Source organism: Actinoallomurus rhizosphaericola (genome assembly GCF_024055675.1).
Classification (GTDB): Bacteria; Actinomycetota; Actinomycetes; order Streptosporangiales; family Streptosporangiaceae; genus Actinoallomurus; species Actinoallomurus soli.
Map to the genome: position 1 here is coordinate 1 of NZ_JAMXMW010000032.1, position 57,384 is coordinate 57,384.

The 57,384-nt window shown below is 71.5% G+C and carries 50 protein-coding genes and 2 tRNA genes (1 of these 52 only partly in view); 17 read left to right on the plus strand and 35 right to left on the minus strand.

Annotated elements, in window-relative coordinates; translation table 11 throughout:
• Positions 1-640: 640 nt before the first annotated feature.
• A complete protein-coding gene (locus tag NE234_RS41735; protein ID WP_252786701.1) occupies positions 641-1,696 on the minus strand; it encodes a LacI family DNA-binding transcriptional regulator in 1,056 nt (351 codons plus the stop codon).
• A gap of 209 nt (positions 1,697-1,905) precedes the next feature.
• Here NE234_RS41735 and NE234_RS41740 point away from each other — a divergent pair, with 209 nt between their 5' ends.
• The 3 genes from NE234_RS41740 to NE234_RS41750 all read left to right on the plus strand — a co-directional run bounded on the left by NE234_RS41740 (position 1,906) and on the right by NE234_RS41750 (position 7,568).
• Positions 1,906-3,468, plus strand: a complete 1,563-nt coding sequence (locus NE234_RS41740) for a pectinesterase family protein (RefSeq protein WP_252786702.1) — start codon at positions 1,906-1,908, stop codon at positions 3,466-3,468.
• 139 nt (positions 3,469-3,607) lie between these two features.
• Entirely contained in the window at positions 3,608-6,124 is a 2,517-nt protein-coding gene (locus NE234_RS41745; protein ID WP_252786703.1) for a TIM-barrel domain-containing protein, read from the plus strand.
• Between the two features lie 19 nt (positions 6,125-6,143).
• Positions 6,144-7,568 carry a glycoside hydrolase family 28 protein gene (locus NE234_RS41750; RefSeq protein WP_252786704.1) on the plus strand — a complete coding sequence of 475 codons (1,425 nt, stop codon included), beginning with the start codon at positions 6,144-6,146 and terminating at the stop codon, positions 7,566-7,568.
• Positions 7,569-7,581: 13 nt separating this feature from the next.
• Here the strand turns inward: NE234_RS41750 and NE234_RS41755 are convergent, their stop codons facing one another.
• The 4 genes from NE234_RS41755 to NE234_RS41770 all read right to left on the minus strand — a co-directional run bounded on the left by NE234_RS41755 (position 7,582) and on the right by NE234_RS41770 (position 10,163).
• Positions 7,582-7,941 carry a DUF488 domain-containing protein gene (locus NE234_RS41755; protein ID WP_252786705.1) on the minus strand — a complete coding sequence of 120 codons (360 nt, stop codon included), beginning with the start codon at positions 7,939-7,941 and terminating at the stop codon, positions 7,582-7,584.
• Between the two features lie 52 nt (positions 7,942-7,993).
• On the minus strand, positions 7,994-9,040 hold the full coding sequence (locus tag NE234_RS41760; RefSeq protein ID WP_252786770.1) for a tetratricopeptide repeat protein: 1,047 nt from the start codon (positions 9,038-9,040) through the stop codon (positions 7,994-7,996).
• A 52-nt stretch (positions 9,041-9,092) separates the two neighbouring features.
• Entirely contained in the window at positions 9,093-9,950 is an 858-nt protein-coding gene (locus NE234_RS41765) for a class I SAM-dependent methyltransferase (protein ID WP_252786706.1), read from the minus strand.
• A gap of 136 nt (positions 9,951-10,086) precedes the next feature.
• Positions 10,087-10,163: transfer RNA gene (locus NE234_RS41770), tRNA-Met, on the minus strand.
• Between the two features lie 371 nt (positions 10,164-10,534).
• Here NE234_RS41770 and NE234_RS41775 point away from each other — a divergent pair.
• A complete protein-coding gene (locus NE234_RS41775) occupies positions 10,535-11,044 on the plus strand; it encodes a hypothetical protein (RefSeq protein WP_252786707.1) in 510 nt (169 codons plus the stop codon).
• 5 nt (positions 11,045-11,049) lie between these two features.
• Here NE234_RS41775 and NE234_RS41780 read toward each other — a convergent pair whose 3' ends face one another.
• The 3 genes from NE234_RS41780 to NE234_RS41790 form a co-directional block, all read right to left on the minus strand.
• A complete protein-coding gene (locus NE234_RS41780) occupies positions 11,050-11,691 on the minus strand; it encodes a hypothetical protein (protein WP_252786708.1) in 642 nt (213 codons plus the stop codon).
• Positions 11,692-11,777: 86 nt separating this feature from the next.
• A tRNA-Met gene (locus NE234_RS41785) sits at positions 11,778-11,854 on the minus strand.
• A 50-nt stretch (positions 11,855-11,904) separates the two neighbouring features.
• A complete protein-coding gene (locus tag NE234_RS41790) occupies positions 11,905-14,823 on the minus strand; it encodes a UPF0182 family membrane protein (protein ID WP_252786709.1) in 2,919 nt (972 codons plus the stop codon).
• A gap of 119 nt (positions 14,824-14,942) precedes the next feature.
• Here NE234_RS41790 and NE234_RS41795 point away from each other — a divergent pair, with 119 nt between their 5' ends.
• Positions 14,943-15,443, plus strand: coding sequence for a PPA1309 family protein (locus tag NE234_RS41795; RefSeq protein ID WP_252786710.1), 501 nt, complete (start codon positions 14,943-14,945; stop codon positions 15,441-15,443).
• A 66-nt stretch (positions 15,444-15,509) separates the two neighbouring features.
• Here the strand turns inward: NE234_RS41795 and NE234_RS41800 are convergent, their stop codons facing one another.
• The 4 genes from NE234_RS41800 to NE234_RS41815 all read right to left on the minus strand — a co-directional run bounded on the left by NE234_RS41800 (position 15,510) and on the right by NE234_RS41815 (position 18,501).
• A complete protein-coding gene (locus tag NE234_RS41800; protein ID WP_252786711.1) occupies positions 15,510-16,562 on the minus strand; it encodes a YlbL family protein in 1,053 nt (350 codons plus the stop codon).
• 10 nt (positions 16,563-16,572) lie between these two features.
• Positions 16,573-16,764, minus strand: a complete 192-nt coding sequence (locus tag NE234_RS41805; RefSeq protein WP_252786712.1) for a hypothetical protein — start codon at positions 16,762-16,764, stop codon at positions 16,573-16,575.
• Between the two features lie 58 nt (positions 16,765-16,822).
• Positions 16,823-17,245 carry a molybdenum cofactor biosynthesis protein MoaE gene (locus NE234_RS41810; RefSeq protein WP_252786713.1) on the minus strand — a complete coding sequence of 141 codons (423 nt, stop codon included), beginning with the start codon at positions 17,243-17,245 and terminating at the stop codon, positions 16,823-16,825.
• A gap of 170 nt (positions 17,246-17,415) precedes the next feature.
• A complete protein-coding gene (locus NE234_RS41815) occupies positions 17,416-18,501 on the minus strand; it encodes an NAD-dependent epimerase/dehydratase family protein (RefSeq protein ID WP_252786714.1) in 1,086 nt (361 codons plus the stop codon).
• An 89-nt stretch (positions 18,502-18,590) separates the two neighbouring features.
• Here NE234_RS41815 and NE234_RS41820 point away from each other — a divergent pair, with 89 nt between their 5' ends.
• The 5 genes from NE234_RS41820 (at position 18,591) to NE234_RS41840 (ending at position 23,533) form a co-directional block, all read left to right on the plus strand.
• Complete coding sequence (locus NE234_RS41820) at positions 18,591-19,916, plus strand: zinc-dependent metalloprotease (RefSeq protein WP_252786715.1); 1,326 nt, start codon at positions 18,591-18,593, stop codon at positions 19,914-19,916.
• Between the two features lie 52 nt (positions 19,917-19,968).
• Positions 19,969-20,511: an NUDIX hydrolase gene (locus NE234_RS41825; protein ID WP_252786716.1), complete on the plus strand. Its 543-nt coding sequence runs from the start codon at positions 19,969-19,971 to the stop codon at positions 20,509-20,511.
• Positions 20,512-20,664: 153 nt separating this feature from the next.
• Positions 20,665-20,910: a hypothetical protein gene (locus NE234_RS41830; protein WP_252786717.1), complete on the plus strand. Its 246-nt coding sequence runs from the start codon at positions 20,665-20,667 to the stop codon at positions 20,908-20,910.
• Positions 20,911-21,211: 301 nt separating this feature from the next.
• Complete coding sequence (locus NE234_RS41835) at positions 21,212-22,720, plus strand: P-loop ATPase, Sll1717 family (RefSeq protein WP_252786718.1); 1,509 nt, start codon at positions 21,212-21,214, stop codon at positions 22,718-22,720.
• A 12-nt stretch (positions 22,721-22,732) separates the two neighbouring features.
• Positions 22,733-23,533 (plus strand): endonuclease/exonuclease/phosphatase family protein, encoded by an 801-nt coding sequence (locus NE234_RS41840; protein ID WP_252786719.1) that lies wholly within the window; start codon positions 22,733-22,735, stop codon positions 23,531-23,533.
• A 71-nt stretch (positions 23,534-23,604) separates the two neighbouring features.
• Here the strand turns inward: NE234_RS41840 and NE234_RS41845 are convergent, their stop codons facing one another.
• Positions 23,605-24,774 carry an FAD-dependent monooxygenase gene (locus NE234_RS41845; RefSeq protein ID WP_252786720.1) on the minus strand — a complete coding sequence of 390 codons (1,170 nt, stop codon included), beginning with the start codon at positions 24,772-24,774 and terminating at the stop codon, positions 23,605-23,607.
• A gap of 255 nt (positions 24,775-25,029) precedes the next feature.
• On the opposite strand from NE234_RS41845, the gene NE234_RS41850 reads away from it, so the two are divergent.
• Positions 25,030-27,753, plus strand: coding sequence for a SpoIIE family protein phosphatase/ATP-binding protein (locus NE234_RS41850; protein WP_252786721.1), 2,724 nt, complete (start codon positions 25,030-25,032; stop codon positions 27,751-27,753).
• A gap of 27 nt (positions 27,754-27,780) precedes the next feature.
• On the opposite strand, the gene NE234_RS41855 is transcribed toward NE234_RS41850, so the two are convergent.
• The 12 genes from NE234_RS41855 to NE234_RS41910 all read right to left on the minus strand — a co-directional run bounded on the left by NE234_RS41855 (position 27,781) and on the right by NE234_RS41910 (position 39,404).
• On the minus strand, positions 27,781-28,833 hold the full coding sequence (locus tag NE234_RS41855; protein WP_252786722.1) for an NAD(P)H-dependent amine dehydrogenase family protein: 1,053 nt from the start codon (positions 28,831-28,833) through the stop codon (positions 27,781-27,783).
• Positions 28,834-28,850: 17 nt separating this feature from the next.
• Positions 28,851-29,630, minus strand: a complete 780-nt coding sequence (locus NE234_RS41860; RefSeq protein WP_252786723.1) for an SDR family oxidoreductase — start codon at positions 29,628-29,630, stop codon at positions 28,851-28,853.
• A gap of 65 nt (positions 29,631-29,695) precedes the next feature.
• On the minus strand, positions 29,696-31,030 hold the full coding sequence (locus NE234_RS41865) for a mannitol dehydrogenase family protein (RefSeq protein ID WP_252786724.1): 1,335 nt from the start codon (positions 31,028-31,030) through the stop codon (positions 29,696-29,698).
• Positions 31,031-31,053: 23 nt separating this feature from the next.
• A complete protein-coding gene (locus NE234_RS41870; protein WP_252786725.1) occupies positions 31,054-32,202 on the minus strand; it encodes a UxaA family hydrolase in 1,149 nt (382 codons plus the stop codon).
• A 4-nt stretch (positions 32,203-32,206) separates the two neighbouring features.
• Positions 32,207-32,947, minus strand: coding sequence for a 5-deoxy-glucuronate isomerase (locus NE234_RS41875; protein ID WP_252786726.1), 741 nt, complete (start codon positions 32,945-32,947; stop codon positions 32,207-32,209).
• On the minus strand, positions 32,944-33,816 hold the full coding sequence (locus NE234_RS41880) for an ABC transporter permease (RefSeq protein WP_252786727.1): 873 nt from the start codon (positions 33,814-33,816) through the stop codon (positions 32,944-32,946). Before NE234_RS41880 ends, NE234_RS41875 begins: the two co-directional genes overlap by 4 nt.
• A complete protein-coding gene (locus NE234_RS41885) occupies positions 33,813-34,742 on the minus strand; it encodes an ABC transporter permease (protein WP_252786728.1) in 930 nt (309 codons plus the stop codon). Before NE234_RS41885 ends, NE234_RS41880 begins: the two co-directional genes overlap by 4 nt.
• A complete protein-coding gene (locus NE234_RS41890) occupies positions 34,743-35,831 on the minus strand; it encodes an ABC transporter ATP-binding protein (RefSeq protein WP_252786729.1) in 1,089 nt (362 codons plus the stop codon).
• Positions 35,828-37,027 (minus strand): extracellular solute-binding protein, encoded by a 1,200-nt coding sequence (locus NE234_RS41895; protein WP_252786730.1) that lies wholly within the window; start codon positions 37,025-37,027, stop codon positions 35,828-35,830. Before NE234_RS41895 ends, NE234_RS41890 begins: the two co-directional genes overlap by 4 nt.
• An 18-nt stretch (positions 37,028-37,045) precedes the next feature.
• Positions 37,046-38,035: a LacI family DNA-binding transcriptional regulator gene (locus NE234_RS41900; protein ID WP_252786731.1), complete on the minus strand. Its 990-nt coding sequence runs from the start codon at positions 38,033-38,035 to the stop codon at positions 37,046-37,048.
• Between the two features lie 143 nt (positions 38,036-38,178).
• Positions 38,179-38,769, minus strand: coding sequence for a glycosyltransferase family protein (locus NE234_RS41905; RefSeq protein ID WP_252786732.1), 591 nt, complete (start codon positions 38,767-38,769; stop codon positions 38,179-38,181).
• Positions 38,766-39,404, minus strand: a complete 639-nt coding sequence (locus NE234_RS41910) for a M48 metallopeptidase family protein (protein ID WP_252786733.1) — start codon at positions 39,402-39,404, stop codon at positions 38,766-38,768. Before NE234_RS41910 ends, NE234_RS41905 begins: the two co-directional genes overlap by 4 nt.
• 728 nt (positions 39,405-40,132) lie before the next feature.
• On the opposite strand from NE234_RS41910, the gene NE234_RS41915 reads away from it, so the two are divergent.
• Both NE234_RS41915 and NE234_RS41920 read left to right on the plus strand, forming a co-directional pair.
• Entirely contained in the window at positions 40,133-41,512 is a 1,380-nt protein-coding gene (locus NE234_RS41915; protein WP_252786734.1) for an ABC1 kinase family protein, read from the plus strand.
• Between the two features lie 453 nt (positions 41,513-41,965).
• Positions 41,966-42,691, plus strand: coding sequence for an enoyl-CoA hydratase/isomerase family protein (locus NE234_RS41920; protein WP_252786735.1), 726 nt, complete (start codon positions 41,966-41,968; stop codon positions 42,689-42,691).
• A 185-nt stretch (positions 42,692-42,876) separates the two neighbouring features.
• Here NE234_RS41920 and NE234_RS41925 read toward each other — a convergent pair whose 3' ends face one another.
• The 3 genes from NE234_RS41925 to NE234_RS41935 form a co-directional block, all read right to left on the minus strand.
• Positions 42,877-43,035 carry a hypothetical protein gene (locus NE234_RS41925; protein ID WP_252786736.1) on the minus strand — a complete coding sequence of 53 codons (159 nt, stop codon included), beginning with the start codon at positions 43,033-43,035 and terminating at the stop codon, positions 42,877-42,879.
• Between the two features lie 44 nt (positions 43,036-43,079).
• On the minus strand, positions 43,080-43,352 hold the full coding sequence (locus NE234_RS41930) for a WhiB family transcriptional regulator (RefSeq protein WP_252786737.1): 273 nt from the start codon (positions 43,350-43,352) through the stop codon (positions 43,080-43,082).
• A gap of 490 nt (positions 43,353-43,842) precedes the next feature.
• On the minus strand, positions 43,843-44,661 hold the full coding sequence (locus NE234_RS41935) for a TrmH family RNA methyltransferase (RefSeq protein WP_252786738.1): 819 nt from the start codon (positions 44,659-44,661) through the stop codon (positions 43,843-43,845).
• Between the two features lie 168 nt (positions 44,662-44,829).
• On the opposite strand from NE234_RS41935, the gene NE234_RS41940 reads away from it, so the two are divergent.
• The gene (locus tag NE234_RS41940) at positions 44,830-45,585 is read left to right on the plus strand and encodes an arabinan endo-1,5-alpha-L-arabinosidase (protein WP_252786739.1); all 756 of its coding nucleotides are present in this window, start codon (positions 44,830-44,832) and stop codon (positions 45,583-45,585) included.
• 140 nt (positions 45,586-45,725) lie between these two features.
• Here the strand turns inward: NE234_RS41940 and tesB are convergent, their stop codons facing one another.
• Entirely contained in the window at positions 45,726-46,586 is an 861-nt protein-coding gene (gene tesB, locus NE234_RS41945; RefSeq protein WP_252786740.1) for an acyl-CoA thioesterase II, read from the minus strand.
• A 20-nt stretch (positions 46,587-46,606) separates the two neighbouring features.
• Positions 46,607-48,676, minus strand: coding sequence for an ATP-dependent DNA helicase UvrD2 (locus NE234_RS41950; protein ID WP_252786741.1), 2,070 nt, complete (start codon positions 48,674-48,676; stop codon positions 46,607-46,609).
• Positions 48,677-48,820: 144 nt separating this feature from the next.
• Between NE234_RS41950 and NE234_RS41955 the strand changes: the two genes are divergently transcribed.
• Positions 48,821-49,078, plus strand: coding sequence for a mycoredoxin (locus tag NE234_RS41955; protein WP_252786742.1), 258 nt, complete (start codon positions 48,821-48,823; stop codon positions 49,076-49,078).
• A gap of 79 nt (positions 49,079-49,157) precedes the next feature.
• On the opposite strand, the gene NE234_RS41960 is transcribed toward NE234_RS41955, so the two are convergent.
• The 5 genes from NE234_RS41960 to NE234_RS41980 all read right to left on the minus strand — a co-directional run bounded on the left by NE234_RS41960 (position 49,158) and on the right by NE234_RS41980 (position 55,645).
• Complete coding sequence (locus NE234_RS41960) at positions 49,158-50,186, minus strand: quinone oxidoreductase family protein (protein WP_252786743.1); 1,029 nt, start codon at positions 50,184-50,186, stop codon at positions 49,158-49,160.
• A 76-nt stretch (positions 50,187-50,262) separates the two neighbouring features.
• A complete protein-coding gene (locus NE234_RS41965) occupies positions 50,263-51,534 on the minus strand; it encodes a ricin-type beta-trefoil lectin domain protein (protein WP_252786744.1) in 1,272 nt (423 codons plus the stop codon).
• Between the two features lie 31 nt (positions 51,535-51,565).
• Positions 51,566-53,446, minus strand: a complete 1,881-nt coding sequence (locus NE234_RS41970; RefSeq protein ID WP_252786745.1) for an RICIN domain-containing protein — start codon at positions 53,444-53,446, stop codon at positions 51,566-51,568.
• Positions 53,447-53,696: 250 nt separating this feature from the next.
• Positions 53,697-54,950 carry a sensor histidine kinase gene (locus NE234_RS41975; RefSeq protein ID WP_252786746.1) on the minus strand — a complete coding sequence of 418 codons (1,254 nt, stop codon included), beginning with the start codon at positions 54,948-54,950 and terminating at the stop codon, positions 53,697-53,699.
• Between the two features lie 14 nt (positions 54,951-54,964).
• A complete protein-coding gene (locus tag NE234_RS41980; RefSeq protein WP_252786747.1) occupies positions 54,965-55,645 on the minus strand; it encodes a response regulator in 681 nt (226 codons plus the stop codon).
• A gap of 171 nt (positions 55,646-55,816) precedes the next feature.
• Between NE234_RS41980 and NE234_RS41985 the strand changes: the two genes are divergently transcribed.
• Positions 55,817-56,875: an RICIN domain-containing protein gene (locus NE234_RS41985; RefSeq protein ID WP_252786748.1), complete on the plus strand. Its 1,059-nt coding sequence runs from the start codon at positions 55,817-55,819 to the stop codon at positions 56,873-56,875.
• A 188-nt stretch (positions 56,876-57,063) separates the two neighbouring features.
• Positions 57,064-57,384: the beginning of a DeoR/GlpR family DNA-binding transcription regulator gene (locus NE234_RS41990; RefSeq protein WP_252786771.1), read on the plus strand. 441 nt of this gene lie beyond the right edge of the window; only the first 321 of its 762 coding nucleotides appear in the window; it begins with the start codon at positions 57,064-57,066; its stop codon lies beyond the right edge, outside the window.

The window sequence follows — 57,384 nt, forward strand, 5'->3', positions numbered from 1 at the left end:
AAACTCTCCGTTAAGGCCAAACGACGATCGTCGGCGAAGACGACCGCCAAACCCTACGAAAAAAATCCCGGCAAGAATCATATTTGCCAAAGGAATCCAAACCAACCACAATCAACCCTGAAAGAGCCGACCATGATCAGCGAGGACCATAAAGGCACTGGCTTTTAGCACACTGTTGAGTTCTCAAGAAACGGACACACACCGTCCGGAACCCGACTCCCGCCGGACCCCGTCTGGGGCAACCCTTCTACTTTAGCGCCCCCGCTCCGCTTGTCAACCCCGATCCGAAGATCTTTTTAGAATCGACACACGAAACCGGAACACCCCCTCCAGACAGCAACCACCCCGACCAGCAGAACCGGCCGCAGCAGCACCACCCAGAAGTTCCCCACCGGGCCGACCGCCGGATCCAACCGGCGTCCTGCATCCCGTCTCGGGGCGACCGCACCATGCTACTCCGTCCGAACGCGAGTCCGGACCGAGCAACTCAGTGCGGGTTCCCCCGGGCCGGCCGCCTTCCGGCGTCCCGCTCCCCTGGGGGCGAAGAGAACATTACGGCCGCCCGAAGACCCCGTCAAATCAAGCGATCCGGCAGGCGAACCGCCACGTGCCGCCGCTCCGCCGGCCCTCGGGTCGGCGGTCACCGGTCGCCGGCGGTCTCGCGCTGCGGGGTCCGCGCTCCGGTCGGTGCGGCGGTCGAGCCGCGGACGACCAGTTCCGGCGTCACCTCGACGACCGAGCCGATCCTGCCGTCGGCGCCGGTGTCGACGAACAGATCCCAGGCCCGCCGGCCGAGATCCTGCTTGTCGACCGTCACCGTGGTGAGCCGCGGGGAGACCAGGCGGCTGAGCGCGATGTCGTCGAAGCCGGTGAGCGAGATCTCGTCGGGTACCGCGACGCCGAGTTCGTCGAACCGGGCGAGCGCGCCCAGGGCGACGTAGTCGCTGAACGCCATCACGGCCGTCGCCCCGCTCGCGAGGGCCGCGTCGGCGGCTCGATGTCCGTCGACACTGCTCGATCCGCACGGGATCTGGACGATCTCCAGGTCGGGCCCGGCGGCCGTCCGGACGGCTCGTTGCCGGGCGCGCTCGGACCAGGCGCGTGCGGGTCCGCGCAGGTACGCGACGCGACGGTGACCGAGTTCGCGCAGGTGGCGGCAGATCGAGGCGACTCCCGCCCCGAAGTCCACCGCCACCGCCGGGATCCGGCTGCCCCGGCTGCGCCGGTTGACGCAGACCAGCCGTGGTACGGCGGACGCCAGCTCGGTGAGCTCCCACTGGCTCATCCGCGGCGAGCACAGGACGATGCCGTCGGCCCACCGGGACAGCTCGAGGGCGGCGTCGCGTTCGGCGCCGGCCTTCTCCCCGGTGTCGGCGACGAGCGTGCGGAAGTCGGCGTGCTGGGCCGCGTTCGTGACCCCTTTGAGCACCTCGGCGAAGTACGGGTTGCTCAGGTCGGGTACGACGACGCCGACCGCGGAGGTGGTGCCGCGAAGCAGTCCCTGCGCCGCCGGGTTCGGCCGGTAGCCGAGCCGCGCGACCGCCGCGCGGACCCGCTGTTCCGGCTCTGCCGAAACGGGCTTGGAGCCCGTGAGGACACGGGACACCGTGGCGGGAGAAACGCCGGCCTCCCGTGCCACGTCGATGATCGTTGCGCGCGGCGGCCGCGCCCCCGTGCCGGTCTGCGCCCTGCCCATGGCGGCATTGCACCATACGTTCCGCCCACCCTGCGCGGGGGATCCGCCGGGAAAGACGGTGGAAGCGGGGTTGACGTCCCCGGACCGGCATGCGACCTTCGGAAAAGGTTTTCCCTAGCTCCTCTGGACGCGGTGCCGGCGCCCGGCCGGCGTGGCGTGACCCGCCAGCCGCAGCCGGAGGAGCTCACCGGCGCAGCAGGGAGGCGGGCATGCGCGGAACGCCGGCTCGATGGGTGTCCCTCCTGGTGGCGGCCGCGATCACCTCGGCGACCGTCGCCACCACACCGACCGTCCCCACCACGCCGACCACCGCCGCCACGCCGACCGGCGGCACTGCGGCGATCGCCACCACCGGCGCCGCGACCGTCGGCGGCGGCGTGAGCGGCATCGACGACGCCGGGTGGCGGGCCGTGCCCGCGAGGTTCTCCCCCGCCGGTGCCCGCCGGGGCGTCTGCGTCGACGCGCCATTGCGGCTCGTCGCCGACCGCCCGCTGGAACCGGGCACGTCCGGTCGCATCGAGGTGCACCGCGCCGACGGCACCCTGACCGACGCGATCGACCTGGCCGACCCGCGCTCGTACCACCGCACGATCGGCGACGCGGTCTCCGACACCGGGATCCCGCACTCCTTCGCGTACGACCCGGTGCTCACCGAGGGGAACACCGCGACGATCACGCTGCACCATCGGCTCGACTACGGGCGGACGTACTACGTCACGGTCGACGCGGCGGCGTTTCCCGGCTTCCCCGGCATCCAGGATCCGACGACGTGGAGGTTCCGGACCCGGGCCGCCCCGCCTCGTACGGGGACCCGGCGGCTGACGGTCGCGGCGGACGGACGGGGCGACTTCTGCACGGTGCAGGGCGCGATCGACTTCGTTCCGGAGGGCAACACGCGGCCGGTGTCGATCGACGTCCGCCCCGGTACGTACCGCGAGATCGTCTACGTCCGCGCCGACCGCCCGCACCTCACGATCCGTGGGGCGGGCCGGGACCGTACCGTGATCGAGTACGCCAACAACAACCGGCTCAACGGGGACACCGCACTCGCCGGGTCCACCGATCCGGGTGACGTCTGCCCGCGCCAGGCGCTGCCCGGCCACGACACGTACAACTGCTGGCGGGCGCTGTTCGGCGTGGAGGCGGCCGACTTCCGGCTGCGGGACCTCACACTGCGCAACACCACGCCGTACGGCGGGTCGCAGGCGGAGGCGTTCCGCGGCAACGCCGACCGGATCACGCTGCGGCGCGTGACCCTGGACTCCTTCCAGGACACCCTCCGCCTGCAGGGCCGCGGGTACGTCACGGACAGCCTGATCTCCGGCGACGTGGACTTCGTGTGGGGCACCGGCGCGGTGTTCATCCGGCGCACCGAGCTGCGCTCCCTGCACGGCGGTTTCGTCACCCAGGCGCGGAACGACGGGACCCACGCCGGTTACGTGTTCGTCGACGATCGCCTGACCCGCGGGCCGGAGGCGCCGGACGCGTCGGTGTACCTCGGGCGGATCGACCCGACGGTGTACCCGGACAGCCAGGTGGTCTTCGTCCGGACGGCGATGGACGCGCACGTCCGGCCCGACGGCTGGCAGCTGAACAACGCCGACTGCGCGAAGGCGCCGAGCGTGCGGTTCTGGGAGTACGGGAGCACCGACCCGGCCGGAGCGCCGCTCGACACGGGCGCCCGCCTGCCGTGCTCCCGCTCGCTGACCGCCGCCGAGGCGTCCTGGTGGAGCGACCCGGCCCACGTCCTGGGCGGCTGGCGGCCCCGATGACGTCCCGCCGCCGAGCCCCGGACCCGCGAGGACGCCGGCGCGTCCGCCCGCCCCAATCCCGTACGGGGCCGGAGACGGCGGTCCGCCGCAGCACCGGAACCCTCCGCCGCAGCACCGAAACCCTGGGAGGAACGCGCACGTGATCCGCCGCCGAACGCCCGCCCGGCTCCGCCGCCGCGCGCCGGTCCTGTTGTCCGGTCTCCTTCTCCTGCTCGCCCTGCTGCCGGTCGCCTCGCCGGGCGCCCGCGCCGCCGAGCCCAGCGCGCCCGCCGAGCCCGGCACGACCGCCGCGGCCTGGCGGGTCGACGCCGCGCCGTTCGGGCTGACCTTCCTGGACCACGGCCGCCCGGTCACCGCGGAGGCGGGCGGGGCGGTCGCCGGGCCGGGCGGCCGGCTGTCCTACCAGGTCGGCGGGTCCGTCACGAGCCAGGACGGCGCGACCTACCACCGCCTGACCGACCTGGTCTCCCGGCGGCCCATACGAGGCGGCACGGCCTACACGGTCGCGACGGACGAACCCGCCCGTACCGCGACGGTCACGGTCACGCGTACCGCGCAGGGCGTGCGGGTGCGGTGGTCGTTCAGCCCTTCGAGCGACGTCACCGCGGTGTTCGAGGCGCTGACGGCGGGCGGGAACGAGCACTACCTCGGCGGCAGCTCCGCCGCGTACGTCGATCTGCGCGGGCACATCCGCGGCTGGAGCCCGGGCAAGGAGGGCAACGAGGCCGGCGACTACTGCCAGAACCAGGAGCAGTCCGCGAGCACGTTCTACCTCAGCTCCGGCGGGTACGGGCTGTGGGCCGACACCGACCACGTCGGCCGGTTCGCGTTCCCCGGCGCGACGCAGCAGAGCGACGGGCCGACCTGCGCGAGCACTCCGAAGCCGCCGAGCGGCGCGGCGCAGCCGTACCCCTGCCCGGTCGCGGCGGCCGCGCAGCCGGACCGGGTGCAGATCTGCGTGAAGGACGCCGGGCTGTCCTACGACGTGTACACCGGCTCGCCGGCGGCGGTGACCAGTGCGTACCACCGTACGGTCGGCCTGCCGAGCATGCCGCCGGCGAGCGAGTTCGCGCTGATGAAGTGGCGTGACGTCAACGCCGACCAGGCGCAGGTGCTGGACGACGTGGCGCAGCTGAAGCGGCTGGACATCCCGGTCGGCACGATCTGGATCGACAACCCGTGGGAGCGCCAGCCCGCCGGCAACACCCACCGGATCAACGGGAGCGCCTGCACGAACAGCGGTGAGTTCGACCCGACGTTCTTCCCGGACCCGCAGAGGATGATCGACGAGATCCACGCGCAGGGCGTCCGGTTCGGGCTGTGGGTGACCTCTCACGTGGTGAGCGCGCCGTCGTCCGCGCAGGGCGGCGGCTCGTGTGCCGGCATCAACGACGTCTGGGCGAAGAACGGCTGGCTCGTCCCCGGCACCAACTACATCGACTTCACGAACCCGGCCGCGCGCGAGCACTACGTCGAGCAGCTCACCAAGATTTTCGAGATGGGCGTCGACATGGCCAAGGAGGACCGCAGCGAGGAGTACCGGTTCGAGACGACGTCGTTCGCGGGCGGCTCGGGCGCGGGCCTGTACCTGCGTTACCCGGACCTTTACCAGTCCGCGGTCACCGAGGCGATGCGGCGGGCGCACGGGAACGACTTCGAGACCCTCGTACGGGCGGGGGTGCCCGGCACGGCGCAGCACACGCACGGCATGTGGGGCAGCGACGTGTTCGAGACCTTCGCTGGGCTGCGCACGTCGGTCCGGTACGGCACGAGCGAGTCGCTGACGGGGCACTTCGCCTGGGGCTCCGACACCGGCGGCATCGACCCGAAGTCGCCGGCGAACGCGACGAACAGCCCGACGCCGTCGCTGTTCACCCGCTGGGCGCAGTTCAGCGCGGTCAGCCCGGTGTTCGAGGTCGGCGGCGCCGGGCTGAACGCCACGCCCTGGAAGTACGACCCCGACACGATCCGGCGGTTCCGCGACGCCGTGACCCTGCACTACGAGCTGTTCCCCTACCTGTACGGGCTGGCGCGGGACGCCTCGCGCACCGGTGTGCCGATCCTGCGGGCCCTCGGCTTCCAGTACCCCGGCGACCCGGACGCGTGGGCCCAGGACCAGGAGTTCATGGTCGGCCCGGACCTGCTCGCCGCGCCGGTCACCGCCGACCGTGCCGACGCCGACGGCGCGGCGGGCCGGCCGACGCCTGTGGACGTGTACCTGCCGGCCGGGCGCTGGGTGGACCTGTACGACGGCGAGGTCGTCGACGGCGGCCGCACGATCACCCGCGAGACGAGCCTCGACGAGTTCCCGCTGTACCTGCGGGCGGGCGCGTCGATCGGGTTCAACACCCGCGTGCTCGGCGGCTGGCGGACCGGTGAGCTGTCCCGGCCGGGCCTGAGCGGCACGCTGTACGCGCCGGAGCCGGGCCGCGCCGTCCGGCTGCGCGTGTCCGGCACCGGGGAACGGCAGACCGTCGTGCTGCTGCCGCGGGCGCCCCGGTCGGTCACCGTGGACGGCCGCGTCCTGCCGCGCGCGGCGGACACCGGCGCGCTGCGGGCCGCGCGGGAGGGCTGGACGTTCGCCTCCGGCCCGTTCGGCGGAGTCGTGCTGAAACTCACCCCCCACGGCCGCGCCGCGGACGTGGCGATCCGATGACCGACCTCCTGGAGGAGCAATGAGCGGATCATGGCCTCGGCGGCGTTTCCTCGGAGCGAGCGGCGCCGTCGTCGGCGGCGGGCTGCTGGCGTCCGCCCTCGGCGGGCCCGCCCTCGCCGGCACCGACCCGTGGCGGGCCGCCGACCGGATCCGCCGCCGGGTGCGCGCGCCGCGCTTCCCCCACCACCGCTTCCGGATCACCGACTTCGGCGCGAAGGGCGACGGCACGACCGACTGCACGCGTGCGTTCGAGGCGGCGATCAGCGCCTGCGCGCGCCGCGGCGGCGGGCAGGTCGTCGTCCCGCCCGGCCGCTATTCGACCGGGCCGATCAGACTCCGCAGCCACGTCGACCTGCACGTCGGCGAGGGGGCGACGGTCCTGTTCAGCCCCGACCCGGCGCGGTACCTGCCCGCCGTCTACACCCGCTGGCAGGGCGTCGAGTGCTACAACTACTCGCCCCTCATCTACGCGTACGGCGCCCGGAACATCGCGATCACCGGCTCCGGCACCCTCGACGGGCAGGCGAGCAACACCGCGTGGTGGCCGTGGAAGGGCAAGCCAGAGTACGGCTGGAAGCCCGGCGATCCACAGGAGGGCCCGGACTGGACGCTCCTGCAGCAGTGGGCCGACCAGGGCGTGCCCGTACGGGACCGGGTCCTCGGTGCCGGGCACCACCTGCGCCCGAACATGATCCAGCCGTACCGCTGCGAGAACGTCCTGATCGAGGGCGTCACGATCGTGAACTCGCCGATGTGGGAGATCCACCCGGTCCTGTCGCGGAACGTCCTCGTCCGCGACGTCACGGTGATCAGCCACGGGCCGAACAACGACGGCTGCGACCCCGAGTCCTCCACCGACGTCGTGATCACCGGCTGTACCTTCGACACGGGTGACGACTGCATCGCGATCAAGGCGGGCCGCAACGCCGACGGCCGCCGCGTGAACGTGCCGAGCCGGAACATCCTCGTCGAGGACTGTGAGTTCCGCGACGGCCACGGCGGCGTGACGATCGGCAGCGAGATGACCGGCGGCGTGGCCGGCGTCTTCGCCCGGAACCTGCGGATGACCAGCCCGAATCTCAACAGCTGCCTGCGGCTGAAGAGCAACTCGATGCGGGGCGGTTACATCCACGACGTGTACCTGAAGGACGCCGAGGTCGGGCAGCTGTCCGTCGCCGCGATCCAGGTCGACTTCTACTACGACGAGGGGCCCGGCCACCCGTACAACCCCGACGTGAGCGGCATCCACGTCGAGGACCTGCACGTCGGCACCACGCAGTACGTGCTGGACATGCGCGGCTACCCGGATGCTCCGATCAAGGACGTCACGCTCGCGCACTGCCGGTTCGACACGGCGACGGCGGCGGACATCGTGGAGAACGTGGAAGGTCTCGTCCTCACCGACGTGACCGTGAACGGCTCCCCGGCCGGCGTGCCTGCCTGATCCCCCGCCGCGGCTATTGGCCGAGTCTGTCCCGGAGGTGGTCGCGGAGGACGACGGCCTGGTTGTGCTCGGTGTCGCGCGCGGAGTACAGCAGCGTCACGCGCCCCTTCCGGGCGGCATCGAGCAACGGGCCTTCGGCCTCGGGCCGTTCGTCGAGCTCGCGGCGGTACCGCTCGGCGAACTCGGCGAACCGCTCGGGCCGGTGCCCGAACCACTGCCGGAGGTCCGAGGAGGGCGCGACGTCACGCAGCCAGCCGTCGATCTCCAGGTCGGCCTTCCGCACTCCACGCGGCCACATGCGGTCGACCAGGAAGACCGCGCCCTCCCCGTCCTCCGCCTCGTCATAGACGCGGCGGATCTCGATAGGCCCCATGCCTGGGCCCTACCCGTCCGGGCGCACGGTGTCACAGGGACGACGACGGGTGTCAGCGCCCCAGGCGGCGCAGGACGTCGGAGGCCAGCTCCTTGACCTGCCGGTCGCCCTGCTTCATCGCCGTGCGCAGGTGACGCTCCGCGGCGGCCGGGTCGGTGCCGGCGAGGACCACGCCGACGTAGCAGTGCCCGAGCGCCGCGACGTTCCGGTCCGGCGAGCCGGCGGCCGTCTCGAAGCAGGCGAACGCCTCGGGCACGCGGTTCGCGTCCATGTAGATGATCCCGAGGTTGATCCCGGCCTTCGGGGCGAACTCCGGGTCTCCGGTGGCGTAGGCCGTCTCGAAGGCGTTCTGGGCGCCCGGGACGTCCCCGACGCCATGGAGGATCTCACCGAGGTGGAACGCGCCCCGGGGCGCCGCCGACGGGACGCCGGACTCCATCGCCTTCCGGTAGAGCGGGATCGCGCCCTCGACGTCACCGGAGCGGTCGCGGATGAGCGCGAGCTGGAGGGCCGCCTGGGGCACGACGTGAGGGACCCCGCACTCGAGCGCCACGGCCAGCACCTCGACCGCCTGCTCGTCGTGGCCGGCCGCGCTCCGCATCTCCGCCAGGGACAGCGCCGCCAATCCCGCGCTCCTGCGCCGCGGCATGCCGATCACCCGCTCGTACTCGGCGGCCGCCTGCGCGTGCTTTCCGCGCGACTCCAGGATCACGCCGCGCAGGTAGGCGGCCTCCGCCAGCACGTCGAGGTCGGTGTTCCTGACCGCGTCGTCGATGGCCGCCAGGGCCTTGCGGTGCTTGCCCCGCTTGAGCTCGATCCAGCCCAGTGCCAGCCGCCCGGCGGCCAGGACCTTGGCGTCGCCGTCGGCGAGCGCGCTCAGGGCCACGCGCCGGGCCGTGTCGAGGAAGCCGAGCGCGGCCAGCCCGCCGCTGAGGTCCAGCGCGAAGTCGAAGTCGAGCCCGAGCGCGTTCTGCTCGATCAGCGCCTCGACGCGAGCCGGCGAACGCATGAGTTCGGCCAGCTGCGCCTCCTGCTCGGCGTCCAGGACCGCCGCCACGAGAGCCTCATCCGGGTCCTCACCGGCCTGCTCCGAAAACATCCGCACCGCCCTTTCCGTTGATCAGTCCACCGGCCGTGTCGTTCGTGACGCGTCACCGGTGCCGGTGCTCCTGCTCCGAGGCCGCGAACCGGACGGCCATGATGGGCAGGCCGGTGACGCCGAGCTCGCGGATCGGGCGAAGGTGGTTCAGCAGCGGGAACAGCGCGCCGTGCCACGGGCCGCGGCCCCGGGGAGGGCGCAGGTCGCGCAGCTCGGCGATGTTCGGGATGGCCCGGATGCGGTCCTTCTCCGCGGCGTCCACCGCCCAGGGCATCGGCGGCGCCTGATAGCCCTGGGCGGTCGTCATGCGGCCCTCCACCGTGCGGCGGCTGAACCACGGCGGCACCCCGTCGAAGATCATCGTGGTGCCAGGGAACCGCTCCGCGCACGTGGCGAGGAGCCGGTGGACCTGGTCGGGCTCGAAGTACATCAGGAGGCCCTGGGCCGACAGGAGCAGGCCGTTCGCGGGATCGGCGTGCCGGGTCCACTCCTCGTCCAGCGCCGAGCCGGCGAGAGTCCCCCGCCGGGGAGGGTCGTCGGGCAGCAGGCGCGCACGCAGCTCGACGGTCTCCGGGAGGTCGACCGTGAGCCAGCGGACCCGGCCGTTGTCGACCCGCCAGAACTGGGTCTCCAGACCCTCGCCGAGCGCGACCACCTGGCCGTCGGGATGCTCGCCGAGAAACCGCCGGACCTCGTCGTCGAAGCAGCGGGCGCGCAGCGCCTGCCACTGGCCCAGCCCCGCCGCGCCGAACCGGTCCGCGAAGGGGTAGTCGAGGGCGTCGACCAGCTCGATGGCCTTGGGATCGCGCAGGACCGCGTCCGGCCGCCTGGCCTCGGTCGCGCGCTGGTAGAGGTTCCAGAGCAGTGTCTCCGGGACTCCGTCGAGCGTGACCTTCACACGATCCGGCATCCGTGCCTCCTTCCGTGCGGCGGGCGAGATCAGACCGGAACCTGCCGGATAGACGGTGGCGCGCGGCCGATGGTTCCCGGCGCGAATATCCGCACGAAAAAAAGAGGCCCGGAGAGTCGGACTCTCCGGGCCTCACTGGTAGCGGGGGCAGGATTTGAACCTGCGACCTCTGGGTTATGAGCCCAGCGAGCTACCGAGCTGCTCCACCCCGCGTCGGTGTGGTCATACGTTATTCGGCCTCGACGCCCGGCGCAAATCGATTCCGCGCCCGCGCCGCTTCCGGAGCCCCGAGAACCCCGCCCCACCTGCACGGATACCGAGCACGATCGGTTCGCGGCGAGCGCGCCCGAGCGAACGTGGGACTTCGACGATCCGTCGATCACGGGGAGCCCGGACGTGCGCGAGCGTCCAGCGGACCAACGGTCCATAGCAGAAGCACTGCGATAACGCGCCGACTCCACCAGAACGGATAAGTGACCTGATTCGGTCGCCCGGAAAACGCGCGCAATCCCTCAAAAGACACATAAAGGCCGTTGAATTCACCCCTAACGCGAGCCCCTCGCACACCGAACCAAGGGGGATTCATGAAGCTTCCTGTGCGTGTTCTCGCCGTCGGGGGCCTCGCGGCGGTGCTCGTCTCGACGGTGGGACTCTCCGCGGCCGACGCCTCGACCACGGACTCGACGGTCACCATCACCGCCACCCGGACGGCGGGACCCGGGGTGCGGGCCGCCGCCGACGTGATCACCTGCAAGATCACCGCGCACAACCCGCACTACTCCCACCACGCGCACGCGAAGAACCGCGACATCGTGAACGTCACCGCGGACCTCAAGTGCAGCAAGAAGGTGGCGGGGATCTCCATCCAGGTCGCGCTCTACAAGAACAACACGCTGTACAAGAAGAGCGCCGTGAAGCGGAACGCCGGCAAGAACTACATCAGCCAGAACGCCGCCCGCCGGTGCGTCAAGAAGCAGCACTACACCGGGGTGGCCGTCGGGACGGTGAACTTCCCGCCCGGTTACACGCCGTCCTCCCAGAGCGGCCGCAGCCAGAGCAAGACCGTCTACATCGCGGCCTGCAAGAAGAAGTGACGCGCTCAGCCGAGCGGGTCGGACAGCTCCGCCGGTAGCGCCTCGAGACGCGATCCGCCCGTCAGGTCCTCGACCAGGCGGGCGGATCCGCCCACGTAGGTGGAGTCCAGGTCGACGTCGGTCGCCACGCACCACGCCCGGTCCTCCGGCCAGATCAGGCTCGGCGACTGCGGAAAGAAGTAGCCCGGTCCCCGGTCGCCGAACTCCGTCGCTGCGTCGAGCGGCCCTTCGTACAGCAGGTGGTCGCGGCCCGGCAGGTGGAACACCGGGCCGTCGGCGTCGAGCCAGCCCCAGCCGTCCCACAGGCCGAAGTAGCAGTGCTCCGGCGTGCCGGTGTGCGCCGCCAGGACCTCGCAGAGGACCGGCAGCAGCTCCTCGGGGAACGACCCGGCCCGTGGCTCCTCGTCCTCCGGCCCGGCGATGTCCTTGAAACGCGTGCGGGAGTCGACGGCGCGCCCGGAGCGTTCGGCGAGCTCGCGCCAGCGCAACGGTCGCCCGTCCGCCGACTCCGCGGGGTGCAACAGCCTCGCGTACGCCGCGAACCCGGCGGGCAGCAGCGCGTGCACGCCGGAGTCGAAGTCCCCGACCCCCGCTTGGATCCACGCGGCGGGCGAGACGTCGGCGAGGGGTCTAAGACGGAAGAGCATGGCTCCAGCCTCCGGCGCGGGCGCGGGCGGCGCAAGCGGTTGGAACGACAAGAGGCCCAGAGGATGATCCTCTGGGCCTCTCGACCTGGTAGCGGGGGCAGGATTTGAACCTGCGACCTCTGGGTTATGAGCCCAGCGAGCTACCGAGCTGCTCCACCCCGCGTCGATGGCTCAACTCTATGGGGCACGGGGAGCGCTGGCAAATCGGCGTCCTCACCGCGTCGGCTTCGGCGTCGGGGTCGGGGCCGTCGGCGGGCTCGTCGCCGGTGTCGCCGTCGCCCTCGGCGTCGCGGACGTCGTCGGCGCCGGCCGGGCGCCACTCTGCTTCTGCAGCCTGGCCAGCTCGTCCAGCGCGGTCTTCAGCCGTTTCTGCGCCTCGCCGTACCCGGCCCAGTCGTTGTTCTTCAGGGCCGTCTGGGCGTCGCCGTAGGCGCGGTTCGCCGCGTCGATCGCCGCGCGGATGTCCTCGTTGGCCTGCAGGGGCGGGCCGGTGGTCGCCGCCGCGCCGCCGCCGAGCACCTGGCCGAGCGCGTCCTGGAGGGTGGCTCCGAAGCCGATGTCGTTGCCGTACGAGACCAGGACCCGTTTCAGCAGCGGGTAGGCCCCGCCCCCGGAGTTGGCCTGCAGGTAGACGGGCTCGACGTACAGGAATCCGCCGCCGAAGGGCAGCGTCAGCAGGTTGCCGCTGACGGTTCTGGATCCGGGGCCGCGGAGCAGGGTCAGCTGCTGTGACACGGTCGGGTTGTTCTCGAAGGTGTTCTGCACCTGCTCCGGTCCGGGCGTCACCTGGCTGCGGGGCACCTGGAGGATGCGGATCCGCCCGTACGTCGGGCTCGTCGGCACGCTGTCCACGGCCATGAAGGCGGTCAGGTTCGTGACCTTGCCCTTCGGCGTGAACGTCGAGGTCAGCGAGAAGCCCGGGTCGGTCGCGCCGGGCATCTTGACGCTCAGGTAGTACGGCGGCTCGACGGTGCCCTCACCGGTCGGGTCGTCGGGGATCTGCCAGAAGTCGCCGCCGCCGTAGAAGGCCTGCGGGTTCTGGACGTGGTAGCGGGCGAGGATGCCGCGCTGCACCTTGAACAGGTCCTCCGGGTACCGCAGGTGCGCCAGGAGGTCGTTCGGGATCGCCGACCGCGGGCGTACGGTGCCGGGGAACGCCTTCATCCAGGTCTTCAGCACCGGGTCCTTCTCGTCCCAGGCGTAGAGGGTGACGGTGCCGTCGTAGGCGTCGACGGTGGCCTTCACCGAGTTGCGCATGTAGTTGACGCGGTCCCCGGCCTGGGCCGCGACCGACACCCGGCTCTCGGTGTTGGTGTCCCGCGTGGCGTCGGCCAGGCTGGTGCCCTCCGAGTAGGGGTAGTTCGTCGCGGTGGTGTAGCCGTCGACGATCCACACGATCCGGCCGCCGACGACCGCGGGGTAGGGGTTGCCGTCGACCTTCAGCCAGGGCGCGGCCTTCTGCACGCGCTCGCGCGGCGTCCGGTCGTACAGGATCCGCGACCTGGAGTTGATCGCGCCGGACAGCAGGAGGTTCTTCTCCTTGAACCGCAGGGCGTACAGCGTCCGGTCGAACAGCGAGCCGATCGGGACGCCGCCCTTGCCGTCGTAGGCGGTGTTGGTCTGCCCGCTGGGGCTCTTGTCGTCGGGGTAGTCCACCTCGCGCTGCTCGGTGCCGCCGACGATGGAGTAGCCCGGCGAGCGTTCGCCGAAGTAGACGCGCGGCTGGGTGATGTTCAGCGAGCCGGTCGGCGGGATGTCCTTCTCGGTGAAGACCGGTGCGCCCTGGGCGTCGACCTGGTTGCCCGGGGCGGCGACGAAGCCGTACCCGTGCGTGTAGACGAGGTGGTTGTTGATCCAGTTGTTCTGGCCGGACGGCGGCCCCGCGATCTCCCGTACGGCGACGACGGTGTCGCGCAGGCTCCCGTCGTCACCGGGGTACCGGTCGATGTCCAGCGGGTTGGGGAATTTGTACCACCCCTTGATCTGCTGGAGCTGCTGGTACGTCGGCGAGACGACGGCGGGGTCGAGCAGCCGCACGTTGGGCAGGGTCGAGGTCTCCTGCTTGGCCTGCTCCGGCGACAGCTTGGTGTTCGGGACGTAGTCGGTGACCTGGGTGTCCGCGACGCCGTACGCCTGGCGGGTGGCCACGATGTTGCGGCCGATGTACTTGGCCTCCTTGTCCACCTCGTTGGGCTTGACCTGGAAGGTCTGGATCAGCAGCGGGTAGACGCCGCCGATGAGGATGGCCGACAGGACCAGCAGGCCGAACGCCATGCCGGGCAGCATCGCGCCGCGCCGTACGAGCGTGGCGAAGAACATCAGCGCGCAGATCAGCGCGATCACCGCGAGGATCGTCTTGGCGGGCAGCACGGCGTTGACGTCGGTGTACGAGGGGCCGGTGACGACCCCGCGATGGGAGTCGGCCAGGCCCCACCGGTCGAACCAGTACGCGACCGCCTTCAGCAGCACGAAGACGCCGAACAGCACGGACAGGTGCGCGCGCGCCGCCGACCCGACCCGCTCCCCCGGTCCCTGCAGCCGCAGCCCGCCGTACAGGTAGTGCACGATCAGCGCGGCGACGAAGGCCAGGATGACCGCCGCGAACAGGAAGCCGAGCACCAGCCGCAGCAGCGGGTACGTGAAGACGAAGAACGAGATGTCCTTGTGGAACTGCGGATCCTTGACGTGGAACGGCTGCCGGTTCACGAACGCCAGCCAGGTGCGCCACCGCCCGGCCGCCGAGGACCCGGCCAGCAGGCCCGCCAGCGTCAGCACTCCGGCGAGCAGCAGCCGGCGGTGCGGGTCCACCGCGGCGCGGTAGCGGTCCAGGCCCTGCTGCTCGACCGAGGCCGGGCGGTACGGCGGGCGCAGGCGGTAGGCGATGACGACGTTGGCGCCGAGGATGAGGATCATCAGCAGACCGGCGCACAGGAACAGCGTCACGCGCGTGGTGATCTGCGTGGTGTAGACCGCGGAGAACCCGACGGATCGGTACCAGAGCACGTCGGTCCAGATCGCGGTGAACGCGAAGAAGAGCGCCACCAGGATCGCCAGGATCACGATGACGCGTGCCAGCAGCCGTGATCGGCCCACGCGGATCCGGCTGAAAGAGCCGGGGCTTCGGAAGGACACGGCCACTCCCCTTCGCCGGGTTTCTCTGATGGGCAACTTACCGACCTTCGCCCGGGTTCCCGCGACGGGGCGGACACCTGTGGCGGAATGGTGTCCGGCGGCGATGAAAAGATGGGCCAATGACCCGATTGGAGGAGGTCGTTCGCGACCTCGAGCGTCACGCGGCCGCCGCGGGCTGGGACGCCCCGCCCCGGCTGTACGCCCTGGTGGAGGCCCCGGAGCTGAACCGCACCGAGCCCGAGCTCGCCCGGCAGCTCGGCGTCCCGGACGAGCCGGACGGCATCGCCGCCCTCGAACAGCCCGATCTGCCCCTCGACCGGCCGATCGAGGACGTCCTGCACGGCATCGAGTGGCCCGGTCAGGTCGCCGGCTGCGCGCTGATCCTCGAGCGGATCCTGCTACCGGAGGACGCCGAGGACGAGGCGCCGGACGAGGACCCGGCGACCTGGGCGGCCCGGCATCCCGGCCGGGAGGACGTACGCCTCGTCGTGGGCGTGCTGCGCGACGGGTCCCGCTACTCGGCCATGCGGCTGCGCGGCCACGACAGCGACGACGAGGTGCTCACCGGCCCCGAGCTCGTCCCCCACCTGACCGACGCGCTGGCCTCGACGCTCGACTAGTGCCTGTCTCGACGCTCGACTAGTGCCTGTCTCGACGCTCGACTAGTGCCTGTCTCGACGTCCCCGTCAGGCGGCGGGGCAGGCGGGGACGTTGCCCTGGCCGGTCCGGATGGCGGCCAGGGCCTGCAGGGCACCGTGCATGGTGTCGACCCGGACCAGCCGCAGGCCCTTGGGCTTGGAGGCGACGGCGTCGGCGCAGTTCTGCGTCGGGGTGAGGAAGACGGTGGCTCCGGCCTGCCGCGCGGCGACCATCTTCTGCTGGATGCCGCCGATCGGCCCGACCTGGCCGTCCGGCGTGATCGTCCCGGTGCCGGCGATGAACCGGCCGCCCGTGATGTCCTCGGGGGTCAGCTTGTCGTAGATGCCGAGGGAGAACATCAGCCCGGCGCTGGGGCCGCCGACGTCACCGACGCTGATCTTGACGGTGACGGGGAACTGGTACTTCTCCTTGAGGATCACGCCGACGATCGCCTTGCCCGCCTTGTCCGGCGAGACGACCGTCTTCACCGGCACCTGGGTGTCCTTGCCGTCCCGCTTGACGGTGAAGGTCACCGTGTCGCCGGGCTTGTGCGCGCCGACGCCCGCGGTGACGCCGGTGATGTCCTTGATCTGCTTGCCGTCGATCGCGGTGATCTGGTCGCCGGGCCGCAGCCTGCCGTCCGACGGCAGCCCCTTCTGGACGGAGTCGACCAGGACCGCGGTGGTGACGGGCTTGTGCAGCTCGTTCATCGCGGCGGCGGTGGCGGACTCCTGGGAGTCCGTCATCTCCTGGACGTTCTCCTGCTCGACCTTCTTGGTGGAGACGTTCTTCGGGAAGATCGTCTCTTCAGGCACGATGGCGACGTCCGGATCGAGCCAGCCGCGCAGCGCGGTGAACAGGTCGATCCGGTTCCCCGGGCCGCCCTGGTAGGCCACCGTGACGAAGTTGAGGTGCCCGTCGGTCGGGTACGTCGGCGCGCCGGTGATCTGGATCAGCGGGCTCTTGCCCAGCCTGCCGAGCGTGTCCGTCGTCGGACCGGGACGGAGCGCGACGTACGGCACGGGCATGAGCGCCGCGGCCAGGCCCAGCAGAAAGATCAGGCAGCTCGCGACGACCAGAGTGGCAGCACGGCGGGACATGCCCGGAAGCCTACGCGGTCGAACGCGGCCGCCGCCCCCGGGTCTTGCGACGTGGCCCCTCCAGGGCATCACGGAAACGCTTGAAGTGCTCGATCTCCTCGAACGACCCCCGAACACGTGGCCTGCGTCCCCGCAGGGTCATCAGGGCCCCCGTCAGCAGAGCCACGGCCACCGGGATGGCCCACCACGCCAGAATGGACATGCGCGTCACCTCGGTACGAAGCGTTACACCCAGGGTAACCTGCGCGCTCCGCCGCAGGTCAGTTCGCGCCCACCCATTCTTCGTCGCCGTCCGTGAAGCTCTGGTGCTTCCAGATGGGGACCTGCGCCTTGAGGTCGTCGATCAGCATCCGGCAGGCGGCGAACGCCTCCGCGCGGTGCGGGCATGCGGCGGCCACGACGACGGCGAGATCGCCGATCTCCAGGTCGCCGACCCGGTGCGCCGCCGCGATCGCGCGCACGGGGAACTCCGCGGCGACCTTCTCCATGACCGTGCGCAGCGCCTCGACGGCGGTCGGATGCGCGGAGTAGGACAGCCGCGCCACCGCGCGCTGGTGGTCCTCGTCGCGCACGGTGCCGACGAACAGCGCCGTGCCGCCCGCGCCGGGGTCGGCGACGGCGGCGAGCACCTCGTCCACCGAGAGCGGGGTCTCACGGATTTCGGCCAGCCGGATCACGTCCACGGACGAACGGTACCCGCTGGGCCGACCATCGTTCCTGGTCGGTACGGGCCGCATCTGGGAGGCGTACACGGGCCTAGTGGTCGCATCCGCGAGGGCTCCCCGCCTCCGGACCTCGCACGTACCGAGGCCGGAATCCGTTCGGCCCGCGCCCGAAGTCGGCCGGGACCCGCCTAACTGCGGCGCTTGCGCCGAGCCCGTCGCACGATCGCCGCGGTGCCGATGACGGCGACGGTCGCGCCCGCGGCGGTGGCCATCGTCGCCTCCTTGCGGGCCAGCCTGCGGCCGACCACGGCGTGCCGTCCGGAGACCTCCTCGAGCAGCGCGGCCAGCGCCTCGGCGTTGTCGTGCGCCGGCTTCCAGCCCGCCCGGCGCAGCGTCGCGCCGTCCGCCACCCAGGGATAGACCACGTAGTGCAGGTCGGTGGCCGGGGCCGGCGTCACGCCGATGCGGTGGAGCCGCTGCGCGGTGCCGAAGGTGATCGCGGCGGGCAGCTCGAAGCGGCGCCGTCCCGTGATCTGCTCGACCTCGTCCTGCTCCAGCCAGCCCTCGCTGCCGACGGCGACGCGGCCGGAGATCTCCCCGGTGATCGCGAGTTCGAGGGCGCTGACCAGGTCGTCGATGTGACAGAACTGCCAGCGGGGCTCGCAGCCCTTGACCGTGAGCAGCCGGGGCGCCTCGAAGTGACGCGTCACCACGGTGTCGATCCCGGGACCGACCAGCGCGGCGGGCCGCAGCACGGTCACCGTCATGCCGGGATGCGCCACCGGCGCCATCGCCGCCAGCTCCTCGATCTCCAGGAAGTCGCCCACGATGCCGTCGTCGGGCTCGGCCGCGAGCGGCGAGTCCTCCGGGAGGGGCACCGGGTTCTCCGCCTGCGCGCCGTACACCATCGCGCTCGTCATGACGATCACCCGCCGGACCCGGACCGCCGCCGCGGCGGTGATCACGGTCTGCGCGCCGCGGACGTTGTACGCGCGCCGCTCCCGGTGGTCGGTGTCCGGTGACAGGTCCATGTCGAGGTGGACGATCACGTCCACGTCGGAGATGCGGTTGGTCAGCTGCGGGTCGCGGACGTCGACCACGCGCCAGGTGATCCCCGACACGTCCCCGCGGTGGTCATCGAGGCCGATGACCTTCTTGATGTCCCCCGAGTCCGCCAGGCGGGCGACCAGGGCACGTCCGATGCCGTCGGCCGCCCCCGTGACGGCGACGACGGGCCCCGTGCTACGCCGTGGGCGAACCTCTCGTGTACTCAAGTCGAGTGAGTCCTCCTAACGCACGCCCCCGGCCGTCGACCGGCTAACGTGAAGGTTGTGACCTATTCATCCTGCCTGAGGTCGAGCCTGTGAGCGACATCCCCTTCGGGTTCAACCGCCCGGACGAGCCCGGCGACGAGAACAAGCCCGGAAACCAGGGCCCCTTCGGCCCGGGCGGCATGCAGGATTTCGCCGCCATGCTGCACCAGTTCGCCGACATGCTGGCCGGCCAGTCCGCGAGCACCGGCCCGCTGAACTGGGACCTGGCCAAGGACGTCGCCCGGCACACCGTGGTCGAGCGCGGCGACCCCTCGGTGGTCGACGCCGAGCGCCGCGCGGTCGTCGAGGCGCTGCGGCTGGCCGACCTGTGGCTGGACGAGGCGACGACGCTTCCCTCGGGGATCCGCACCCCGCAGGCGTGGAGCCGGTCGGAGTGGATCGAGAACACCCTGCCGGTCTGGTCCAAGGTGTGCGACCCGATCGCCGCGCGGATGGTCGACTCCATGGGCGAGGCCATGCCCGAGGAGATGAAGGCCGTCGCCGGCCCGCTCGTCGGCATGATGCGGCAGATGTCGGGCGCCATGGTCGGTGGGCAGGCCGGGCAGGCGCTGGGCACGCTGGCGCTCGAGGTCGTCGGCTCCGCCGACGTCGGGCTGCCGCTGGCCCCCGAGGGCGTCGGCGCGCTGCTGCCCGCCGGAGTCGCCGCGTTCGGCGAGGGGCTGGAGGTCGGCGCCGACGAGGTGCGCGTCTACCTGGCGCTGCGCGAGGCCGCCCACCAGCGGCTGTTCGGGCACGTCCCGTGGCTGCGCGCCCACCTGCTCGGCGCGGTCGAGGACTACGCGCGCGGGATCACCGTGGACCTGTCCAAGATCGAAGAGGCCATCGCCGGAGCGGATCTGACCAACCCGGAGGCCCTGCAGCAGGCTCTCGGCGGCGAGCTGGCGCTCACCCCGGAGGAGACGCCGCAGCAGAAGGCCGCGCTGGCCCGGCTGGAGACCGCGCTGGCCCTGGTCGAGGGCTGGGTCGGCACCGTCGTCGCGGCCGCCGCCGACGGCCGGCTGCCGTCCGCGGGCAAGCTCGGCGAGGCGGTGCGCCGCCGGCGCGCCACCGGTGGCCCCGCCGAGCGCACCTTCGCCACGCTGGTCGGCCTCGAACTGCGGCCCCGGCGGCTGCGGGAGGCCGCCGACCTGTGGGCCGCCCTGGGCGAGGCGCGCGGCAACGAGGGACGCGACGCGGTCTGGGCGCACCCGGACCTCATGCCCACCGCCGAGGACCTGGACGCCCCCCAGGCATTCGTCGAGGGCAAGGGCGCCGACCTGGACATCTCCCAGTTCACCGAGCCGCAGGACGAGTCCGGCCGTGACGAGGCCGGCGACGGCGAGTCCGGCGACGGCGGCTCCGGGCCCCGCGACTGACCCCCGTTCACAGATCAGACGGCGCCGGCGCGGCCGCGCCCGTGAGGTGACCATGACGCTGCACGCCGACGCCGTACGGACGCTGTCGGACTGGACGGCGCCCGACGTCGAGCAGGACCTGCTGCGCCGCGACTTCCTCGCGCACCTGTCGGCGCACGAGAACGCCATGTGGCGCGAATGCGTGCCCGGCCACCTGACGGCCAGCGCGGTCGTCCTCGACTCCGCCGGGGAACGGGTGCTGCTCACCCTGCATCCGAAGGCGGGCATGTGGCTGCAACTGGGCGGTCACTGCGAGCCGCACGACGCCACGCTCGCGGGCGCGGCGCTGCGCGAGGCGACCGAGGAGTCCGGCATCGACGGCCTGCGCCTGCTGCCGGGCCCCCTCCACCTCGACCGGCACCGCGTCTGGTGCCACGGCGGGTCGTACCACCTGGACGTCCAGTACGTCGTCGTTGCCCCGGACGGTGCCCGGGAGCGGCTCAGCGAGGAGTCCGACGACCTGCGCTGGTTCCCCCTCGACGGCCTGCCCGAACAGACCGACGAGGTCGTGCGCCGCCTGGTCGCCCGCGCCCGCCGGCTGCAGCCCGGTTCCTGAGCCCGCCCCGTCCGCGCGGGCGGCACGCGTCCCCGTACGGACGGCGCACGCGTCCCCGTACGGGCCCGGCCGAGCGGGAGTCCAGCGGCTCTCGACCCTCCGGAGAGGACGTCACGCGACGATCCGGTGCGGGATCGCGACCGGAGGGCCCGCATGCGAGAAGACGACGTCCAGGGATCGATGCTGCGGCGAGTGCTGCGCTCCTTCCAGCACTGCCTGATCTACATGGGGGCCGGCACCTGGTCGTGTCCCGAGATCTACGACGCCCTGTGGTCGAACGAGGCCCAGCGCCAGGGACGGCTCCCCGAGCAGATCACCGCCTATGAGCATCTCCCGAGCCACGAGCGCCGCCTCCTCATGCGGTTCGACGACGAGTTCAGGCGCGAGAACGAGAGGTAGGCCATCGCGGCGTGGCGCGGCGATCACACGAGCGCGGCGGCCATCCGGGTCGCGGAGTCCCTCACCGCGACGCGATGCAGCACCACGTCGTGGCAACGTCACACGGTCCCCATGCCGCCGCCGATCCGTTTCAGCAGGCGGTAACGGCCGGCCAGCATCCGACCCGGATGATCTTCCACAGGATCGCAAACCATCCCGCCGACCGGATCGCCGGAAAGACACGGGATCGCACCGGACGACGGCGCGGCGCCGCCCGCTCGTGCGAAGATCGCCGCAGATCCCCTCGGGCGGTGGTGGAGTCATGGCGCGGTTGATCCTGTCCTCCAAGATCCTCGACGGTCTCGACTTCGGCGCGCCGTCCGCCGAGCGCGACATCGGGCGCGGCCTGGAGAAGTGCTTCGTCGAGTCGGCCACCTACAACCGCGTCCACTCGGGCGCCAAGACGGTGCTCCTCGGCAACCGCGGCTCCGGCAAGAGCGCCATCTTCCAGGTGCTCGCCAAGCGCGAGCGCACCGCGGGGAACCGCGTGATCGAGCTGTCCCCCGAGGACTACTCGTACGAACTGCTCAGCTCGACGATGGCCGCCGAGAACGCCGGCTCCTGGGCGAAGCACGGCGCGTACGCCGCCGCCTGGAAGTACCTGCTCTACGTCCTGGTCATGAAAGAGGTCGCCCGGAAGGGCATGCGGCTGGCGAAGGGCGCGGGCGCCGAGATCAACGGGTACATCCGCAACAACCACGCCAACGTCCAGATGGGCCGGCTGTCCGTCCTCGTCTCGTACCTCAAGCGACTGGAGAACATCAAGCTCGGCCCGATCGAGGCGGGCGCGAAGACCCGGGAGCTCGACCGGCTCTACAAGCTGGAGGAGATCCACTCCCTGCTCCCCGCCCTCCGGAAGGTCCTCGACCGGCAGCGCGTCACGATCGTCGTGGACGAGCTCGACCGGGACTGGGACTCCTCCGAGGACGCCAAGGCGTTCGTGGCCGGGCTGTTCCAGGCCTGCGTGTCCGTCAACGCGCTGCACCCCAACCTGTCGGTGTACGTCTCGCTGCGGCGGGAGCTGTACGACGACATCCCCGCGCTGTACGAGGACGCGCAGAAGTACCGGGACCTGCTGGAGACGATCCGGTGGAGCGAGGACTCCCTCCTCGAACTCATCGCCAAGCGCATCCGGTACTCCGCCCGCGAGATGGGCTACGACGCCCAGGTCCTCGACCGCTCCGACGACCTGACCTGCTGGAACGCCGTGTTCGCCCCGGTTCCCGGCGAGCCCGCGGACGGCTCCTTCCGGTACGTCGTCGACCGTACGCTGTACCGCCCGCGCGAGATCATCGAGTTCTGCACGACGGTGCTGGAGGTCGCCCGGGACCGTACGCCCGCCCTTCCCCTGCCCTTCGAGGCGATCCGGCTCGCCGAGCGGGGCTACTCGGAGGAGCGGACCAAGGACATCGCCGCGGAGTACCGCTTCCAGTACCCCGGCCTGCTCGGCGTCTTCGAGGTGTTCCGCGGCCGGGACCACACGTTCGGCCGGGAGGACCTGCAGTTGCTCTGCCTGGAGCTGATCCTCGGCGACGTCCCGGCGCACGGCACGTCATCGTGGCTGCCCGCCCGCGACCCGGACGGGCTCATCGAGATCCTCTGGCAGACGGGCTTCCTCACCGCCCGGCCCGTCGGGGACGTGGCCCCGGCGGGCGACGGCCCGGGGGCGTTCATCGGCGTGCACCAGGTGCAGCATCTGAACCTCGCGGCGGTGCAGCGCTTCCAGGTGCACCCGATGTTCCGCGCCTACCTCGGGATGCGCACCGGATAGGAGGGACCGACCATGGACGACATCGCGCAGCCGTACGGACCGTTGATCGAGACCACCATGCGGCTGATCACGTGGAACGTCTGGGGGCGGTTCGGCCCCTGGGAGCAGCGCGAGGCAGCGATCCGCGCGACCCTCGACCGGCACGACGCGGACGTCGTCGCGCTGGTCGAGGCGTGGGGCGGGCAGGAGCGGCGCTTCGGGATGCCGCACCACGTCTTCGCCGGAGACGTGGTCAGCAACGGCGCGACGTCCGGGATCGCGGTGCTGTCACGCTGGCCGATCAGCCGGCACGAGTGGGTGCGGCTGTCCGGCCGGGGAGACACCGGCGGCGACGTGCTGTGCACCGAGATCGACGGTCCGCGTGGGCCGGTGCAGGTCTTCCTCGCCGCCCTCGCCTGGCGGCTGGAGCACAGCGCCGAGCGCCGGCAGCAGGTACGGGAGATCGCCGCCCGCATCGCCGAGCGGCAGAGCCGCCGGCACCCGACGATCCTGTGCGGCGACTTCAACGCCGACCCCGACAGCGACGAGATCCGGATGCTGACCGGCAAGACCGAACCGGCGGCGCGGGACCTGGTGTTCTACGACGCCTGGGCCACGGCTGGGACGGGCGGACCGGGATACACCTGGGCGAACGCGAACTCCTGGGCGGCGCCGATGCTGTGGCCGGACCGCCGGATCGACCACGTCCTCTCCGCCTGGCCCCGCCGTGGCGGCGCCGGCCACCCCGTGCACTGCGAGGTCATCGGCACCGACCCGATCGACGGGATCCTGCCGTCGGACCACTACGGCGTCCTGGCCGACCTCCGCTACTGAGCGCCGGGACGGCGGCCGCCTCCCGCACCTCGACGCGCGCCTTGTCGGCGGTGAACGCCGTGGTCATGGGCTCAGGTCGGGAGGCGGGAATCCCACTCGAGCAGACGCGGCAGGTCCTCGCCGGCACGGATCGGGGACGGGCGGGATGCCCCTCCGCCGCCGGTGGATCCGGCGGGTGACGGTCTGGCGGCGGTCATGCGGGCGCTGGCGGCGATGTTCTCATCCGTTCGCGGCCGTCGCAGCCCCGCGTACGCCGTCAGCGCGGCGTCCAGGGTGTCCGCGTCGCGCAGCGCCTTGGCCAGGACGACCGCGTCCTCCATCGCCATCGAGGCGCCCTGGCCCGTCGCGGGGGACGCGGCGTGGGCGGCGTCGCCGATGATCAGCATTCTGCGGGTGTGCCAGCGGGGGACGGCGGGCAGGTCGTGGGCGTTGGTCGCCATGAGCCGGTCACCGGTCGCCGCGACGATGTCCGCCGCCGGGGTGGCGTCGGGACGGAGCAGCGGAAGCAGCTCCGCCTTCCATCGCGCGGCCGTCCCCGCCGCGAGCTCCTCGGCGGACAGCTCATCGTCCGTGACCCGGGCGAACCAGTAGGTCGTCCCGTCCGGCGACACGGCGTAGCCGAAGGCGGCCGCGCTCCCCCGCACCATCTCGAACGTCCCCGGCCGCTCCGGGGCCGGCGCCTCGTCGGCGTATCCGTAGAAGACGCGCTGACCGGCGTAGCGGCGCGGGGCGCCGGCCGGATCGATCACTCTCCGTACGGTGGAGTTCAGCCCGTCCGCGCCGATCAGCAGGTCGCAGCGGGCGGTGTCGCCGTCTTCGAACCGGGCCGTGACGCCGGTGGCGTCCTCCGCCGCGGCGATCAGCCGCTTCCCGTGCCGGATCCGGATCCCCCGGCGCAGCGCCTCCGCCCGCAGGACCGCGCAGAGCTCCGCGCGGAGCAGGCAGCGGTACCGGGTCAGCGGGTCGCCGTGCTCCCCCATCGGCCGGGCGGCGATCTCGGCTCCCGTGGCGTCGGTCAGGCGCAACGTCGTGAGCGGGAAGCCCGCCTCGGCGACCGGGCGGGCGGCGTCGAGCTGCGCCAGCGCGAGCATCCCGTTGCTCGCGAGGGTGAGGAACGCGCCGAGGTCCGCGTCGGCGACCGGATGCGCCTCGTACACGGCGACCTGGAGTCCGGCCTTGTGCAGGGCCAGCGCCGCCGTCAGGCCGCCGACGCCCCCGCCGGCGATCAGAACCGATGTCATCCCCGTGTCTCCATCCCCGCCCGGCTGCTCCCGGACCGAACCGTCAGTGACCCCTGTCATCCTTTGCGCAGCCGGGCGATCGAGCAACCTGAAGGACCATTCGCTCCACCCGCCGCTGGCCGCCATCGCTCCGGGTGCTCCTCTGGCCGGTGGACCGGCTGGTCCGGGAACTCACCGTGGTGTTATGAAGGGTGCATGGGCGTATTGCCCCTGCGGATGCGGGGGGCGTTCGCTGGGCGCCCGCCTGATCGCCGGTTGTCCTTGCTCAGCCTGCGCAGTGTCGCCGGGCAGGTCTTCCTTCTGCAGGTCGTGACCGTGGTCCTGCTGGTGGCGACCGCGGTGACCGTCCAAGTGGTCGAGTCGGCGTACGCATCCCTGCGGCAGGGGCGCCGGGCGTCGGTCGTCGCGGCTCAGACCTTCGCGAACGCCCCCGGGGTCGCGCAGGCGCTGCGTAGCACGAACCCGACCGCGGTGCTGCAGCCGCGCACCGAAGCGGCCCGCAAGAGGGCGGGCGTGGACTTCATCGTCGTCATGAACACCCACGGGATCCGCTACACGTACCCCTACCCGACAGAGATCGGCAAAAGGTTCGTCGGCAACATCCGACCGGCGTTGCACGGCCACGTCACCGTCGAGCAGGCGGGCGGGCCGCCTGTGCCGGCGGGCAGGGGAACGTACGTCCAGGCCGTGGTCCCCGTGTTCGACGAGCACGGTGCGGTGGCGGGTCTGGTGTCCGCCGGGATGACGGTCAGGGGGGTGACGAGACGGTGGCTCTCGCATATTCCGATCATCGTCGGCAGCGGTGCGGTGACCCTGGCCCTGGCCGCGGCCGGGGCGGTGCTGGTGTCGCGGCGGCTGCGGAGGCAGACCCATGGCGTGGGGCCGGCGGAGATGACGCGGATGTACGAGCACCATGACGCCGTCCTGCACGCGGTACGGGAGGGAGTGCTGATCACCGATGCGGATGGGCGGTTGGTGCTGGTCAACGATGAGGCGCAGCGGTTGCTGGGTCTGCCGGAGGACGCGCAGGGCCGGGATGTGCGGGACTTGGGGCTGCCGGAGCAGATGACGCGGTTGCTGGCCTGCGACGAGCCGGTGACCGACGAGGTGCATCGAGCGCAGGACCGCCTGCTGTCGGTGAACAAGCGGTCGGCGTTCCCCGGCAGGGCGGAGGGCGGCAGCGTGGTGACGCTGCGGGACACCACGGAACTGGCGGCGGTGTTGGAGCGGGCGCAGGTGACCCGGGAGCGCCTGAAGCTCCTGTACGAGGCGGGAGTCAGGATCGGGACGACCTTGAATGTGACCGGTGAGGCGCGGGAACTCGCCGAAGTCGCCGCGGCGGGATTCGCCGACCTCGTCATGGTGGATCTGATCGATGCGGTGCTGCGGGGAGAGGAGCCGACTGCGGGACGATCGCGGCGACTGCGGCGGGTCGCGATCGCCGGTGAGCGGCGGATCACGCCCATGTGGCCGGTGGGCGAGCGGGTCTGGTTCTCATCGGCCGCGCCGCAGAACCGCGCGTTGGAGCAGGGGCACGGGGTGCTGCAGGCGGACCTGCGGCAGGCCCGGGGGTGGCGGGAGGAGTCCCCGGAGCGCGCCGACGAGGCGCTCGGGCAGGGGTTGCGCTCGCTGGTGGCCGTGCCGTTGCAGGCGCGCGGTGTCGCGCTGGGCGTGGCCAGCTTCTACCGGGTGCAGGAGACCCCGGCGTTCGACAACGAGGATCTGTTGCTGGCCGAGGAGCTGACCACGCGGGCCGCGATGGCCATCGACAACGCCCGGCGCTTCACCCGGGAGCACGCCATGGCGGTCACGCTGCAGCGCAGCCTGCTGCCGCGCAGGCAGCCCGAACAGGACGCGCTGGAGGTGGCCTGGCGGTACCTGCCCGCGGAGGCGGGGGTCGGCGGGGACTGGTTCGATCTCATCCCCCTGCCGGGGGCGCGAGTGGCACTGGCGATCGGCGACGTCGTCGGTCACGGACTGCACGCGGCGGTGACGATGGCGCGGCTGCGCACCGCGGCGCACAACTTCGCCGCGCTGGACCTGCCGGTGGAGGACGTCCTGTGGCACCTGGACGAGCTGGTCGCCCGCATGGACGGGGACGAGGCGACCGGATCCCACCCCGAAGGACCCGGCGGAGAGGGAGTGACCGGAGCCACGTGCCTGTACGGGGTCTACGACCCGGTCGCGGGTACCTGCACGTTCGCCAGCGCCGGGCATCCCGGCCCCGCGGTCGTCCACCCGGACTCGACGGTCACCTATCCGGACGTGCCGGTCTCGCCTCCGCTCGGACTCGGCGGCTACCCCTTCGAGGCCACCGAGTTGCGCCTGCCGGAGTCCGCCTGCCTGGTGCTGTACACCGACGGGCTCATCGCGGACCGCACCCGCGACATCGACGCCGGGCTCGAGGACCTGCGCCGCACGCTGCGGCACACCGACGGACGCACCCCCGAAGAGACCTGTGAGGCGGTGATCGACGCCATCGCCCCGACCCACCGCGCCGACGACATCGCCCTGCTCGTCGCCCGAACCCGGCTGTTCCCGCGCTCACACGTCGCCGAGTGGGACGTCCCGGCCGACGCCGCCGCGGTCCCCTCCATCCGGGCACGCTGCGCGGAGAAGACCCGGGAATGGGGGCTGGAGCGCGTCACCTTCACCACCGAGCTCATCGTCAGCGAGCTCGTCACGAACGCGATCCGGTACACGGCACCGCCGATCACGCTGCGGCTGCTCTACGGACGCTGCCTGACCTGCGAGGTCTCCGACGCCAGCAGCACCGCGCCGCGACTGCGGCGCGCAGCGACCACCGACGAAGGCGGCCGCGGCCTGTTCCTCGTCGCGCAGCTCTCCGAACGCTGGGGAACCCGCTACACCGCCGATGGCAAGGTCATCTGGGCCGACCAGGACCTCGGCCACGAGCCGACCACCGACGAGGGCCTGGCCGACGTCCTGCTCCGGCAGTTCGACGCTCCCCTACTCTGAACGCCGTCCGACCGCGTCCGGCCGTCGTCAGACGACCAGCCCCCGGCCGGTGATCAAGGGGAGGTCGAGGGCGGTGAGCAGGCCCGGAGCGGCCTGGACGACGGCCGGGACGGCGTTCACGAGGCGCATCGCCGTGGCCTTCAGGCCGGCGGTGTTGTGGTCGCCGTCGGTGCCGAGAAGTTGCAGGTCGACGGTGTAGTTCGGCTCGCCGCGCACCTCGACGCGGTAGCAGCCCCTGCCCGCCGGCTGCGGCCAGTCGGGGGCGAGGTCGTCGCGCAGCCGGGTGACGTGTTCGAGCACGACGACCGGGCGGCCATCGCGCATGCCGCGCAGTTCGAAGCGCAGCGCGGCGGCGGTGCCCTTCTCGATCCGCCCGGCCTTGACGTCGAACGCCTCCGGGGCGGGCAGGCGGATGTGCCACTCCTCCACACCGTCCAGTTCGACGTCGAGCCCGGCGGCCAGCTGGCGGACGACGCTGCCCCAGGCGAGGGACAGGACGCCCGGCTGCAGCAGCATCGGCACGTCGTCGATCGGGCGGCCGAAGCCCATGATGTCGAACAGCACCGTGCCCTGGTCGTACGTCGCGTAGTTGAGGATTTCGAGGCAGCGGACCTCGGTGATGCGCTCACTGATGCTCGTGACGGTCAGCGGCAGCCAGTCGTTGGCGAAGCCGGGATCGACGCCGTTCACCCAGATGGAGACGCCGCCGTCGAGAGCGGCCCGCCGGATCGGCGAGCCCATCGCCTCGTCGGGGAACTGCAGGAAGACCGGGCTGGACGAGACGACGTTCACGCCCGCGCGCAGGATGCGCTGCAGGTCGTCGAGGGCCTCGCCGAGCCGTACGTCGGCCATGGAGGTGTGGACGACGCAGTCGGGCCGGAGCGCGAGGACGGCGTCGGCGTCGTTCGTCGCGGTCACGCCGAGCGGGTCCAGGCCGGCAAGCTCTCCGGCGTCCTTGCCCACCTTGGCGGGGTTGGAGACCCAGACTCCCGCGAGTTCGAGGTCGGGGCGGGCGTTGATGCCGATCAGGGCGTTGCGGCCCACGTTTCCGGTGCCCCACAGCACCACGCGGTACGTCATCCGGCCAACTCCTTCTTCTACAGGTCGGGCAGGCCGAGGTCCAGAGTCGGCTGGTCGGTGCCGCCGTCGACCTCGAGGACGCGGCCGGTGACGAACATTCCCGCGGGCGAGGCGAGATAGACCACGGTCGCGGCGATGTCCTCGGGGTCGCCGATCCGGCGGAGCGGGGTGTTGTCCTCCACGGCCGTCCGCAGTTCGTCGTTGCCGGTCACGATCTCCAGGGCGGACGTGGCGACCGCGCCGGCGGCGATCGCGTTGACGCGGATGCGCGGCGCGAGGTCGCGCGCCGCGAGCCGGGTGTAGTGGGCCAGCGCCGCCTTGGCCGTGCCGTACGCGAGGAAGCCGCGGCCGCTGATGCGGCCCATGACCGAGGAGATGTTGACGACCGCGCCGCGGGTCATGTGCGGTACGGCCGCGCGGGTCAGGGCGTGCGCGATGCCGACGTTGAAGTGGAAGGCCTCGGCCAGGAACTCGTCCGTCGTGTCGAGGAACGCCCGCGGGTACGTGCCGCCGACGTTGTTGACCACCACGTCGATCCGGCCGAACGCCTCGACCGCCGTCGCGGCCAGGCCGGCGGCCGCCGTCAGGTCGGTCAGGTCGGCGGGCACGACGACCGCCCGTCGCCCGGCGTCCTCGATCTCGCGCGCGACCGCGCGGAGCTGGTCCTCGCTGCGAGCGGAGATGAGCACGTCGGCGCCCGCCTCGGCGAGGGCGACCGCGGTCGCGGCCCCGATCCCGCGCCCGGCGCCGGTCACGATCGCGGCCCGGTCGGTCAGTCGGAAACGGTCGAGGATCATGAAGCGAGCCTAGGCAGAAACTAGAACCCGTTTCAATAGCCGCAGAATTTGCCGGCTTCGGCTGATCAGTACCGCGAGCCGCGGGAGGTCAGCTCGGTCAGGTGCTCCACGAGGAGGTCGCGGAAGGCGCGGGAGTCGCGGAGGTCCGTCCCGAACACCTCGGTGACCGCCAGGAGTGCGTCGACCACCTCATCCGGCCGGCCCGCGCGAGACACGGTCGCGCGCAGGTGGCCGGCGAGCGGGTCGTCGAGTTCGTCCGCGGTCTGGACGTGCCGCATCCACGCCGCGACGGCCAGCGCCGCCCAACGGGGCTCGGCGCCGGCCGCGAGGCGGTCGCGTACGACGCCGAGCAGCCGCTGCGGGAGCTTCTGCGAGCCGTCCATCGCGATCTGCGCGGTACGGTGCCTCAGCGCCGGGTTCGCGAACCGGGTCAGCAGCGACGCCTTGTACTCCTCCAGGTCGAACCCGTCCGGCACGGCGAGGGTCGGGGTGGCGTCCTCGTCCATGTAGCGGCGCACGACCTCGCCCAGCACGTCCACCGCCTCGGAGACGTACGCGAACCGCGAACCGAGATAGGCGAGCATCGAGTGGGAGCCGTTGAGCAGCCGGAGCTTCATCAGCTCGTACGGGGCGACGTCGCCGGTGAGGATCGCGCCGGCCTCGTCCCAGGCAGGGCGTCCCGCGGCGAAGGAGTCTTCGATCACCCACTGGGTGAACGGCTCGGTGACGACGACGCCGTGGTCACGAACGCCGAGCAGGCGTTCGGCCTCGTCCAGGTCGGCCGCCGTGGTCGCGGGCACGATCCGGTCCACCATCGTCGAGGGGAACGCCGTGTCACAGGTGATCTTCACGCCCGCCCGCTCGGCGTACTCCTCGACCAGGCCGCGCAGCGTCGCGCCGTTGGAGGACAGGTTGTCGCAGCACAGGACCGTCACGGGGGCCTCACGCCGGGACAGGCCCCGGACGAGCCGGCCGATCACCGTACGCGGCTCGCGGCCGGCGAGGTCCAGGCGGATCTCCGGGTCATCGATCCGCAGCCGCCCGGTGGCGGGGTCGTGCCGGTAGCCCTTCTCCGTCACGGTCAGCGAGACGATCCGCACGGCCGGATCGGCGATGCGGTCGACGGTCGCGTCGCCGGTGAGCACCTCCCGTACGGCGCCGATGATCCTCGCCGACGCGCCGTCGGGGCCGCGTTCGAGCACGCTGTACAGCCCGTCCTGCGGTGCCAACTGGTCGACGACGGTCGCGCTGCGCTGGGTGATCCCGCAGATCCCCCAGCCGTCGCCGGCGTCCTCGGTGTAGACCGCCTGGTGCGCCCGGTGGAACGCTCCGATGCCCAGGTGCACGATCCCCACCGACGACGGCACCCGCCGCGGCCGGGTCGTCAGTGACAGCCGCAAGGCGTCCTCCCGTTGTTCGGTACTCACATCACGGCCCCGATCTGCCAGGGCGCGAAGTCGTCGTCGCCGGAGCCGAGCTCCTCGCCCGCCGTCCGGCGGCCCGAGGCGACCTCCAGGATCAGCCGGAACAGCCGCTCGCCCGTCACCGACGCGTCGGACAGGTCGAGGTCCAGGTCCTCGGGCATCGCCCGGTAGGCCGCGCCGGTCGCGGCGAGGTTCAGGCCGGGCACGGGACGGCAGCCGCCGGCGGGCCCGTCTCCCGTCGTGACGCACATGACGGTCGCGCCGCCCGCCACCTGCCCGGTCGCGGAGACCTCGGCCCGCCCCGGCGTGTCCATGAAGACGAGCCCGCGCTCGGCAACGGGCTCGGCGTACTCGTGCACCGCGGTCAGCGGCGACGTGCCGCCCCTGGCCGCCGCCCGCTCCGGCGCGTCCGGCGCGGGCGCGGCGTACCTCTCCCACCAGCGGAACCGCTCGGCCAGCCGCCCGGCGACCTCCGGGGAGACCGCACGGCTCGCGAGGAGCCGCTCGGCACCGTACAGCTGCGGCGTCCCTGCCAGGATCGCGGTGCCGCCGTGCCGTATGAGCAGGTCGGCGGCCGCGCCGAGCGTGGCGTTCCCGTGCCCGCCCGTGCCGGTGTCGGCCAGGCCGACGACGAGCTCCGACGCCGGGACCGGGACCCGCTCGACGCGGTCCGCCTCGGGCAGCAGGTCGCGGATCAGCTCGACGCCGTGGCGCACGGTCGCCGCCGTGCCGCCCATCCCCTGAATCGTCATCGTCGGCGTGCCCTCCGGCAGGTCGAACCCGGTGAGCTGCGCCACCTCGCAGCCGAGGCCGACCACGAGAAGGGCGGCGAAGTTCGGATGCCGGGCGTAGCCGTTCAGGGTGCGCCGCAGGAGCCGGATGCCGTCGCCGTCGGCGGCCATCCCGCACCCGGTGTCGTGCGTGAGCGCGACGACGCCGTCCACGTTCGGGAACCGCTCCGCGGGGGCCGCCGACCGGCTCGCGATCATCTTCGCGACCGTCGCGGAGCAGTTCACCGACGTGAGGACGCCGATGTGGTTGCGGGTGCCGACCCGGCCGTCCGGGCGGACGATGCCCTGGAAGAACGCGGGTTCCCCCGGTCCGGCACCGGCCCGCGCCGTCGTCGCGTTCTCACGCCGCACCTTCATCCCGTCAGCCGTTCTGCACCCAGGCGTGCTCGGGGTCCAGGTACGGGATCATCTGCCGGCCCTGACCGGCCATGACCCACAGGTAGCAGAGCCGGTAACCCGGCGCGGCGACGACCGGGTGGTAACCGGCCGGGATCGCCGCCACGTCGCCGTCGCGGACGGTGAAGCACTCCTCGCCCTCGCCGTCGTACCGGATCTGCACCCCGAAGCCGTTCTCCGGATCCAGCTTGAACAGGTAGACCTCCTCGAGCTTGACCTCGCGCGGCGGCTCGTGGGTGTCGTGCTTGTGCGGCGGGTAGCTCGACCAGTTCCCCGGCGGGTTGATCGTCTCGCCGAGCAGCAGCCGGCCGGCGCTGTCGCCGGGGCCGAGGATCGTCCGGACCGTACGGGACCAGTTGCCCTCGCCGCGCTCGGCGATCTCCTGGTCGTCCGGGCCGATGATCCGCGCCTCGCCGGGCGTACCGTCGCCGAGCGGCGCGGTCGCGATGACGATCTGCGCCGGCCCGCCGGTCGCGCGGAACGTCAGCCGGTGTCCCGGCGGGGCGTACACCGTGTGTCCGGGCCCGTCGAACACACCGCCGCGGCCGCCGGCCGTGCCCAGCCCGTCGACGTCGACGACGCCCGAGAGGACGACCGCGGCGACCTCCTCGTCGCGGGTCAGCTCCAGGGTCTCGCCCTGGGCCAGGTCGGCCAGGTCGAGGCCGATCAGCTCGGTGTCCTTGCCCGGGGTCAGCAGGGTCTTCAATCTCTCTCCTTGATCTGGGTGACCAGCTGGGTGGGGTTGACGAAACGCAGTGCCGCGACGAGCAGCACCAGCATGGACAGGGTGTAGATGACCGCCATCGCGTCGGTCTCCTGCTGCGCGCGGATGCCCGCGGCCGAGACCGAGTAGTACAGCGCGACGACGAGGGTCTGGCTGTCGGCCCCCGCGGTGAGGAACGTCAGCTCGAACATCCCCACCGTACGCACGAGCACGAGGATCGCGGCGGCCAGCATGCCGGGGATCAGCAGCGGGCCGAGGATCCGCGTGAAGATGACCCGGGTCTTGGCGCCGCACATGCGGGCCGCCGCCTCGATCTTCGGGTCGATCTGCTCGATGAACGGCGTCATGACGAGGATGACGAACGGCACCGCCGGCACGAGGTTGGCCAGGATCACGCCGCTGAGCCTCCCGGCCAGGTGGAACTTGTACAGCACGGTCGCCAGCGGCACGCCGTACGTGATCGGCGGGATGAGGATCGGCAGCAGGAACGCCACCATCAGCACCCGCTTGCCGGGGAAGTTGCGGCGGGCCAGCGCGTACGCGGCCGGGACGCCGACCAGGACGGAGACGACGACCACGGCGAGCGCGACCTCCAGCGTCACGGTGAGGACGCCGCTGAGGTCGAACTCCTTCCACGTCGCGCCGTACCAGTGGGTGGTCCAGCCCTTCGGCAGCCAGCCGCCGAACCACTTGCGGCCGAAGGAGTTCACGACGACCGCGCCGACCACGCCGAGCAGGATCAGCAGGAAGAAGACGACGGAACCCCAGACGATCCAGGCTCCCGGTCGCAGCGCGATCTTTCTCGGTGCCTTCTCCTCTGCGGCGGGAGGCGCCTCTGCGAGTGTGGTCATCCCTTGCCTCCCGTCGCTCCTCGATACAGACGGGCGCGCCAGCCGAGGACGAGGCCGATCACGATCAGCTCGACGGCACCCATGATCATCGCGATGGCCGAGGCCATGGAGTAGTCGTACTGCTCGAACGCGGCGTGGAAGGCGGCGATCGAGATCACCCGGGTCTGCCGCGCGGGCTCACCGACCATGATCGCCGAGGGGAACACCGAGAACGCCAGCACGAACGACAGACAGAACGTGATGGCCAGGCCCGGCGCCAGCAGCGGCAGCGTGATGTGCCGGAACCGCTGCCACCAGCCCGCCCCGAGCGTCGCGGCCGCCCGCTCCAATGTCGGGTCGATCCCGGTCAGGTACGACAGGGTCAGCAGGAAGGCGAACGGGAACCCGGTGATGACCAGCGAGAAGACGACGCCCCAGTAGTTGTGCGTCAGGCGCACCGGGTGGTCGACGATCCCGAGGTCCAGCAGGATCCGGTTGAGCCAGCCCGTGGGCCCCATGAAGGCCAGCAGGCCCTCGGCGGTGAGCACCGTGCCCAGCGTGATCGGCACGACGAGGATCGTGGTGACGGCCCGCTTGCCGCGGAACCTCCCGCGCATCCGGTAGGCGATCGGCACCGAGGCCAGCACGTTGAACAGCGCGGCCGGCAGGCCGATCTTCAGCGTCGTCCAGATCGTGTTCCGCAGGTACGGGTCGGAGAAGAACAGCCGGTAGTCCGCGAACGGCCCGGTGCCGTACTTGTTCGCCGCATCCGAGCCCGCCTGCGGCTGGAAGGACAGCTGCAGGCCGTACACGAACGGGTAGATGAACAGCGCGACGACGAAGACCACCGCGGGCAGCAGGAGCAGCAGCGTACGGTCGACGCCGCGCTCGGCGAGCCGGTGCCGCAGCGAGATCCGCGGCCGCGCGGCGACCGGTGCCGCCGCCACCTAGGCCACCTCCTCGGGCGCGGCCGGGCTCTCCGCGGCGAACACCAGCACCCGCTCCGGCGGCACCGACACCGTCACCCGGTCGCCGGGCGCCAGCCGCGCGTCGGCGCGCAGGTGCAGGTCGAAACCGTCATCGGTACGGGCCTGGATCGCCTGCTCGCGGCCCTGGTACTCCACGACCTCGACGGTGACCTCGGTGGCGTTCGGACCGTCGCCGACGGTGAAGTCCTCGGGCCGGATCGCCGCGACCGCCCGCGCGCCGAGGTCGTCGCGCCGGACGCCGGTGAGCCCGCCGCCGAGCCCGTCGAGCACTACCGTCTTCTCGTTGACCTGGGAGACGGGCAGGTCCAGCTCGTTGCGGTAGCCCATGAAGCCGGCGACGAACCGGTTGGCCGGCTCGGTGTAGACCTCCTCCGGCGAGCCGATCTGCTGCACCCTGCCCTGGCGGAGCAGGACGAGGCGGTCGGCGAGGGAGAGCGCCTCCTCCTGGTCGTGGGTGACGTAGATCGTGGTCAGCCCGAGCGTCTGGTGGATGCGCTTGATCTCGGTGCGCATCTCCAGCCGCAGTTTGGCGTCGAGGTTCGACAGCGGCTCGTCCATCAGGACGAGCGGCGGTTCGAGGACGATCGCGCGGGCGATCGCGACGCGCTGCTGCTGACCGCCGGACAGCTGGCCGGGGAACTTGTCCGCGTGCTCCCCCAGTTGCACGAGCCTGATCGCCTCGTCCACCCGGCGCCGCGCGTCGGCCTTGGGGACCTTGGCCATGCGCAGGCCGAAGCCGATGTTCGAGCGCACCGACATGTGCGGGAACAGCGCGTAGTTCTGGAAGACCATCCCGAAGCCGCGCTGCTCGGGCTGCAGGCCGTCGATCCTGCGGTCGTCCAGCGTGATCGTGCCGCCGGTCAGCGGCAGCAGACCGGCCAGGCAGTTGAGCGCGGTCGACTTCCCGCAGCCCGACGGGCCGAGCAGGGCGACGAACTCCCCGCCGGTGATCGTCAGGTCGAGCCCGTCGAGGGCGCGCACGCCCCCGAACTCGCGGCAGACCTTGTCGAGCCGCAGCTCGGAGATCTTGGTCGACGAACGGCTCATTTGTGGACCTTCCCGCCGCCGACGGTCCGGTCCCACTGGTCGAACGCCGTGACCTGCTCCTTGGCGGGCAGCGACGTCTCCTTCGGGAACTGGGCGATCCACTTGTCGTACTCCGGCCGCCCGAACTGCTGGATGACCTGCTGCGACTTGGCCGGCGCCATGGAGATCGTCACGCCGTTCACGGCCGGGCCGGGGTAGAAGTAGCCGGTGTCGTACGCCTTGGCCTGCTGCTGCGGGGTGAGCATCCACTTGATCAGCTGGAGGTCCGCGGAGAGGACGTCGGCGGAGACGCCGCGCGGGATCGTGGCGTACTGCGCGTCGGTCACCCAGTGCATGCCCTTGAGGTAAGTGACCTTGTCACCGGCCGGCACCTGGCCGAGCGCACGCGGGTTGATGTCCCAGCCGGTCGTGGTGGCGATCACGTCGACGGACCCGTTGGCCAGGTTGCTCATGGTCTCGGAGGTCTTGGACGGGTAGTAGTCGACGTACTTGCCGAGCTCCGACAGGTAGTTCCAGGTCTTGGACCAGCCCGCCGTCGGGTCCTTGGGGTTCGAGTCGCCGAGGAGGTACGGCAGGCCCATGAGGAAGGTACGGCCGGGGCCGGAGTTGGCGGGCCGGGCGTACTGGAACTTCTTCGGGTGCGCCTTCGCCCAGGCGAGCAGCTCGTCCGTCGTCGTCGGCGGGTTGGGGACCGTCTTCGGGTTGTACTCCAGGAGCGGGCCGGACGGGTAGTACACGAGCTCGACGCCGTGCCCCTGCGCCAGCTCCTGCATCTTCGCGGCCGGTTCGAGGTAGTTCGCGCTCCCGATGCGGCCGTTGTAGTCGTCGGTCTTGACCCACAGGTTCTGGTCGACGCCCGCGGACAGGCCGTCGGTGCCGGTGAGGACGAGGCCGATCTGCACCTGGCCCGCGCTCTGCTGCGCCTTGATCTTGCCGGGCAGCTCCGGCGCGGTCGCCTTCGTGTAGGTGACCTTCTTGATCACCTTGGGGTGCGTCTTGACGAACTCGTCGATCATGCCCTGGGTGAGCTGCAGGTTGCCCGCGACGTCGATGATGTTGAGGGTCACCGGGCTCTTCGGGTTGTCGGGCACCTTGTCCGGCGTCAGGTCCTTGGCCCCGCCCCCCGAGTTCGGTGAACCGCACGCGCTCACCGCGAGGACGAACGCCGCCGCGAGGCACCAGGTCTTAGCGCGCATCAGGGATCTTCCTTCCGGTCACGATCGGGCGGGGACCGTGGTCGAGGCCCGCACGATCAGCTGACAATCAAGGTCCCGGCGGAGATCCCCCGCGTCGGCGCCGGAGACGGTCAGGAGGTTCACGAGCAGGTCGACGGCCGCGCGACCGGCGCGTTCGTTCTGCATGGCGACGGTGGTCAGCGGCGGAGTGGCCATGCCCGCCATCGGGATATCGTCGAAGCCGACGACGCTCATCTCCTCGGGCACCGCCACGCCCCGGTCGGCCAGCCGGGACATCACCCCCAGCGCCAGCAGGTCGTTGAAGGCGATGAGCGCGGTGACGCCCTCGGCGATCACGAGGTCGGCCGCGTGCGGCCCGCCCTCGAAGCGCGGGGCGAACGGCCCCAGCTCCACGATCTCCATCGCGTACCGGGCGGCCTGGCGCAGGCCGCGCCGTCGCTCCCGGTTGGACCACGACGCCTTCGGGCCGTTCAGGTACGCGACCCGGCGGTGCCCGAGTGCGGCGAGGTGATCGATGGCCTGGCGCATTCCGGCCGCCGGCCCCATCAGGACCGCCGGGTTGCCGCGTACCTGGCGGTTGATGAAGACCAGCGAGGTCGTCCCCACCACCCGGTCGAGCTGGCTCGGGGTCATCCGCGACGAGCAGAGGATGACCCCGTCGACCTGCTTGGCCATGGCCTGGACGAGGGCCATCTCCTCGGCGGGATTCTCGTCGCAGTCCGCGAGGAAGACGGCGTAGTCCGCCTCACGTGCCCGGGCCTGCACGCCCTTCAGCACGGTGGGGAAGAACGGGTTGGACAGGTCGGGGACGATCACGCCGAAGTTGCCGGTCTTGCCGGTGATCAGTCCCCGGGCGGCGCGGTTCGGGCGGTAGCCGAGCCGTTCCGCGGTCTGGAGCACGTGCTGCCGGGTCTCCTCCTTGACCAGGTCAGGAACGGTGAACGCCCGGGACACTGTCGATACCGAGACTCGCGCCTCTCGGGCGACGTCCTGGATGGTCACCGGCACCGCGACTCCTCAGGGGTCGGTTCGGATGCATGAAACTATGCAAACGTTTGCAGAGAGGGTCAATGTAACGTGCCGGGCATAAAGCCCTAACCTGAGCGTTGACCTGGCCGGTGAGCGGTCGGTGGCCGGTGAGCAGGGCCCGGTCAGTGACCCGTGAGCAGTGCCCGGGTGTTGTCCCAGCCCTCAAGGCCGGGATCGAGGAGAGCGACGTCGGCGGGCGTGCGCAGCCGGTGCCAGCCGGGCGCGGAGCGTACGGCGCCCTGCGTGCCGGCGGCCCTGCGCAGCCGGGCGGGCGCGTCGGCGGTGTCCAGGTCGATCCCGGACAGCCAGGCGGGCGCGGGGAGCCGGGCCGCGAGCGCGACCAGCCCGCCGCCCGCCGCCGGACAGACGGCGACCTGCCCACTGCCGAGGGCGCGGAAGAGCTTGCCGAGGAGCAGGGCCGGCAGGTCCGGCGCGTCGGGCGCGACGACGGCCGCGTGCTCGGCGCCCAGCTCGTGGAGCGCGTGCAGCAGCGCGTCGAGCCCCGCGACCCGGAGCACGGGCGTGCCCGGCCAGGTGACGGCCTCGGCGTCGGGGTCGGGGGCGGGCAGCGCGAGCACCGGGGTGACGAACTCCAGCCCGGCCACCACCTCGTACGTGTCCTCGAGGAGGGCCAGCCGGTATTCGTCGGGGTCGGTGCCGGGCGGCGCCGCCGTTCCCGTACCGGCCAGGACGGCGGCGAACCGGCGCGTCACCTCGCGGAGTCCCCGTCCAGCAGCGAATCCGCCTCCAGCAACGGGCTCCCGTCCAGCAGCGGGTCGCCGTCCCGGCCCGGCAGGTCGCCGGCACCGGCGGGCCGCTCGCGCGGCTGGTCGCCGTCCGTCAGCGGCAGCCCGGCGGTCGCGGCCACGCCCTCGAGATAGCCGCGGGCCCGCTCGGTCCGCGGATAACGGTTGACCAGCTCCCAGAACGGCGGCCCGTGACCGGGGACGATCAGATGGGTGAGCTCGTGCATGAGGACGTAGTCGACGACCCAGCCCGGCATCCCGCGCAACTGCGTGGACAGCCGGATCGTGCCGTCGTCGGGAGTACACGAGCCCCAGCGGCTGCGCTGGTTGGTCACCCAGCGGACACTGGCCGGCGCGGCCCGGCCGCCGAGGTAGCGCCGCGACAGCTCCCGCGCGCGGTCGTAGAGCACGTCGTCGCTCGGATGCCTGCGCCGCTCGCGAGCGGCCAGGCGCTCGAGGACCGTGTCGATCCACTCGCGCTCTTCGGCGGCGCTCAGCCCGGCGGGCACCATCACCACCGTCTTGTCGCCGTCTCGGCGGGCGGTGACCGTCCGCCGGCGCCGGGCGCTGCGACGCACCTCTATCTCGCCTGTGGGGGGCACGGTAAGCACCGTACCGAAAACTTTGGTTTCTCCACAGGGGGTGAGTTGCGTTTTCGCTGGTAGAGACGGCGCTATTTCGCACGTCCCCAGGACTGTCCACATGCTTTGCGCAGGTTATCCACAGGACCGGCGTGTCCCGGCAGGTAGCCTGTTGCCCCAGACGCCCGGCGTTCAGGAGGCGGGCTACGGCCGCAGCCGACGTGAGAAGCACCCACTCACCCGCTTACGCTGGTCACTACCCCCTTGCGGATGACCGGCGCGGAAGGTCGCGCCAGCCGCTCCACCGGGCAGTGTGGCACCCGCCGCGTGCCTCACCGAGATTAGGGTGACGTGCGGAACCGGCAGGCACGCCGCCTCGCGGATGATGTTGTGCTGGCTGCTGCTGAGAGCAGGTACTCATTGACTTCTCCCCCAGCCGAAGCAGGGGGATTCAACCCTCGCGGGTTGAGCTTTCTGCTTCACAGCCCGTTGCCGACCCGGATCACCGGCGAGGGACGGAGTGCCGCCCATCGGTCTTACACAAGCTCCACAGACGTGACTTCCCGCCAGCCCGGCGGTAGGCCCGGCGGGCTTGGTTATCGCCCACCGGAAGAGTCAAACTACCATCTGTCATCGAAGGTGCGCACAGGGATACGGAAATCCGTCGAGGTGGTTCTCCCGCCTTCGCCCTGCTACGTAGGAGCCCGATCCTCCCCGCCCAAAAGCGGGGGTCTCCTCGGAGGTATCTGATGAGCGATCTCCCCCGCCGCGCTGTGACGCGGACCGCCAAGCTGGCCTCCCTCCCCATCGGCTTCGCCGGACGCACCGCCCTCGGTGTCGGGAAGCGCACCTTTGGCAGGCCCGCCGAGCTCGTCGCGACCGAGATCCAGCAGCGCACCGCCGAGCAGCTGTTCAAGGTGCTCGGCGAGCTGAAGGGCGGCGCGATGAAGGTCGGCCAGATGCTGTCGATCTTCGAGGCCGCGCTGCCGCCCGAGGTCGCCGGGCCGTACCGCGCCACGCTGACCAGGCTGCAGGAGGCCGCCCCGCCGCTGCCCGCCGCGACGGTGCACAAGGTGCTGGCCGAGGGCCTGGGCGCGGACTGGCGCGACCACTTCGCCGAGTTCGACGACCGGCCGGCCGCGGCGGCCTCGATCGGCCAGGTCCACAAGGCCGTCTGGCACGACGGCCGCACCGTGGCCGTCAAGGTCCAGTACCCGGGCGCGGGCAAGGCGCTGCTCAGCGACTTCAACCAGATGGCCCGCCTGAGCAAGCTGTTCGCGGTCCTCGCGCCGGGCCTGGACGTCAAGACGATGCTGGCCGAGCTGAGGCGGCGCATCGCCGAGGAGCTCGACTACACGATCGAGGCCGAGTCGCAGGCCACCTTCGCCGAGGCGTACGCCGACGACCCCGACTTCGTCATCCCGGACGTCGTCGCCCAGTCCGGGCACGTCCTCGTGACCGAGTGGATCGACGGCACCCCGCTGTCGGCGATCATCAGCGACGGCACGCAGGAGGAGCGCGACCACGCGGGGCTGCTCTACTGCCGGTTCCTGTTCTCCGGGCCGGCGCGCTGCGGCCTGCTGCACGCCGACCCGCACCCCGGCAACTTCCGGCTGCTCGACGACGGCCGGCTCGGCGTCATCGACTTCGGCGCCGTCGACCGGCTGCCCGGCGGCTTCCACCGGCGCATCGGCGTCCTCATGCGGATCGGCACGATGGGCGACGTCGACCAGATCATGAAGGCGCTGCGCGAGGAGGACTTCATCCGCGAGGGCGTCGAGGTCGACCCCGACTCGCTGTACGCCTTCATCGGCCCGATCGCCGAGCCGCTCGTCGAGGAGACCTTCAAGTTCAGCCGGGAGTGGCTGCGCCAAGAGGCCGCCCGGGTCACCGACCTGCGCCCGACCAACGTCGTACGGCAGCTCAACCTGCCACCGTCGTACGTGCTGATCCACCGCGTGGTGGCCGCCGGCACCGGCGTGCTGTGCCAGCTCGAGGCCGAGGGCCGGTTCCGTGACGAGGCGCTGACCTGGGTGCCCGGCTTCGCCGACGACGACCCGGAGTTCGACGACTACGACGACCTCGCCGAGGACGAGGTGCCCGGTGACGACGAAGAGATCGCGAGCTGACCGCGCTCCTACCAGTACACGGGGTCCAGCCGGCCTTCGATGGACCGGATGTTCTCCCGGCTGCAACGGTCGCACAAGTGGACCGTTCCCCGATCGGTGATCTCGGTCATCCAGCCCAGCGGCGCCTCGGCGGTGACTCCACACGATGAACAGCTGACCATCCCCGCGCCCCCTCCATCCGACTCCCCCACAGCATCCCTGATCCCCAGGACGCGCGGAAGCCGAACGCGCCGTCCGAGAGCCACGCCACACGATCCCCTCGAGGATCAGGAACGGCGGCGGGCCGCGGCCGGTGACCGCCGGGTTCAGAGGGGACCGACGCCGGTCGGTTCCCCGGCGCCGGTTCAGAGGTGGCCGACGCCCGTCAGCTCCTCGGCCGCCGCCCAGAGCCGGCGGCCGAGGGACGCATCGGCCGCCTCCCGGTCGCCGGTGAACGTGCTGGACGTCGCGCTCATGACCGACCTGCGGGATCTGCTGACCGCGTTGCGCGACGACCGATCGGTGCGGGTGATCGTGTTCGACAGTGCCGATCCGGAGTTCTTCATCGCGCACGTCGACATGGCCTTCACGCCGGACTCGCTGGCCGGGCTCGCGGCCGCCGCCCCGGAGGGGGTGAACGTCTTCCAGGCCGTCGGGGAGATGCTGCGTCACCAGCCGCAGGTGACCATCGTCAAGCTCGCCGGGAAGGCGCGCGGCGGCGGAGCGGAGTTCGTCGCGGCCGCGGACATGGCCTTCGCGGCGATCGGCCGCGCCGGGCTCGGCCAGATCGAGGCGCTCATGGGCATCGTCCCGGGTGGCGGAGGCACCCAGTACCTCGCCGCCAGGGTCGGGCGCAACCGCGCGTTGGAGGCGGTGCTCGGCGCCGAGTTGTTCGACGCGGAGCTCGCCGAGCGCTACGGCTGGATCAACCGGGCCCTGCCCGCCGGCGAACTGGACGCGTTCGTCGACCGGATCGCCCGTGACATCGCGGCCCTGCCGGAGGGCGTGATCGCCGCGGCCAAGCACGCGATCGTCCCCGACGACCTGGCCGCGGGCCTGGTACGGGAGGACGGCGCCTGGGCCGGCCTCATCTCCCGTCCCGTGGCGGGGCGGTTGATCGGCGGCGGCCTGGCCGCGGGCGCCCAGACCCGCGACGGCGAACGCGATCTGGAGGCCCTGATGCGGAACCTGGCCGGGTAGAGCCCGTCGGAACGGTGACGGGCCGGTGAGGTGAGAACCCTTGGATGACGAGACGCTCGGGCGGGCACCCCGGGCGCCGCGTCTCCCCGAGCTCCCGGCCGAAGCCGGTCGCTCATCGTGTCGCGACTCGAACCCGCCGTCGTGCCGGGGCCCGTCCCCCTCGGGAGGCACGCCGGCGGTTCGCGTCAGCGCGTGGTCAGCAGGCGCCGGAGGCGGATCGCCGTCACCTCGGCGTCGCGCCGGGCCCGGCGCAGGGCGCGGACCTGGGCGGCGTCGCGGCGCGTGGCCGTCCGCTCGGCGTCCCGTATTCGTTCTTGGGACAGTTCAATGCTGAGCAAGCTCATCTCTCGCTCTTTCTCCATGTCGATGTGAAGTTCCAGGCGGTGCGTCATGCCGCCACCACGGCGGCGTCCTTGCGGGGGCGACCCCGCGGCCGCTTCCGGGGAACGACGACGCCCCGTACGAACAGCTCCCCGCCCCAGACGCCCCAGGGCTCCCGGCGCTCCTTGGCCCCGGCGAGGCAGGAGCGCCGGACCGGGCACTCGGCGCACAGCGCCTTGGCCAGCTCGACGTCCTGCGGCGACTCGGCGAAGAAAAGCTCAGGCTCGGTCCGGCAGGGAAGATCCAGGTTCTCGCTGATCGCGGTCAGCGCGAGTCCCACGGTCTCCACCCCTTTCTTGATGTGGTCTCGTTGGCTCGGACGGTCTGGCCAAACAAAAAGGCCGCGGTTCCCGGGTCGGGATCCGCGGCCTGGAGGCCTGCTCGGAGCTATTGCTCCGGTGGTCTCCAGGGGTACGGACCCACTCCGGCGCGCTTCTCAGCAGCGCCCTTGACCTGGGCATTCGTCTGGGTAGCCGGGAACATCCCAAGGACATGCCACGTCCGCAGATCGATGCCGCCGGGGCGCACACGTCCGCCTTCGACGGACGCATAGCGGGACTCGAGGCTCGACAGGGACGCGGCGGCAACGGTGGAACCGCTAGCGGACACCATCACCGGACGCGCGCAGGCGGCCGCCCAGGTCGAAGGAATCAGTGTTTTCCTCACCGGACCGCCACCTCCACTCATCCGATCGGGGCTCCGCGGTGCGGAGCCGTTCAAGTGCTCGCGAGAAGCGTACGATCGCCCGCAGGATCGGGGCAACGTATTTTCTACCTGCGACTTCTTATTTTTTCTCGTTCCGTCTCCGCGGCCACTCCGCGTTGCCGGGCGGCCTCGTAGAGGAAGACCGTCGCGGCGGACGCGGCGTTGAGCGAACTCGCCGCCCCGACGATCGGAATCCGCACGATCTCGTCACAGGCCGCCGTCCAGGCGCCGCTCATCCCGCGGGTCTCGTTGCCGATGACGAGCAGGGCCGGGCCGCGCAGGTCGCTGTCACCGACGTCCACGGTGCCGGTCTCGTCCGTCCCGACGACGCGCAGCCGGTTCTCCCGCGCCCAGTCGACGACCTGGCGGGGCGCCGGTACCCGGAGGACCGGCAGGGCGAACAGCGACCCGGTGCTGGCCCGTACCGACTTCGGGTCGTACGGGTCGGCGGCGTGCCCGGTCACGATGACCCCCGAGGCCCCGAAGGCGTCGGCGGAGCGGACGACCGTGCCGATGTTGCCCGGTTCGGCGGCCCGGTCGAAGACGACGACGGGCCCGTCCGGCGTGATTCGCGCCAGGTCGTCCGGCGGCAGCGCGGCGACGGCCACCAGCTCGGCGTCCTCCTTGCCGGCCAGCTCGTCCAGCAGTTCCGGCGCCATGGCGACCCGCTCGGCCGCCGTCTCGTCCAGCACGCCCTGCGCCCAGGACGACAGGCGCCGCCCGTGCGCGTACAGCAGGGAACGGATCGGCCGGCCGTGCTCGACGGCGAGCGTGATCGGCCGCACCCCCTGCACGAGGAACTCCCCCGACCGCTGGCGTTTGGTCCGGTTGGTGAGCAGCGCCGCCCACTGCTGAAAGCGCGCGTTCCGCGTAGTGATCCGCATCAGTCGGCAACCGTACGCCACGACGGCGCCGGCACCCCGCCTGGGGCGCGTCGATGAAAGGCGGTGAACAGCCGTTGACCGCGTCCCCACGGCGGCCTACCTTCCCCGGTTACCGAACTCCGAATGTCGTTCGACACGCCGAACGACTCGCGGAAGGGGCCCGATCGAATGTTCCAGCGGAAGCGGGACGGAGCGGCCGCGCCGGCCGACGGCGCCTCCTGGACCTACGGCTACACCAACGGCGCGCGCAGCCTGTGGGCACCGGACCTGTCGTACCACAACGGCCGGTACTCCATGTACTACGCCGCCTCCACCTTCGGCTCGAACCACTCGGCGATCTTCCTGGCCACCAGTCCCAGCGGCGACCCCGGGACCTGGACCAACCGGGGCCTGGTCGTCTCCTCCCAGTCCTCGGACGACTACAACGCCATCGACCCGAACCTCACGGTCGACGCGCAGGGCCGCTGGTGGCTGGCCTTCGGGTCCTTCTGGTCGGGCATCAAGCTCGTCGCGATCAACCCGTCCACCGGCCTGCGGTCCGACAACGCCATCGTCTCCATCGCCGGACGCGGCGGCGGCCCGATCGAGGCGCCGTTCATCTTCCGCCACGGCGCCTACTACTACCTGTGCGTGTCGTTCGACTACTGCTGCCGCGGCGCGTCCAGCACCTACCGGATCATGGTGGGCCGCTCCACGAGCGTCACCGGCCCGTACTACGACCGTAACGGCGTCGCGATGACCTCTGGCGGTGGCACGGAGATCCTCGCCGGTCACGGGAGCATCCACGGACCCGGCGGCGAAGGCGTGTTCACCGACACCGACCACGACATCCTCGATTACCACTACTACGCCGACGACGGCACTCCCCTCCTGGGCATCAACTGGCTGGGCTACGACTCCGCAGGCTGGCCCTACGCCTTCTGATCCGCACCACGCACCGCCCGGTCGTCCGATACCGGCCGAGCACCTGCAGTGATCAGCGGCGGCGAAGTCACCCGGATGCGGCATCTCGTCGTGCTGGTCCCAGGCCGTCGCACGTTCGCAGGAGAACGTTCCGCCGCAGGTCAGGAGCCGGTGACGCGGATGAGGCCCTCCTGGACGACCGAGACGACGAGCTCGCCGTCCTGGGTGAAGACCTGGCCGCGGGCGAGGCCGCGGGCGCCGGAGGCGTTCGGGGTGTCCTGGGCGTACAGCAGCCACTCGTCGGCGCGGAACGGGCGGTGGAACCACATCGCGTGGTCGAGGCTGGCGCCCATGGTCTTGCGGTCGCCCCAGGCGAGTCCGTGGTTGAGCAGGACGGTGTCCAGCAGGGTCATGTCCGAGGCGTACGTCATCAGGCAGACGTGCAGCAGCGGGTCGTCGGGCAGCTCCCCGGCCACGCGCAGCCAGACCAGCGACTCCGGGCCGACCAGCTCCGGATCGCGGGCGGCCTCCCAGGTCAGCGGCGTGACGTGCCGCAGGTCGATCGGCCGGTTGCGCATGAACTCGTTGTCCAGCTTGCCGAACAGCTTCTCCATCCGCTCCTGCCACGTCGGCAGCTCCTCCGGCACCGGCACCTCGGGCATCGGCGCCTGGTGCGACGGGCCGTCCTCGGCGATCTGGAACGACGCCGACAGGGTGAAGATGACCTTGCCGTGCTGGATGGCGGAGACCCGGCGCGTGGTGAACGACCGGCCGTCGCGGACCCGGTCGACGGTGTAGACGAGCGGCACGCTCGGGTCGCCGGGGCGGATGAAGTACGCGTGCAGCGAGTGCACCCGGCGGTCCTCGGGGACGGTTCGGCCCGCGGCGACCAGCGCCTGACCGGCGACCTGCCCGCCGAACACCCGCTGCTGGCGCTCCTCCGGGCTGCGCCCCCGGAAGATGTCGGACTCGATCTGCTCCAGGTCGAGCAGCTCGAGCAGCTCCTTCAGCGCGGCGTTCATTCGCGTACTTCTCCTCAGGCTTACGGTGTCTCGCCCCGGCACAGTGCGAGCACCGCCGAACCGTACCGTTCCAGCTTGACGGCGCCGACACCGGGGATCGCGGCCAGCTCCGCCTCCGAGGCGGGGGCGCGCTCGGCGATGGCCTGCAGGGTGGCGTCGGTGAAGACGACGTAGGCGGGGACCTTCTGCTCCTTGGACGCCGCCACGCGCCACTCCTTCATCCGGGCCAGCAGGTCCTCATCGTAGTCGGCCGGGCAGCTCTCGCAGCGGCCGAGCTTGCGCTCGATCGCGGCGGTCAGCGGCCGTCCGCAGACCCGGCACGGCTGCGGTCCGGTGGGGACGGCCCGGCGCTTGGACCGGTCGACGCGGGGCGGTCCCGAGCTCTGCGGGGCGAGGCCGTCGAGGAACCGCGACCGGCGGCGGCCCTTGCGCCCGCCCGGAGACCGGGCGAGCGCCCAGGACAGGGCCAGGTGCTCGCGCGCCCGTGTCACGCCGACGTACAGCAGCCGGCGCTCCTCCTCGATCTGCTCCGGGCTCTTCTCCGCGTAGATGATCGGCAGCGTGCCCTCGACCAGGCCGGCGAGGAACACCGCGTCCCACTCCAGGCCCTTCGCGGTGTGCAGCGTGGCGAGCGTCACGCCCTCCAGCGCGGGGGCGTGCTGGGCGTTCGCGCGCTCCTCCAGTTCGGCGACGAAGTCGCGCAGGCCCGCGCCCGGTCGGTCGGCGGCGACGTCCTCGGCGAGCTGGGCCAGGGCGGCCAGGGACTCCCAGCGCTCCCGTGCGGCGCCGCGCCCCTCCGGCGGCCGGTCGGTGAGCCCGGCCGAGGCCAGGACGTCGCGCACGGCCCGTACGAGCGGCTCGCCGTCGTCGGCGGACCGGGCGGCGCCGCGCAGGAGCACGACCGCCTGGCGCACCTCCGCGCGCTCGAAGAACCGCTCCGCGCCCTTCAGGACGTACGGCACGCCCGCGTCGGCGAACGCCTGCTCGTACGGCTCCGACTGCGCGTTGATGCGGAACAGCACCGCGATCTCGCGGGCCGGCACGCCGTCCTCGATCAGCGCCCGCGCCCGCTTGGCGACGGCCTCGGCCTCGGCGACCTCGTCGTCGTACTCGTGGAAGGTCGGCTCGGGGCCGGCGGGCCGCTGCGCGACGAGTTCGAGGCGGTGGTTGCGCGCCTCGCCCCGCGCCTGCGCCAGCACGCCGTTGGCCAGGTGCACGACCTGCGGCGTCGACCGGTAGTCGCGGACCAGCTTGACGACCTTCGCGTCCGGGTGCTCGACCGTGAAGCGGAGGAGGTACGCGGGGCTGGCGCCGGTGAAGGAGTAGATCGTCTGGTTCGGATCCCCGACCACGCAGATCTCCTCGCGCCCGCCGAGCCAGGCGTCGAGCAGGAGCTTCTGCAGCGGGTTGACGTCCTGGAACTCGTCGACGACGAAGTAGCGGTACTGGTCGCGGACCTGGTTCGCGACCTCCTGATGCTCGGTGAGCATCGCGGCGGTCAGCTCCAGCATGCCCTCGAAGTCCAGCAGGTTCCGATCGCGGCGGAGCTCCTCGTACGCCGCGTAGAGCCGGGCGAGGTCGGACGTGTCGGCGGGAGGGGTGCGCCCGGCCTTGGCGGCCGACGCCGGGTAGTCCTCCGGGCGGGTCTGGGTGACCTTGGCCCACTCGATCTCGGCGGCGGTGTCGCGCAGCTCCGTACGGCCGAGGGACAGGCGGCAGACCCGCGCCGCCTCCGCGACCAGGCCCAGCTTCGACTCGATGAGCGTCGGAGGCTCCCCGCCGATCACCTTCGGCCAGAAGTAGGCGAGCTGCTTGAGCGCCGCCGAGTGGAACGTGCGGGCCTGCACGCCGGGCGCGCCGAGCTGCCGCAGCCGCCCGCGCAGCTCCCCTGCGGCCCGGGTCGTGAACGTCACGGCCAGCACCCGCTGCGGGGCGACGACGCCCGTCAGCACGGCGTACGCGATCCGGTGCGTGATCGCGCGGGTCTTGCCCGTGCCCGCGCCGGCCAGCACGCACACCGGCCCACGGGTCGCCTCGGCGACCGCGCGCTGGTCCGGGTCGAGCCCGGCGAGGATCTGCTCGGCCTCCATACGCCCCTCCGTTCACTCCTCTCTCATCCTCCCAGGGCCGCTCGCCCGCCGCCGCCCGAGTGCCGGGGAGCGGGGGAATGCCCGCCGATGATCGGGTGTTGGCACAGTCGACTTCGAGCGCCCCGCCCAAGACGAAGGAGAGCCATGACCGCGCCCGTGACGGGTGAGCTGACCATGTACACCACGAGCTGGTGCGGCTTCTGCCGCCGGCTCAAGACCCAGCTGGCCCGCGAGGGCATCCACATGGTCGAGGTGGACATCGAGCGCGACCCTGCGGCCGCCGAGTTCGTCGAGAGCGTCAACGGCGGCAACCAGACCGTACCCACCGTCGTGTTCCCCGATGGTACGGCCGTCACCAACCCGTCCGCGAAGGAGGTCAAGGCGCGCCTCGCCGCGCTCTGACCCGGGCGTTTCCCGCGCCGCCGGCCCAACGGTCCCCCGTCAGGCCCGGCGGCGCTCGCCGTTCCGGGCGGGGCGGCGGTCAGCGGGTGGAGGACAGGCCGGTGATGACGACCTTTCCGACGGGGCGGTCCTCGACCAGGTGGCGCAGCGCCTCCCCCACCGCCTCCAGCGGATAGATCGAGTCGATCACCGGGCTGATCCGGCCCGCCGTGAGCAGGCCGGTGATCTCCGCCCAGGCCGCCCTCGACTCCGCGGTCGACGCGGCGTGCAGCGAGAAGCCGCGGAGAGTCGTGCGGCGTTCGATGACCTCGTGCAGCGGCAGGCAGGTGCTGCGGCCGCCCGAGCAGCCGACCAGGATGAGGCGGCCGCCCACCGCCATGGCCGCCGCGATCTGCGCGGTCACCGCCCCGCCGACGCCGTCGACGGCCAGGTCGACACCGGCCGGGAAGCCGTCGCCGAGCGTGTCCGGCAGCCGGTCGCGTTCGAGGTCGACGACCTCGATGTCACGGGCCCAGGGCGCGGCCCGGATGGCCTCCGCCTTCGCCGTGGTCCCCACGCCGCCCGCGACGGCGGCCGCGCCGAGGGCGCGCGCCAGCTGGACGGTCGCGTTGCCCACGCTCCCGCCGATGCCCGGGGCGAACACGCACTCACCGGGCCGGAAGGCGCCCAGGCGCAGGGCGAGCAGGCCGGTGAGGTAGGCGATCGGGACGGCCGCCGCGACCTCGTCGGACACGCTGACCGGGATCTCGGCGAGGTTCCGGGCGGGGACGACGGCGAACTCGGCCATCGTCCCGTCGGCGGTGACGCCGCCGGAACCGGCGAAGAACATCACCCGTGTGCCGGCCCGCCAGTACGCGGCGGGGTCGGCGACGACCAGGCCGGCGCCCTCACCGCCCAGCGTCAGGGGGAGCAGCCCCGCCCGCGACGGGCCGCTCGTCGCCACGGCGTGGTCCAGCGGTGTCACGCCCGCGGCCGTGATCTGCACCAGTACCTCGCCCGGAGCGGGGACCGGGACCTCGACCTGCTCGATCCGCACATCCGTCGTGTGCGCGGTGATCGGATAAGCGCGCGCCGCCTTCACGTGTTCGTCCCCCCGGGAATCCCCCATACCCGGATCGGGAGGACGGCACGCCCGTGCCGGTGCCCGGCGCGCAACTGTGGGCACCGGCACGGGAGACCATGGGTCAGCTCGGCAGCGTCCACCTCTGGTTGTCACTGCCGGCGCAGTCCCAGATCTGCAGCCGGGTGCCGTTGGCCGAGCTCGGGCCGGTGGCGTCGAGGCAGCGCCCGGAGTTCGGGTTGACCAGGGAACCGTTCGCGCCCTGCTGCCACGTCTGCGCGCCGGTGCCGTTGCAGTCGTACAGCTGCACCTGCGTGCCGTTGGCCGTGCCGGCCGCGGTCACGTCCATGCACTTGCCGAGCGCCCGCAGCGTCCCATCCGAGCCGACGGTCCACTGCTGCGCCGCCGTGCCGTTGCAGTCGTACAGCTGGACGGCCGTGCCGTTCGCGCTGTTCGCCCCGGCCACGTCCACGCACTTGCCGCCGTAGCCGGTGATCTGGCCGGTACGCCCGCCGGAGGAGCCGGAGGTCGTGACGTGCACGTAGTCGACGACGAGCTGCGCCGGGAAGGGCGTGCTGCCGTCGGGGTCGCCGGGCCAGTACCCGCCGACCGCGAGGTTGAGGATGATGTAGAAGGGGTGGTCGAAGACCCAGCGGTTGCCGTTCAGGTCGGCCGGGGTGCGGGTCTCGTAGACGTGCCCGTCGACGGACCACTGGATCGAGTTCGGCGCCCAGTCCACCGCGAAGGTGTGGAAGTCGTCGTAGAAGTTCGCCCCGCCCGGCAGGGTGTAGCCCGCGCCGATGCCGGCCGAGCCGGAGTAGCCCGGCCCGTGGATGGTGCCGTGGACGGTGCCGGGTTCGAAGCCGACGTTCTCCATGATGTCGATCTCGCCGCTGTTCGGCCAGCCGACGCTGCCGATGTCGTTGCCGAGCATCCAGAAGGCGGGCCACATGCCCTGACCGCGCGGGATCTTCATCCGGGTCTCGAAGTGGCCGTACGCCTGGGTGAAGGTCTGCGCCGTGGACAGGCGGGCGGAGGTGTACTGGCAGGTCCCGTACCAGCAGGTGTAGTTGCCCGGGTTGTCCTTGCGGGCGGTGATCACCAGGTGGCCCTGGCCGTCGAGCGCGGCGTTGTGCGTGCCGCTCGTGTAGTACTCGCGCTCGTGGTTGTTGACGTTGTCGCCGGTCTCCGGATGCCACTTGCTCGCGTCGACGGCCGCGCCGGCGGGCCCGTCGAAGTCGTCGGTGAAGGTGGCCGTGGCGGCCGCCGCGGCGGGGAGCATCGTGGCGTGGGTGCCGTTGCCGGCGACCACGGTGGCGGCGCCGCCGAGACCGGCGAGCGCGAGGGCCGCCAGGAACAACCGGCCCGTCCTACGTCGGCGGGGTGACGTGGACATTCTTCTCCTCTCGGGTTGGGGACATCAGAGGTCAGCTGGGAAGGGTCCACTGCTGGTTGGCGGCGCCGGTGCAGTCCCAGATCTGCAGCCGGGTGCCGTTGGCCGAGCTCGGGCCCGTGGCGTCGAGGCAGCGGCCCGAGGCCGGGTTGACGAGGGACGACCCCGATCCACGGGTCCACTGCTGGGCGCCGGTGCCGTTGCAGTCGTACAGCTGGACCTGGGTACCGTTCGCGGTGCCGGCGGAGGTGAGGTCCATGCACTTGCCGAGGGCGCGGATCGTTCCGTCCGCTCCGACCGTCCACTGCTGCGCCGCCGTGCCGTTGCAGTCGTAGAGCTGGACGGCCGTGCCGTTCGCGCTGTTCGCCCCGGCCACGTCGACGCACTTGCCGCCGTACCCGGAGATCTGGCCGGTGGCGCCGCCGCCGCTCTGGGTGCCGTTCCAGGTGAAGGTCGCGGTGGTGTGGGCGGGCAGCGAGTAGACGAACGACTGGGCGCCCCAGACGACCTTCACGGACTGGGCGCTGCCGCTGTCGTTGTAGGCGATGAGCGCCTTGGAACCGTCCGGGTTCTGCCAGGCGACGTTCGGCACGGCGGTGTTCGCGGTCGAGGCGATGCGGTACGCGCCGGGCCGTACGAACTTGGTGAGGTGGCCCAGGTCGTAGTACTCGATCGTGTAGTCGACCTGGCCGCTGCGGGAGTCGCCGTTGTGCACGGTGACCAGGCCGGTGCAGGTGCCGCAGCCGCCGTTGTGCGGGCCCATGTTCTGGTCCACGGCGAGGGACCACTTGACGACGCTCTTTCCCCAGTTGCGGGTGTAGTCGACGATGTTGTGCATGTCCTCCTTCTGCTGGTCGCCGATCCACGTGCCGCCGGAGTGCTCGGTGTCGTAGGCGTCCACGGCGGGGTACTTGGCGTGCACGATGCTCTGTTCGGTCACGTCGCCGCCGTAGCCGTGCCAGGCGATCCCGCCGAAGAGCGAGTCGTTCCGGATGGTGGCGTCGTCGACGGTGGGGGCGCCGTAGCCGTCGTAGGTGTCCCAGTTCCAGTCGAGGGCGAGCACCTTGGTGGTGAGGCCCGCCGCGTGCAGGGCGGGCAGCAGGTTCGTCTTGGTGAAGTAGTCCAGGCCCGAGCCGTTCCAGCTCATCGACGGGTAGCCGTTGCAGCAGGTGGGCTCGTTCTGCGCGGTGACGAGGTCGACGTGCACGCCCTGGGCCTCGTACGCCTGGAGGTACTTCACGAAGTACTGGGCGTACGCGCCGTAGTACTGGGCCTGCAGCCAGCCGGGGTTGTTGAAATCGCCGTTGTCCTTCATCCAGGCGGGCGCGCTCCACGGGGTGCCCATGACCGTGAGCGCCGGGTTGAGCTGCCTGGCCTGCTTGGTGAGGGGCACGACGTCGGCCAGGTCGTGCGCGATGGAGAAGTGCGCGAGGCCCGGGTCGGTCTGACCGGCCGGCATGTCGTCGAACGAGTAGCTGTAGCGGGCCAGGTCGGACGCGCCCATCGGGTTGCGCAGGAAGCTCAGCCCGATCCCGGCGGACGGGTCGAACAGCTTCTGCATGACCTGGGTACGGGTGGCGGAGCTGAGCGCGCCGCTGCTGTTCAGCAGCCATGCGGCGGTGTCGGTGAACGACGCGCCGGCGCCGGTGAACCTCTGGTACCTCGTGTTCTCGTCGACGGTGATGGTCTGGGCGGCACTGCCGCCGCTGCCGAAGGTGATCGGCGTCTGCTGCTGCAGGCCGCGGGTGACGTGGCGGCCTCCGGAGTCGTCCGTGGTGGTCAGCCAGATGTTCACGGACTCCCCGGCGGCGCGGGCGGGGGCGGGGCCGGCCAGGAGGGCGGCGAGGGTGATGAGCGCGCAGAGGGCTGTCGTGAGGGACCGTGGCGGGCGCGCGGGGTCGACGCGGTGGAGCACGGTGCTCTCCTTGGGTCCGGAGCGGAGTACGGCTGCCTCCCCGAAGGCACCTGACAGGAAAGCTTCCTGTCAGTTAACTGGGACAATAATCTTCTTAAAACAAGGTGTCAATGAAGTGGTAAGCCCTGGACAACGGGGTGAGGATGCCGGTTGATCCGTTATACCGGCCGCCTGGGCCGCGCCCCCTTATGAGCGTCTTAAGCGCTCCCTAACGCCGCCTGAGGTCGTGCGGTCCCGGCTCCCGTGCCGCTCAATCGCTCGGTGGAGCGGCGTCCCCCGCCTCCAACGCTCCCGGCCGACGGCTCGCGTCCCGAGGCACGGCCGCAGCCTCCAGCAGCGGGACGCTGAGCTCAACGAAAGTGCCGTGGCCGACGGTGCTCTCGATGCTCGCGACGCCGCCTACCTCGCGCAACCGGGTCTGCATCGACTGGCGCAGTCCCAGCCCCTGTCGCGCGGTCGCCGTGTCGAAGCCGCAGCCGTGATCGAGCACGGACAGCGTCAGCCGGTCCGCGGTCACATTGACGCGCATCAACGCGGACCCGGCCCCGGAGTGCTTGGCGACGTTGTTCAACGCCTCCCCGGCCGCCTCCACCAGGGCGCGCACCGCGTCATCGCCAAGGCGCGTTCGCGCGTCACCGAAGTCGCGCAGCCGGGTGCCGTTGAACTCCACCTGCAGCCCCATCAGCGCCTTGTCCCGGATCAGCCGCTGGAGCCCGACCGCGAGATCGTCCGGTTCGCCGGGCCCGAAGCCTTCGACCAGGCTCCGCAACCAGGCCGCCTCGGCACGGATGTGGGCCCGAAAACCGGAATCGGCGATCCAATCTCCGCGGGCCAGTGTCTCCAGAGTCTGCAGCACGTGGTCGTGCAGCATCCGGGCGTGCCGCAACCGCTCCTGCTCCGCGGCGAGAGTGGCCGCCCGTGCCACCGCCTGCGCCCCCACCTCATCGAGACGGACGCCCGCGCGCCGGAGATAGGCGGCGACCGCCCAGGCGACCACGGTGTTCGCGAAATAGGCCCCGGTGTTCGGAACCGCGTTCCACCCGGGGTCATGGTGCAGGCCGACCGCGGCCGCGACATAGGTGACGGCCAAGACGACGGTGAGCCCTAAGACCTGGTCGAGCCGTCTGCAGGCGAGGCCGATCCCGACGGCGCCGACCATGCTGAACGGGTACATGAAGTAGACCCACGTATGCCCATAGGCCGAGGCGGTCAGCGCGGCTCCCACGATCAGGCCCGCCGCGTTGAACACGGTGTCAGCGGCGATCATCCAGGGGACGAGGCGGCGGCGGCGCAGCATGACCGCGGCGAGGACGGCGCTCTCCAGTGACACCGCCGCCACCAGGCCGAGGACCCCGGCCGGATGACGGTACCGGGGCATGTCGAGAGCGAGCGCGACGGCGAGTTGCACGAGACCGAACAGGCGGTACAGCATCGCTGCGCGGACGAGGACCCGTTCGGCCTGCGTCGCGCCGGATCCGTGGGCGCCGAGCTCGCCGCGGTCCACGGCCGGCCCTCGGGTCATACCGGGCCGCTGGGCCGCCGTCGCTCCAGCGCGGCGCGGGTCAGCTCCGCCTTGTTGCCGACCTGCAGCTTCGTTCGTACCCGCTCGATGTACGTGTCCACGGTCGCCTTGCTCACCCCCATACGCGTGGCCACCTGCGCGTGAGTGAAGCCGTTGGCGATCAGCCCCAGCGCCTCCTCCTCCCTGGCCGACAGCTGGGGCGGCCCGGACGGGGAGGGGCCGGGGGCGGACGGCCGGGCGAGTTCCCCGTGCAGGATGTCCGCGAGTCGCGGCGAGAGGGCGAACCCCCCTGCCGCGACGGTCTCGACGGCGGCGACGAACACCTCGGGGCCGGACTGCTTCGTCACGTATCCCGCGGCGCCCGCGCGCACCGCCCCCACGACGTCCGCCGGGCTGCCCGACGCCGACATCACCAGCACCCTGGTCTGCCGGGAGAGCTCCGCCACCGCGTCGAGGCACGGCATTCCGCCGTCGTGGTAGAGGTCCAGCACGACCACATCGGGCCGTCCCTCCTCGCCGTGGCCGCTCAGCGCGCCGGACAGCTCCCCCGCCGAGGCACAAGAGGCCACGACGCCGATGCGCCCGCTCTCGACGAGGATCTGGCTGACACCCCGTCGAGCGATGGGGTGATCGTCGATGACGGCCACCTTGATCATCCCGGGCTCCAACGGCTGCACGGCGCGCTCCTACCGGCCTCTCAGTGTCGTGTGTCGAACTCTGTTTGGGAAGGCCCCGTCAGAAAGGAGGTCGGTCGAAAGCACCACAACGGTGCAGGGCATTCACGCTTTTCCCGAGTCCGGCGATTACCCGTCATGACAGAGACCGCCCCGCAGAAGCAGGGTGTGGGCATGACCAACACAGGAAGTGGTAAGCCCCGGCTGCGGCAACGTCTCGCCGCTTGCTGGGTGGCGGTCTGCATGGCGGCCGCCGGTCTGGTGGGGTTCGGCGCGACCGCGGCCCATGCCTACGGCACCGGAATGGCGTGTGTCTTCATCCAGCCGCAGGGCGCGAAGTTCGCCGGCCTGAACTTTGGCCACATTGCGTGGGGGTACCAGACGGGGACATCCACGTGGGCTTACGGGTCGACCGAGAATCCCAACGGGAAGACTGAGATCGACGCTCCGGGCTACAACGGCGCGTGGACGGCGTCGGGGAGCTGGGGCCAGATGCTCAGCGCCTTCACCCTGCAGTCGCGCTATCCCTCCCACTCGGTGAACTCGCAGAGCAACTCCCCTCATCCCAGCGCCCCCTACACGAAGTACAAGTGCGAGTCCGTGGCGAATACGAACGTCACGAAGGCCAACGCGGCGGCCAAGGCGAACATCACGGCCGGATACAAGATCGCAACGAACGACTGCCTGACCGCCGTCATCCGGGTACTCCAGGAATTCAACGCGCAGAACCTGCCGTCCCGGCTTTCGTACCCGAGCCCGAACACCTGGTACGACGCCCTGGATTCGAACCACTGGAACTACGTGACCGGGCAACTCGGCGAGACCTGGAACAACTACAACTCGGGCATGTACCTGGACATCACCGGCCCCAGCACGAACAACGGCAGCAAGGTCCATCAGTGGACCTGGACCGGCGCCGACAACCAGTGGTGGTTCCGGTACGACTCGAACTACGGCAACGTCTTCACCCGGTACGGCTCGAACAAGTGCATGGGGGTCTCCGGATCCAGCCGCAGCGCCGGAGCACCGGTGGTGGAGTGGGACTGCAACGGCAGCTCGGACCAGCAATGGATCTACATCCCCACCGGCGGCTACGCGAACGGGTGGCCCCTGTACAACATCATCAACCTCAACTCCCAGCAGTGCCTCGGCGTCACCGGTGGAAGCAAGGCGCTCGGCGCGCAGGTCGTCCAGTGGCCGTGCAACGGCCACCCGGACCAGGAGTGGTACTGATCGGTGACGGCCGCGCCCATGGCGAGCGCGTCCAGGCGATGACGGACCCGGCGTAGCGATCAGCGGTCCCGTACACGGGGGTCGTGCGAAGAGCCCGGGCTGGTCGACTCCAGCCCGGGCCCTTCGGCGCGTCGCGCGACTACCAGGCTCGCTTGACGCACCACTTCCATGGCGGTACCACCGAGACCATGTACGCCGAGGAACGACAGCAGGAGATCCTCCGTCGCACCCGCGAGGCCGGCCGGGTCGACGTCATGACGCTCGCGGAGGACTTCGGCGTCACGATGGAGACGATCCGCCGGGACCTCACCGTCCTCGAACGCGCCGGCGCGCTGCGCCGCGTGCACGGCGGCGCGATCCCCGTCGAGCGCCTGGGCTTCGAACCCGCGCTCGCGGCCCGCGACACGGTGATGACCGCCGAGAAGGAGCGCATCGCCAAGGCCGCCCTCGCCGAGCTGCCGGCGGACGGATCGATCATCATCGACGCGGGCTCGACGACGGGGCGCCTC

Bases quoted from the DNA above. Each gene is read 5' to 3' on its own strand.
- NE234_RS41735 (WP_252786701.1), bottom strand. From the start codon at position 1,696: ATGGGCAGGGCGCAGACCGGCACGGGGGCGCGGCCGCCGCGCGCAACG.
- NE234_RS41740 (WP_252786702.1), top strand. From the start codon at position 1,906: ATGCGCGGAACGCCGGCTCGATGGGTGTCCCTCCTGGTGGCGGCCGCG.
- NE234_RS41750 (WP_252786704.1), top strand. From the start codon at position 6,144: ATGAGCGGATCATGGCCTCGGCGGCGTTTCCTCGGAGCGAGCGGCGCC.
- NE234_RS41755 (WP_252786705.1), bottom strand. From the start codon at position 7,941: ATGGGGCCTATCGAGATCCGCCGCGTCTATGACGAGGCGGAGGACGGG.
- NE234_RS41760 (WP_252786770.1), bottom strand. From the start codon at position 9,040: ATGTTTTCGGAGCAGGCCGGTGAGGACCCGGATGAGGCTCTCGTGGCG.
- NE234_RS41765 (WP_252786706.1), bottom strand. From the start codon at position 9,950: ATGCCGGATCGTGTGAAGGTCACGCTCGACGGAGTCCCGGAGACACTG.
- NE234_RS41775 (WP_252786707.1), top strand. From the start codon at position 10,535: ATGAAGCTTCCTGTGCGTGTTCTCGCCGTCGGGGGCCTCGCGGCGGTG.
- NE234_RS41780 (WP_252786708.1), bottom strand. From the start codon at position 11,691: ATGCTCTTCCGTCTTAGACCCCTCGCCGACGTCTCGCCCGCCGCGTGG.
- NE234_RS41795 (WP_252786710.1), top strand. From the start codon at position 14,943: ATGACCCGATTGGAGGAGGTCGTTCGCGACCTCGAGCGTCACGCGGCC.
- NE234_RS41800 (WP_252786711.1), bottom strand. From the start codon at position 16,562: ATGTCCCGCCGTGCTGCCACTCTGGTCGTCGCGAGCTGCCTGATCTTT.
- NE234_RS41805 (WP_252786712.1), bottom strand. From the start codon at position 16,764: ATGTCCATTCTGGCGTGGTGGGCCATCCCGGTGGCCGTGGCTCTGCTG.
- NE234_RS41825 (WP_252786716.1), top strand. From the start codon at position 19,969: ATGACGCTGCACGCCGACGCCGTACGGACGCTGTCGGACTGGACGGCG.
- NE234_RS41830 (WP_252786717.1), top strand. From the start codon at position 20,665: ATGCGAGAAGACGACGTCCAGGGATCGATGCTGCGGCGAGTGCTGCGC.
- NE234_RS41835 (WP_252786718.1), top strand. From the start codon at position 21,212: ATGGCGCGGTTGATCCTGTCCTCCAAGATCCTCGACGGTCTCGACTTC.
- NE234_RS41840 (WP_252786719.1), top strand. From the start codon at position 22,733: ATGGACGACATCGCGCAGCCGTACGGACCGTTGATCGAGACCACCATG.
- NE234_RS41845 (WP_252786720.1), bottom strand. From the start codon at position 24,774: ATGACATCGGTTCTGATCGCCGGCGGGGGCGTCGGCGGCCTGACGGCG.
- NE234_RS41855 (WP_252786722.1), bottom strand. From the start codon at position 28,833: ATGACGTACCGCGTGGTGCTGTGGGGCACCGGAAACGTGGGCCGCAAC.
- NE234_RS41860 (WP_252786723.1), bottom strand. From the start codon at position 29,630: ATGATCCTCGACCGTTTCCGACTGACCGACCGGGCCGCGATCGTGACC.
- NE234_RS41870 (WP_252786725.1), bottom strand. From the start codon at position 32,202: ATGAAGGTGCGGCGTGAGAACGCGACGACGGCGCGGGCCGGTGCCGGA.
- NE234_RS41880 (WP_252786727.1), bottom strand. From the start codon at position 33,816: ATGACCACACTCGCAGAGGCGCCTCCCGCCGCAGAGGAGAAGGCACCG.
- NE234_RS41890 (WP_252786729.1), bottom strand. From the start codon at position 35,831: ATGAGCCGTTCGTCGACCAAGATCTCCGAGCTGCGGCTCGACAAGGTC.
- NE234_RS41895 (WP_252786730.1), bottom strand. From the start codon at position 37,027: ATGCGCGCTAAGACCTGGTGCCTCGCGGCGGCGTTCGTCCTCGCGGTG.
- NE234_RS41915 (WP_252786734.1), top strand. From the start codon at position 40,133: ATGAGCGATCTCCCCCGCCGCGCTGTGACGCGGACCGCCAAGCTGGCC.
- NE234_RS41920 (WP_252786735.1), top strand. From the start codon at position 41,966: ATGACCGACCTGCGGGATCTGCTGACCGCGTTGCGCGACGACCGATCG.
- NE234_RS41925 (WP_252786736.1), bottom strand. From the start codon at position 43,035: ATGAGCTTGCTCAGCATTGAACTGTCCCAAGAACGAATACGGGACGCC.
- NE234_RS41935 (WP_252786738.1), bottom strand. From the start codon at position 44,661: ATGCGGATCACTACGCGGAACGCGCGCTTTCAGCAGTGGGCGGCGCTG.
- NE234_RS41940 (WP_252786739.1), top strand. From the start codon at position 44,830: ATGTTCCAGCGGAAGCGGGACGGAGCGGCCGCGCCGGCCGACGGCGCC.
- tesB (WP_252786740.1), bottom strand. From the start codon at position 46,586: ATGAACGCCGCGCTGAAGGAGCTGCTCGAGCTGCTCGACCTGGAGCAG.
- NE234_RS41950 (WP_252786741.1), bottom strand. From the start codon at position 48,676: ATGGAGGCCGAGCAGATCCTCGCCGGGCTCGACCCGGACCAGCGCGCG.
- NE234_RS41955 (WP_252786742.1), top strand. From the start codon at position 48,821: ATGACCGCGCCCGTGACGGGTGAGCTGACCATGTACACCACGAGCTGG.
- NE234_RS41960 (WP_252786743.1), bottom strand. From the start codon at position 50,186: ATGGGGGATTCCCGGGGGGACGAACACGTGAAGGCGGCGCGCGCTTAT.
- NE234_RS41965 (WP_252786744.1), bottom strand. From the start codon at position 51,534: ATGTCCACGTCACCCCGCCGACGTAGGACGGGCCGGTTGTTCCTGGCG.
- NE234_RS41985 (WP_252786748.1), top strand. From the start codon at position 55,817: ATGACCAACACAGGAAGTGGTAAGCCCCGGCTGCGGCAACGTCTCGCC.